Origin of the sequence: Haloarcula amylolytica JCM 13557, assembly GCF_000336615.1 — an archaeon.
GTDB lineage: Archaea > Halobacteriota > Halobacteria > Halobacteriales > Haloarculaceae > Haloarcula > Haloarcula amylolytica.
Window position 1 is genome coordinate 1 of the sequence record NZ_AOLW01000005.1, and the last position, 54,707, is coordinate 54,707.

Below are 54,707 nucleotides of genomic sequence, written 5' to 3' on the forward strand. Positions count from 1 at the left end.
GCTACGGACGCTTTAGGCCCAATAATATCGGCCATCACTTGGACTGCCGGTATTACCGCGGCGGCTGGCACCGGTCTTGCCCAGTCCTTGTTCCTGTACCACCTTACGGTACAGAAAAGCGAGGGCTATATGCCCTCACACTCGGAGTCCCCCTATCGCACTGTCGTGCAGTGTAAAGGTTTCGCGCCTGCTGCGCCCCGTAGGGCCCGGTATCTTGTCTCAGATACCGTCTCCNTACCGATTATCGGCATGGTGGGCCGTTACCCCACCATCTACCTAATCGGCCGCAGCCACATCCTACAGCGCCGGAACGTTTCTAACTCTCGGCACTCCAGCATGAGAGTTATATCCGCTATTGGCCTCAGTTTCCCGAGGTTATCGCGGTCTGTAGGGCAGTTTGGCCACGTGTTACTGAGCTATATGCCACGGGTCTAAGCCCGTGCGACTAGCATGGCTAAATCGGACTCCGATAGCAATGGCCTCCGGCAGGATCAACCGGAATGTATCCCGGCACAATGCCGGGGGGTTAGGCGGGATCACACCCATATGATGGGTGTGGTCGCTATCGAAGGGTGTTCGAGGACACCCGTCGACCGAGTGTCACCGAACTATCAGGGCTAACATCAGATCCCATCTTGACGGCGGACCGCAGGGGTGGAATCCTCATTTCTTCGGACCTGATTGTTGTCTCGAAGCCACCATAAAGGCTTCGAGTTTCGTTGGCGAGCCGGCCCCGCCTGGTCCGTATCGGCAGGGGTTCAACACCCCGACCGAACGTCGTTCGCGTTCATTCCGAGCGCCCTGTTACACTTAAGGGCATCGGATCGGGCTCGCGTCGAACCGCACGACGCGAGCGACCTTCGCGTTCATTCCGAGTGCTCTATTACACTTAAGGGCATCGGAACGAGTGCGTTCGTTCGGGGGCGTCGGCCCCTGACCGCGTTCGCATTTCATTCCGATGGGTGAGCCACACTTAACCCCGTCGAAGGGAGTCGCCTACGGGACAAGATTACACGGGGGAGAGTGTTGCACACGACTGCAGACGGTCAGTACGGCGTGTCGGGAATGGGACGCCGAAACAGACGTCGACTCCGCGCGCGCACGAACAGTTCAGCAGCCGCTACCGACCGGGCGTTGCACCGAAAATGTCGGGAATGCGACCTAGATCTCGTCTAGGTGTTCGACGCCCTGCTTCGAGACGTTCCCTTTCGTGATGTCGCCGGGCATCCAGTCGGGTTTGTCGTCGGGTGCCTCCTCGACCCATGCCCACGCCTCGTAGATGTGGACTTTGTGGGTTCCTTTCTCCCGTAGTCGTATCTCCTCAGGGTCAGCCTGATCTTCACCGTCGGCCGGCTCGAGTCGACGTGCTGCCTTCAGCGCAGCCTGTCGAGGTGTTCCGCCCGAGAAGACGCTCGATTCGTCACCGTCTTCGCGCAGTGCGAAGTTGCGCTTGTCACTGTCGGGTGCCATGGATTTCACCGCTCCATGCCAATTCAGCACATGGCAGAACATAAATATACCCCCCAATCCGCCCTCCGTCGGGGGATGCTTTTATACACTGATGCCGTCGCGTGGTGTTTCGACCTCCGAAACCGGCCGATTCAAGGCAAATATTCGGACTGAAATCGTCACGCGCGTCCACAAAACCGCCAGCCAGCGACCGGCGGCACGGTAGACTTAAGTGTATCCTGCGGTGAAGTGCGGAGTAGGATAGCGCGATGGTGCGAAAGAAGAAGCTCAGCCCGAGTGGCGCCAAAGATGAGGACGGCGAGTACCACAACGTACATATCAACATTCACGAAGACGAGCTGGCCGTGGCCGGGATGGAGATCGGCGACGAGGTGTTCGTTCGCGTCCGTGACAACAAGATTATCATCCAGAAGGCCGACCCCGAAGAGGTCGAACACGACTTTTGAGGCACCATCGACGGTGACACAGTGCCACCGGGCGGAGATGCCGGAGCCATCGCCCGATATCAACCGATCACCACTGTTTTTCGGGCCAACCGGACTACCATCACAATGAGACCCTACGATATCGCGAAACCACTCCTGTTTTCACTGCCAGCCGAAACTGCCAACCGGAGCGTCCACCGACTGCTGGAAGCAGTCGACGGAACGCGGGTCGCCGAGGCGATGGCCGACCGCTACACCGTCGCTGACGACCGACTCGCAGTAGAGGCGTTCGACCAGACCTTCGACAACCCAGTTGGGGTCGCGGCCGGCTTCGACAAGAACGCGACCATCCCCGGAGCGCTGGCGTCGCTCGGCTTCGGCTTCGCCGAGGTCGGCGGCGTCACGGCCGAGCCACAGGCCGGCAACGCCCGCCCGCGGATGTTCCGGCTCAGGGAGGACGAGGCCATCATCAACCGAATGGGCCTGAACAACGACGGGGCCATCGTCATCGGCGAGCGGCTGAAGAACGTCGATGCGCCGTTCCCGGTCGGCGTCAACATCGCTAAGACGGAACACGTCGGAACGAGCGAGGCCCCCGAGGACTACCGGACCACGTACGAACACGTCGCCGAAGGCGGGGACTTCTTCGTCGTCAACGTCTCCTGTCCCAACTCGGAAGGATTCGAGGAGCTCCAGAACCGCGACGCGATGGAAGCCATCCTCGGCGAACTCCAGAACGCGGGCGCGGCCCCGCTGCTCGTGAAGCTTTCGCCTGACCTCCCCGAGCCGGCAGTCGAGGACGCGCTGGACCTGGTAACCGAACTCGACCTGGACGGCGTCGTTGCGACGAATACGACGACGGAACGGCCCGCCAGCTTACGCTCGCCGAACGCGGTCGAGACGGGTGGCCTTTCCGGGAAGCCGATCGAAAACCAGGCGACCGAGATGGTGCGGTTCGTCGCCGAGCGTGTCGACGTGCCCGTCGTCGGCGTCGGCGGCGTCTCGACACCGGAGGGCGCGTACAGGAAGATCCGCGCCGGAGCCTCGCTCGTCCAACTGTACACCGGCCTGGTGTACCGCGGTCCGTCCATCGCTCGCGAAATCAACGAGGGGCTGCTCGACCTGCTCGCGGAGGACGGCTTCGACTCGGTCGCGGACGCCGTCGGCGCGGACCTGTAGCCGGCGAATCTTGAAGTATAGTTGCGGCGAACCGCCAGCATGGATGACAGTCGCCGCACCCTGCACATCGCCTCCTGGGACGACCGCTTTCTCGCCTGGCTCCTCGACGTCCTGCTCGTCGGTGTCGTCCTTTCCGCACTAGGCGAGGCCGCTGGCGTGTTCTCGCTCCTTACCGGCAGCCTCTCAGTGACCACGCCGTTCACCGGCCTGAACGGACTCGGCCTGTTCGTTTACTGGACAGCTCTCGAAGGCCGGCAGGGCCAGTCGGTCGGGAAGATGGTGATGAACATCGCCGTCACGGACGAACGCGGCAACGCCATCGATTACGGCACGGCAGCCATCGAGAGCTTCGGGAAGGCGTTCCTGCTTCCGATAGACATCCTCGTCGGCTGGCTGGTGTACGAAGAAGAAGGGCTTCGGCTGTTCAACAAGCTCTCCTCAACCGTCGTCATCGAGACCGACGAAGAGGAGGCCGGGAAGCCAAGCGACGTGGAGTACGTGTATCCGGACGAGCGATAGGCCAACCGCTCGCGTTACTCCAGCGCGTCCAGTCGGAACTCGAAGGCCGCCACTGGCAGTTCCAGGTCATGCTCGACGAGTACCTTGGGATGAACCTCTCCGATGACGCCGACTGACTCGCCGTCGAGGACGACCTCGGCGGCGCGGCCGTCGATGAACGACGGATGCGTGGTCGGGGGCGTTTCGAGGTCCTTGTCGAAGGCGTCGGCGAGCGCCTGCAGGCGGGCCTTGGCGTCCTCGTAAGAGGCGTCCGTACGCGCGAGCGCGGCCGCGACGGTGCGGTGCTCGGCGACGCCGGTGTTCTCCGAGTCGTCGAGGCCGGCGGCCAGCCCGATTTCGGCGAGGTCCTGCGGGTAGCTCCGGTGAGTGTTGTTCTCCAGCACCATCATGACGGAGGGGAGCGCCCACGTCCGGAGGATGGTGTAGTCCTCGCTGTAGGGCTCCTGGATGGTGACCGGGTCGGCCTCGCCGACGGCCTGCTCGCGGTTGCCACCGCTCGCCTGTTCGTCGGTCCGTGGGACCGACAACCCCATCCGCTCGAAGTTCTCGGCCTCGTTTATCATGTGGAAGTTCAGCAGGTCCTCGAAGCCCAACCCAACCAGAGCGTCGCGGGCGGCGTCCTCAAGCCGGGACCGCTCGTGGCGACCGCCGACAGTCGACACGTCGGGGTAGGTCGGTTCGAGGCTGTTGAACCCGAGCGCGCGGCCGATGTCGTCGATGATATCCAGCGGGTGGATGACGTCGACGCGGTAGGGCGGAACCTCAACCTCGTAGGCCACGCCGTCGTCGGATTCCGTTTCGGTCGCGTCGAGGCCGGCCCGCTCGGCGTAGTCGATTACCTCGCGGCTGTCCAGCGAGACGCCGAGGATGGATTCGATGCGGTCGTGGGTGACCGTCTTCGTCCGGACAGAGAAGTCAGGACGCTCCAGCGTCTTGCCGGCGTATTCGCCGGGCGCATCGTCGGCGTATGCCACGTCGACTTTCTCGACCTGGCCGCCGCGGGCGGCGAGCGCGTAGCAGACGATGTTACACATGTGGTCGATGGTCCACTGGTCGGTCCCGGTCATCTCGATGAACAGGTCCCGGGAGTCGACGCTGACCTCGGTCCGACGGCCGTTGATGACCGGCGGGAACGAGAACAGCCCGATGGCGTCGTAGATGGCCGGTACGCGGTCGAAGTCGGCCACGAGGTCGCCGTAGGTCTGGCCGGTCTCGTGGGACGCCATGACCTCGCTGGGAGTCATCTCCGCATCGGCGTCCAGCGGAACGAACGTCGCCTCGTCGGGGTCGGCGCTGGTGTAGGTGATAGACTTGCCCGTCTCGTCCGTGACCGAGTCGCCTTTCAACATTGTGAGGTCGTGGACCCCAATCGCGCCTTTCGCCCGCTTGCGGCCCATCGTCGCGTGGAGTTTCTCCTGCAGCTGGATGAGCGACTCCAGCGCGGCCTCGTCCATGTCCAGCCCGCGGACGATAGCGCCGGTCACGTACGGGCGTTCGTCGGGCTGGTCCTCAACCTCGATGGTCCAGTCGGCGCTGTTCGTGTTGGGGACCTCCACGCCGCGGTCGTCGCCGTAGTGGTAGCGCAGCGAGCGCGCGACCCCCTCGACGGAGAGGCGGTCCAGTCGGTCCGGGGCGAACTCCAGTTGGAACTCGTCGTCCTCGGTCCAGCCCTCGAACTCCAGCCCGAGATTGAACAGGTCCGACTTGAGTTCGTCGTCGTCTTTCTCGCTGTGGCCGGTCAGATACCGCAGTTCGTCGGGGTCGACGTCGACGACCGGCATCAGCGCATCACCTCCGTTTCCCGCAGCAGTTCAAGGTCACACAGCGTCCCGTGCACGTCGCGGATGTCCTCGAAGCCGTACATGAGCATGAGTAGTCGTTCGAGCGAGAGGCCCCACGCCATCACGTCGCAGTCGACGCCAAGCGGCGTAAGCACCTCGTCGCGGAAGATTCCGGAGTTGCCGACCTCGACGACCTCGCCGGTCTCGGGGTGGGTGCCGAACAGTTCGAAGCTCGGCTCAGTGTAGGGGTTGTAGTGGGGCTTGAACTCCAGGTCGGTGATGCCGAACTGCTCGTAGAACTCCGTGAACGTCCCCATCAGGTCCCGCACGGAGAGGTCCTCGGCCATCACCCAGCCCTCGATCTGGAAGAACTCGAGCAGGTGCGTCGGGTCGAGCGTGTCGTTGCGGTACACCTTCTCGACGCTGAAGTAGCGCTCCGGTGGGTCCAACTCACCGACCTGATGGCCCGAGAGGTAGCGCATCGACAGCGAGGTAGTGTGGCCACGGAGGTCCATCCCGCGGGCGATGTCCTCGGTCCACGGCGAGTGATACCCCTCGCCGTCGGGGCCAACACCCTCCTTGTGCGCCGAGCGGACCCGCTCGACGAGGTCTTCGGGGAGTTCACCGATTTCCTCGGGTTCTTCCAGCGCGAACTGGTCCCAGTGGGTTCGCGCCGGGTGGTCCTGTGGCATGAACAGGCAGTCGTTGATCCAGAACTGGGCGTCGGCGTGGGGGCCTTCCATCTCGGAGAAGCCCATGCCGACGAGCGTGTCCTTCACGCGGTTGGCCGTCTGGCGGAGGATGTGTTCCTTGCCGTGGCTCACGTCCTCGGCGTCGGCCTCGACGTTGTACTCGGTGAAGGCCACGTCTTCCCACTCACCGCTGGTGAGCAGCTCGGGGGTGAGCTGGTCGACGGTCTCGGCGGCTTCGACGCCCTCCATCAGCGCGGTGACGCCGTCGTCGGTGAGTTGGACCGAGCGGACGGTCTCCTCACGGACATTGAGGAGGCCACGCCGTTCCAGCTGGTCGAGCGCGTCCGCGTCGGCGTCTTCGACGCGTCCATCTGCGACGGCCTCCAGCGCCAACATCTCGGGATCGGACCCGGGATCGGCGTCCGGGTTGGCCGTGATCTCGCCGCTATCGATCTCGCCGTAGGCTTTGCGGGCGTAGTTCGAGAGCGCGATGTCGACCGCGCCGCCCTCGAGGCCGGACGCGCCAATGGCCTGTCCCATCTGGACTGGTCCGTCGGCAGCGCCAGCGTCGATAGCTGCCTCGTAGAGGTCCTGTTCGGGCAGGCTCTCGCGGACGTACTGGTCGCCCTCGTCGGTGAGTTCGTAGTGTTCCAGCGTCTCCTCAGCGACGGACACCAGCCCGTCGGCTTCGAGTTCGAACGCCGCTCTGGTGGCCGCTTCCGGTTTGAGGTCTGCGTCTGCGGCCACGTCGTCGATACGCCTGTCTTCCTGTGCGTCGGCGGCCTGCAGGACGGCCACCTGTGCCTGTGGTCGTTTCATACGGGTGTCTCGGTCTTGTGGGGATAACCGCGGGTCGCTCAGTTAACGGTTCTCACTTCCTGCTCGCGGTTTCGTCCGACTACGCCTCTCGACGCCGTCAGAGTCCACGCACGGTCAGGCAGTGAAAAAGAAGCCGAACCCCGGACTGTCGGATAGCTGGCGAGCGACGCCGGCACGGTGGGATTCGGGTGCCATATCTGAGCGATTGTGATTAGCGGCTAAAAGCGTTGCGCGTGTACTCGTCCCGACACGAGATGGGGTGTCTCGACCCGGTAGTCAGTCCGCGCTCGTCGGCGCGCGGTCGGAGTCGAGGTCGATATCGAGTTCGTCGAGCTTGTCCTCCCACTCTTCGCGTTTCTCCTGATGGTCTTCGAGGAACTCGGCCATCAGTTCGGCTGCCTGCTCCTTGCAGCCCCCACAGAGGCGCTCGCCGCCGACGCACTCGTCGTACACTTCCTTGGCGAACTCGTCGTCGTCACCCGAGAGCAGGTAGGCGTACAGCTCGTACACCGGGCATTCGTCGGCTTTCCCACCCTTCTCGCGCTGTTCCTCGGCTGTGGAGCGACCGCCGGTGGTCGCCGACTTGACCTTGTCGTAGCCGTCCTCCGGGTCGTCGAGCAAGGAGATGTGCGAGGCGGGAATCGAGGAGGACATTTTCCCGCCGGTGAGGCCGGTCATGAACCGGTGGTAGATGGAGGACGGCGGCTGGAAGCCGTAGCCGCCGTTGTCGAGTTCGACCTGCCGGGCCAGTTCCTCGGCCTCGGCGTAGTCGAGGTCGAACGTGTCGATGTGCTCGTCGTACACCCGCTTCTCGCCGTCGATGGCCTCGATGAGCGCCTCGAAGGCTCCGTCGGTGGCGTTGCGGTCGAGGAAGCGGATACGCGGGCGGAGCGGTTCCTTCCCCGCCTCGTCGAGTTTGGCGACGACGGACTCGCGGGCGTCGGCGGGCGCGGGCTGGTGGTCGCGGAGCCAGTCGGCAGCCTCGCCACAGCGGGGCCGGTCGACGTCCTCGGCGTACTCCTCCCGAGCATCGTAGGCCTGCCGGAGCAGCGTCCGCTCGACGGCGTCGGCCTCGAAGCTGGCGAAGGCCTCCGTCACGCCGAAGAACCGCATCCGCGCGGCGAGGTCCCGGGCCAGCCGCATGTGGGGGTCCTGGTCCGGGCCGACAGGGATGACCGTCGGCTTCGGCCCGTCCAGTTGCGGGTAGAGGATGTCGGCCATCTGGGTGACGACCGACTGCATGTGGGAGACGTCCGTCTCGCCGTCGAAGTCGTAGATGGCCTGCAGTTCCGAGAAGTTCGCCTCCGCACCGAGTTCGAACGCCAGATCCTGCACCTCGCGGTTGTCGGACTGGCGGTACAGCGTCCCCTCGTCGGGGTCGAACCCGAGCGCGAGCAGCGAGAGGATGTAGTCCGTCGCGTGCTCGTCGATTTCATCCCACGAGAGCCCGCGGGCGCTGTGGGCTTCGAGGTCCGCGATGAGCGCGTAGGCGTCCCCGCCCTGCTGTTGATGCCAGATGATCTCGTCGAAGACTAGCTTGTGGCCGATGTGGGGGTCGCCGGTCGGCATGAACCCCGACAGCGCGGCGAAGGGGTCGTCGTTGCGCATCGCTTCGGCGACCGGTCGGTAGTCCCGGTGGCCGAAGATGACGCCCCGGCGCATCAGGTAGTGAGGGTTGGGGACTTCGGGGAGCACCTCGTCGAACTCCTCGATGCCGAACTGCTCGAACAGTTTGCGGTAGTCGGCGATGGTCGAGGAGCCCCACGGGTCGAGCGTCGCCTCGTCGGCTCCTTCGGCCTCAGTGCCGCCGTCCGGGAGAACCGGCTCGCCGCCGGAGAGCGCGTCGGACCCCCGCCACTGTGCACCCGACTGGCGGCGGTCCTCGTCGGGCGATGCGTCGTCGTGGTGGGAGTCGTCCGTTGTCATGGCTGTGGTGGGCTCGCGGTGAGCCACGTTACAGGTGCTTTGGTCCCGGTCGGCGCAAAAAGGGTTCGTTTCGGTTCGCCACGTCACGCGGCGTATCGGCGGATGTGCAACCAACTGTTGGGCTGTGAGCGAATCAGGGCGTCAGTCGCTCCACAGCCACCCACTCAATGTCGCCGCCGTCCGCCGTGAGCGCGAACACCATCGTCTTCCGGACGCCGTGGGCCAGGCGCACGTCCAGCGCGAGGTCCCGCGGCTCGAACCGGTGGCCGGCCGGCAGCACTCGGACGAGGAGCTCCGAGTGCCCGAGGTTCTCGGCGCTCTCGACATCGGCGTAGGTCCGGAAGTCCGCACCGAACTTGAAGCCGGTCTTCGGCGCGACGCCGCTGGCGCGCAAGGCGGCGTAGACGGCCAGCCGGCGGTCGAACCGGTCGCCTTCGACCTCGCGACCCCGCTCGACGATGGCGTCGGCCCCGCCGTCGACCATGAGCAGACCTTCCTGTGCGAGATACGCGGCTTCCACGAGCGAGAGCTGGACTGCACCGTCGTCGCCGAGTTGCTGGCCGTAGAACGCCTGCTCGTACAGTTCCGCTGGCGGCTCCCAACACACCACCCGCTCGGCGAGCAGTTCCCCATCCGTCGCCGGGACGACGGCGTCGCTAGTCCCCTCGACGCCGCGCTGGTCGGTGTCGAGGTACGTGACCTCACTCTCCTCGTCGACGACCGCAAGAACGCAGTCGCCGAGGTCAGCGGCGGCGACGGTGTCGCGCTCGCCGACAACCCGGACCCGGTAGGCCACCTCGTTATCCCACGGCCCCTTCCCGCGCGGGTAGACCACGAAGTCCGTGCCCGCGTCGTCGTCGACCCAGCCCTCGCGGGCCGGCGTGAGGTAGAAGCCGCGGTCCCGCAGGTCCTTGTAGACGGCAAAGTCGACCTCGGAGACGGCCGCCGACCCCAGGAAGGCCCGGAAGTCCATCCCGTCGATACTTTCGATGTCCCCGCGGTAGAGGAGGTGTGCGGCCTCCACCGGGGCTAGGTCGATGTCGCCGCTACGGACCTGGCCGTAGCCCCGCGAGTCGTAGAACCGCTCGCGCGCCTCGTAGCCGGCCCGCACGACATCACCGTCGAGCGTCAGTTCCATGCCCTGACGTGGCTCCCGCGGCGACAAAGCCCCTGCGGGTCCGGTCTGTTTTCACAGTCGTGGACACAAAGGGCCAGAAAGCCCGAGACGCTGGAGTCGGGGGCCGGTCTGCGCTCCTCGCTTCGCTGCGGTGCTTGAACCAGCCGCCTTCCTCCAGCGTCTCGCCCTTTCAGTCCCACCTAGTGTCGGTTGGGTAATACTGGCTAAGTAGACTTTCAGGAGGTTCAGAACTGTACCCCCAGCAAACACAGGCTTGAAACCTCACCCCAGTTCCGAACAGGTGCTGTCCAGACACCGCGTTCCCCCGGCAGTTTCGAACAGCGGCAGGCCACAGTCACAGTCGCCGACGACGACGCCGGACGGCATCGAGAAGCCGGTGTCACAATCGGGGTAGTGCTCACAGCCGGCGAGCAGGCCGCCGCGGCGGAGCATCAACAGGTCACCGTCGCAGTTGGGACAGTCCCACTCGCGGTCGAAGGCCGCGGTGACAGCGTCGTCCAGCGAGTCACAGTCCCGGTCGAGACACAGTTCGAAGGCCCGCCCGCGTTCCACCCGAAGCGTAGGGAGCCCGCAGTCGTCACAGCGGCCGCCGGTGACCGCGGCATCACTCGGAATCCCGTAGGCGGCGTCACAGCCGGTACAGGTGACGTCGCTTCGGGTGCGGACCAGCGTTCCGGTGCAGTCGGGGCAGTCACGCACCGGGACACCGGCGTTCGAGGCCGGATAGCGGGCACTGCCGTGTTCCTCGTGGGGGACCACCCGGAGGAGTTCGTCGCCGTCGCGGGCGGTCACCGCGCCGTCGTCGATGGTGACGCTTTCGGCGCGCGTGAGCCACGCGACCGGCTGATACCCTTCGGCATCGTGAACGAGGACGGTATTGTCCGGTTTGACGACGACGAGCACGTCGCCGCGCTGCTCCCGCTCGCGCGTTCCCTCGAAAACGGTCGTACACTCGCCAGCTATCACACGGGTTCCGTCGTGCATGGGCCGACCTGGCCGGGTTCCGGTACTTAAACCCTCAGTCGGCCGACGGGGCTTCGTAGCGCGGTCGTCGCTCCCGGAGTCGGAACAGCCAAAGCCGTCGCCGAGCGACAGGGAGGCAATGAGCGAACCACCGGCGGCAGTCTGTTTCGATATGGACGGCGTGCTCGTCCAGTCCGAAGAGCACTGGGTCCGTGCCCAGCGCGAGGACATTCTTCCGACGGCCGCACCGAACGACGACATCCCTGTCGCCGCCATTACCGGTCGGAACTACCGGGAAGTGTATCCAGACCTCGACGCCGAGTACGACCTCGAAATCAGCCGCGAGGTATTCGAGGGCCTGTTCGAGGAGCACGGCGAGCGGATTTACGGCGAAGAGGCGGCCTTCCTCGATGGGGCGCACGAGTTGCTCGACGACCTTCGGGACGCCGGCGTCGCGCTAGCGCTGACGACATCCGCGCCGTGGGCCTGGATCGACGTGGCCGACGAGCGCTTCGACCTCCTCTCGAAGTTCGACGTCGCCATCAGTGCCGGCGACATCGACGGCCCCGGCAAGCCGGAGCCGGACATCTACGAGCGGGGCGCGGCAGAACTCGGCGTCGTGCCCGAGGACTGCTGGGCCGTCGAAGACTCCACCGCGGGCGCACGCGCCGCCGTCGCCGCCGGGATGACGACCGTCGGATTCCGGGGCGACGGCGACGAGACGGACCTGTCGATGGTCCACGAGATCGCGGACGACGCCGCGACACTACGCGAGGTGCTGTTAGGCGGTGTATAACAGCCGAGTACCGTCTCTTTGAGATAGCGGGGCGACTCAAAAGCGGAGCGAATAGCTATCCGGTATGGAACTGGGCCGGAGACCGGGAAGCGATACTGTTCGGGTGTTAGTACGGTGTGCAGAGATTCGAGCGTCACAAAACAGCGTGAAATGCCGGCGCGGAGGGGAAAGACCCGGCCAGGTCAGGCGGGGTCACCGTATCCTCGGCCCGCCAGCAGGCCGAAGACGTTGAGGGCAACGACACCCACGAAGATGAGGAAGCTCTGACTGTCCAGCCCGCCCAGCAGCAGCGGCGGATATGCCAGCGGCGTGACGATAGCCAGCCAGAACGCGATGAATTGCAGGGGACGAGTGAGTGACCGGAGGCTAAGGCTACTGGGGGCGGCTTCCATCGGGGAACGGAAGGGCGATGCACTGGACATTGTGGGCTTCCTCACTTCTTCGTAAGAACCCATACCCCCATATAAACGCCAGACCCTTGGGGATAATTCGTGCTCTTTTCGGAATGTTAACCGGATTTCAGCACCTTTCAGCGATGTTTCACGGAGCGCTGTAACGCTTTTAGATAGCTTTGTAAATTTTACCGAGCTATCTGAGCGCGTTTCAGAGAGACAGTCGAAACGTCGATTACCGGACCAGCACGGATCGGGTTTCGGTAATCGTCGGGAGCGGCAGCGCGGGGAACGCGACCTCGACGGTGAACGTGAGTTCGTCCGCGTCCGCGCCGAAGACGGCCACCGGAAGCGTGGCCTCGCCGAGATACGACGGCTTGGCGGTCATCTCACGCCCGTTGACCGTGACCCGCAGGCCCGCGCGGGCGCTGCCCCCGGTGTTTTCGACCGTTACCTCCCGCATATCGTTGTCGCCGGGCGCGATTGTGTCGGGGAAATCGCCCCAGTCGATGGAGACGACGGGGAGGTCCCGCGCGTTCGCCAGCACCTGCTCGGCGACGCCCTCGGAGAGTCCGGCCCGGACGAGGCCGTCTTCGCCGACTTCGACCACGTCGGCGGGTGACGTGAGCCCCGCAGCGGCGAGTTTACCAGCACGGCCGCTGCCGACGCCGTCGATGGCGGTCAGCCCAACAGCGTCGGCGCTGATACCGTGTTCGACGCGGGCCTCGGCCCGACAGGCCAGGTTCGCGTAGCGGGCCGGCCCCAGCGTGTCGACGAACTCCCGCATCGCCGCGAGCAGGCGAAGGGCGTTCTGGCGGATGACCCACGCGTCGCTTTTGAGTTCCGTGGGCGTCGTCCCGGTCATGCCCGAGCGGAGGATAGCCAGCACCTTCCGCTGGCCGGCGTCGAGACTGTCGTCGACGCTGTCTCCCAGAACTGCGTGGACGGCGTCCTCCTCGTCGGAGCGGGCGCTGACGCTGTCGAACTCCGTCGCGCCGGCCACCGCGGTCAGCAGGTCGTCCGCGTCAACGGAGACAGCGGAGTCCGGGTCGGCGGCGTCCTGGCAGCGCTCGGCGACGTCCGCGAACCGGCGCGCAGTCGAGAGTCGGAGGTAGAACTTCGAGGCTAGCTGGCCGAGCCGCGTCGGTTCGACGTTGAGGCCATCCTGTTCGACGAAGCCCTCGTCGACGAGTGCGGAAAGCGTGTCACTGACCCGGTTTCGGAGGTCGCTGCCGGCGTCGTACTCGTCGGGGGCTGACTGCGAGCGGGCGTAATAAAAGGTCGTGGCGAGCCAGTCCATCACGTCGTCCACGTCGTCGATGGTCCCGAGCGCGATTTCGGCGTTCAGGTGGGCGTCGAGTTCCGCCGCGAGTCGGGACTCGATTTCCTTGCCGTCCCGGAGCAGGCGGCGGTACTTGTCGGCGTCCGAGCGGTCACAGACGACCCAGGCGTACCCCATGTCGTCGTAGCCGGGCCGGCCCGCGCGGCCGAGCATCTGGAGCACGTCAAGGGGACTCATGTCGACCTCGCCCTCCAGGGGATCGTGGAGTTTGGTGTCGCGGATGACGACACAGCGGGCGGGGAGGTTCACGCCCCACGCCAGCGTCGAGGTCGAGAAGAGCAGCTGAATCTTCCCCTCCTTGAACCACTGCTCGACTTTGTTTTTGTCCTCGCGCGCGAGGCCGGCGTGGTGAAAGCCCACGCCGTCCAGTACGGACTGGCGGAGCGTGTCGTTCGAGAGGTCGGCGGCGTCGTTGTGGAAATCGTAGTCCCCGCGTGCACCCATCGGGATATCTCGCTCGACAATTTCGTCGCGGGCCTTCTTCGCGGCCTGCACCGTGTCCTGGCGCGAGGAGACGAACACGAGCGCCTGGCCCTCCTCGCGGATGTGTGGCTCGGCGAGGTCAAGCGCCCGGTAGAGCCGCCGGTACTTGTCGGCGAAGGCGTTCTCGCCGTGGGAGTAGGTCTTCACGTCGGCGTTCAGCGGCACGGGCCGGTACTCCTCGCCGAAGGCGAAGGTCGTCTCCTCGGGGGCGTCGAGCCAGTCGGCCACGTCGTCGATGTTCGGCATCGTCGCCGACAGCGCCACGACCCGCGGGTCACAGAGCCGGCGGAGCCGCGAGACGGTGACTTCGAGCACCGCCCCCCGCCGGTCCGAATCCAGCAGGTGGACCTCGTCGATGACACAGCAGTCCACGTCAGTGATGAACGAGTAGCGGCTCGTTTCGTGTTTCCGGGTGGCCGAGTCGGCCTTCTCCGGCGTCATCACGAGGATGTCGGCCCGCTCGGCGCGGCGGGGGTTCAGGTCTCGCTCGCCGGTGACGACGTAGACGGAGTAGCCCAACTCCTCGAAGCGCTCCCACTCGCTTTCCTTCTCGTTTGTGAGTGCGCGTAGCGGCGCGAGAAACAGCGCGGTCCCGTCCTCGGCGAGCGTCTTGCAGATGGCCAGTTCAGCCAGCGCCGTCTTCCCGCTGGCCGTCGGCGCGCTGACGACGACATTGTCGTCGCGGTTCAGCAGGGCCGGCAGGGCCGCCGACTGCATCCGGTTGAACTCCTCGAAGGGGAAGGCGTCGGCAAAGTCGGGGAGTACCTCCGCGACCGCCACAGTCGGCTCGCTGTCGGTTCGGGATGGCACGTCACAGTCGCAGTTCCGCGACGGCAAAGGCGTTTCTATGGGGGAGCGAAAGCGGGTGAGACGTGGCCACATTTGCGGGGTCGCCGTGTGGCTGGTCGTTGTGAGCGCCCCACACTGCTGGCCAAGAATTAACCCGGCCGGCTGACAGTGCGCAAGCGTGCCTCTCAGCGACCCCGAGGACTACTACGACGAGAACGACGAGAGCGAGTGGGACCGCCTGGCAGCCACGCTACACGGGCAGTTAGAGTGGACGGGAACCGTCGAACAGCTCGAAGCCAACCTTCCCGACACGGGACACGTCCTCGACGTAGGCGGCGGGGCTGGTCGGTACGCCGTCTGGCTGGCCGGACAGGGATACGATGTCACGCTCGTCGACCCAAGCGAGGGCCAGCGGGCTATCGCACGGGAGAAAGTCGCCGAACACGGACACGAGGAGCGGGTGACCGTCGGGGCGGGCGACGTACGCGACCTCGGGTTCGACCGGGACGTATTCGACGCGACGCTGTGTCTGGGTGGGCCGCTTTCGCATGTGCTTGACGCCGACGAACGGGCGGCCGCCGTACGGGAGGTCCGTCGGGTAACAAAAGCCGGGAGTCCGGTGTTCGCGTCCGTCATGGGGCGGCTCAATTGGCTGGTGCTCTCGCTGGTCGGCGAGTCGGAACACCTCGTCAATGCGGCCGAACTCGCTGAGACGGGCGATTACGACCGCCCGTTCGTGGCGCAACTCGGGCACGACGCGGCGTTCACCGAGACCCATTTCTTCCGCGCCGACGAGTTCGAGGCGCTGTTAGAGGCGGGCGGAGTAACCGTCGAGACGCTGGTCGGGCTGGAAGGGCTGGCGTCAGTACTCGCCGCCGCCCCGCTCCGGGGGACCGCTGACGAGCTGTCAGCGCACCAGCGGGCCGGTGTGCGAGCGCTCGTCGACGAACTCCGTACGGACCGGACCGCCGTCGACATGTCCGCACACATGCTTGCCGTCTGCCGGGCGTGAGTCGGCCACGCGGACAGTAGAGTGTGTGCTCGTGGGGACACGAGCGAGTGGCGGTCGCTTCGGCTGGGCCGCCTGCCCGTCCGATGGTCCGTCCACACAGTGGGTGACGGAACACGCGACCCCCGCACGTTTTTGACCGGGCGAACCTAACTCCGGGTAATGAGTCGTTCGCGCAAGCCTGACTGGCTGAAGATGCGGCCACCGTCGGGCGAGCGGTTCACCGATATCAAGCAGACGCTCCGGGACCGCAACCTCAATACGGTCTGTGAGGAAGCCAACTGCCCCAACCTCGGAGAGTGCTGGAGCGGGCGCGATGGACCGGGGACGGCGACGTTCATGCTGATGGGCGACCGCTGTTCGCGGGGCTGTAACTTCTGTGATGTCGAAACCGGTGGGATGGACCCGTTAGACCCCGACGAGCCACAACAGGTGGCCGACGCCGTCGCGGAGATCGGGCTGGACTACGTGGTGCTGACCAGCGTCGACCGCGACGACCTCCCCGACCAGGGCGCGGGCCACTTCGCCGAGACGATTCGCGCTATCAAAGAGCGCGACCCGTCGATTCTGGTCGAGTGTCTCATTCCCGATTTCCAGGGAGAACCGGACCTCGTCCGGAAGATCATCGACGCCGACCCGGACGTCATCGCCCACAACATCGAGACGGTCGACCGCCTCCAGTGGCCGGTCCGGGACCGCCGGGCGGGCTACGAGCAGTCCCTCTCGGTGCTTCGGCAGGTCGACCGCGAGAGCGACTGCTACAGCAAGACCAGCCTGATGCTGGGCGTCGGCGAGTACGCCCACGAGGTGTACCAGACGCTGTCGGACCTCCGGCAGGCCGGCGTCGACGTGGTCACCTTCGGCCAGTACCTCCAGCCCTCCCGCTCGCATCTGGAGGTCTCGGAGTACGTCCATCCGGACGCCTTCGATACCTGGCAGCGGGTCGCCGAGGAGGAGTTCGACTTCCTGTACTGCGCCTCGGGGCCGATGGTCCGGTCGTCCTACCGCGCCGGCGAACTGTTTGTCGAGAGCGTCCTGCGTGAGGGCCAGAGTGCAGACGAGGCGCGGGCGAAAGTGCGCGCTGACAACTGATACATCGGAGTTATCACTAATAAATTGGGCAGAATTTAAACCGTTTCAGAGCGTCTTATACCCCCGTATTCCCAGTAATACCCACGTCGGAGATATTTTTCAGCCCCGCGAAAGCTCTAAAGGTAGTGCGAGTGAACAGTCGTCGTATGCCACTTCGACGGAGGCGGTTTCTATGAGTGTCCTCCAGCGCGACCCAGCGGACAGGGTACAGATTCTCGATGAAGACGGGACAGTGGTCGACGGCGCAACGGTGCCGGACCTCTCGGACGACGAACTGGTAGAGATGTATCGGTATCTCAAACTCGGCCGGCACTTCGACCAGCGGGCGGTGAGTCTGCAACGACAGGGCCGGATGGGGACCTACCCCCCGATGTCGGGACAGGAGGCCTCGCAGGTCGGCAGCGCCTTCGCTCTGCGCGACGGCGACTGGGCCTTCCCGAGCTACCGGGAGCATCTCGCCATGTACGTCAAGGGGTGGAATCTGTCGGACGACCTGTTGTACTGGATGGGGTCGGAGGCGGGTAATTCGCCGCCGGAAGACGTACAGGCGTTCTCGTTTGCGGTCCCGATTGCGACACAGATTCCGCACGCGACCGGGGCCGCGTGGGCCTCGAAGCTCAAGGGCGATGACACCGCTGCCCTCGTGTACTTCGGAGACGGTGCGACCTCCGAGGGCGACTTCCACGAGGGGCTGAACTTCGCGGGCGTGTTCGACGTGCCGGCGGTGTTTTTCTGTAACAACAACCAGTGGGCGATTTCGGTCCCGCGGGAGCGCCAGACGGCCAGCGAGACGCTCGCACAAAAGGCCAACGCATACGGCTTCGACGGCGTCCAGGTCGACGGGATGGACCCGCTCGCGGTGTATCAGGTGACTCGCGAGGCCGTCGAAAAGGCACACGACCCGCCCGAGGACGGACTCCGCCCGACGATGATCGAGGCAGTGCAGTACCGCTTCGGCGCGCACACGACCGCCGACGACCCGTCGGTGTACCGCGACGACAGCGAGGTCGAGCACTGGAAGCAGAAAGACCCGATTCCGCGGATGGAGGCGTTCCTCAGAGACCAGGGCCTGCTCGACGACGAGCGGGTCGACGCCATCGACGAATCGATTCAGGAGGAGGTGGCCACAGCTATCGACGAGGCTGAGGCGACCGAGCGACCGGAACCGGAGGAGATGTTCGCGGACGTGTACGCGGAGATGCCACAGCGACTCGAACAGCAACTGGACTACCTCGAAGACCTGCGCGAGCGACACGGCGACGAGGTGCTACTGGAATGAGTACACAGGACGCAGACACACAGAGTTTGACGCTCGTACAGGCCGTCCGTGACGGCCTCTACGGCGAGATGGAGCGGAACGAAGACGTGGTCGTAATGGGTGAAGACGTCGGGAAGAACGGCGGCGTCTTCCGGGCGACGCAGGGACTCCACGAGGAGTTCGGTGACCAGCGGGTCATCGACACGCCGCTCGCGGAGGCCGGCATCGTCGGAACGGCCATCGGCATGGCCGCCTACGGGCTCCGGCCGGTGCCGGAGATGCAGTTCTCCGGGTTCATGTACCCCGCGTTCGACCAGATCGTCAGTCACGCCGCCCGACTTCGGAACAGGAGCCGCGGCCGGTACAATTGCCCGCTCACCGTTCGCGCGCCCTACGGCGGCGGCATCCGCGCGCCGGAACATCACTCCGAATCCAAGGAGGCGTTCTACGTCCACGAGGCGGGGCTGAAAGTCGTCGTCCCGTCGACGCCGAAGGAGACGAAGGGGCTGCTGACGGCGGCCATCCGGGACCCGGACCCCGTCATCTTCCTCGAACCGAAGCTCATCTACCGGTCGTTCCGCGAGGAGGTCCCCGACGACCCCTACACGGTCGAACTGGGTGAGGCGAAGGTCCGTCGTGAGGGGAGCGACGTGTCCGTGTTCACCTGGGGCGCGATGACCCGGCCGACGGTCGAAGCCGCCGAGGAACTGGCCGAGGAGGGCATCGACGCCGAAGTGATCGACCTGCGAACGCTGTCGCCGATGGACACCGATGCCATCGTCGAATCGTTCAAAAAGACCGGGCGAGCGACTGTCGTCCATGAAGCCCCCAAGACCGGTGGACTGGCCGGCGAGATTATCGCCACCATTCAGGAGGAAGTCCTGTTGTACCAGGAGGCTCCCGTCACCCGGGTGACGGGCTTCGACGTGCCCTACCCGCTATACGCGCTGGAGGACTACTACCTCCCCGAACCCGCCCGCATCAAAGACGGTATCAGAGAGGCAGTGGAGTTCTGACGTATGTTCGAGTTCAATCTCCCGGACCTCGGTGAAGGGGTCGCAGAGGGTGAGGTGTTGACCTGGCACGTCTCGCCGGGCGACGCCGTCACCGAGGATCAGGTCCTCGCGGAGGTGGAGACCGACAAGGCCGCCGTCGACGTGCCGTCGCCGGTCGACGGCGTCGTGCAGGAACTGCACGCCGAAGTCGGCGAGATGGTACAGACTGGCGAGGTGCTCATCACTATCGACGAGGCGGGCGATGCCGAAGCGGACGACGCGGCGGCTGGCAGTGCGGACAACGCCGAATCGGCAGAAGCTACCACAGAGGCGGTAGCCGACGACGCTGCGAGCGAAACCACAGCGGCCGATGCGTCGGACCAGTCTGACGCAAGCACGGCCGACGGGCGCGTGTTCGCCTCGCCGAGCGTCCGTCGACTCGCCCGTGAGAAGGGGGTCGACATCGCGGCCGTCGACGGGAGCGGGCCGGGCGGTCGCGTCACCGAGGGGGATGTCGAGGCGGCCACGGCGTCGGCCGGCGAGACGGCTGACAGTGACGACGGCCCCACGTCGGTCGTTTCGGAGGCGTCCGACGACGGGGACGGCCCGACCACAGCAGTTTCGCAGGTCGACGATGCGGACACAGACGACGGGAATGCTGTCAAGTCAGCCGTCAGAAGTGTCTCCGGTGACGGACAGGCGGCCGCCAGTCGCGAGCAGACGCTGGCGACGCCAGCCACCAGAAAGGCCGCCCGCGAACTCGACGTGAACATCGACGCCGTTCCGACTGACCAGACGCGGGACGGCCAGCCCTACGTCGACGAATCGGCCGTTCGGACGTACGCGGAGACCCAGCAGGCCGCACAGGCAGCCGATGCCGAAGCTGTCAGTGCCGAGGGTGGCGCGGCAGGGACGGCAGCCAAGGCGGGCGACGCTGGGACCGAAACGACGGCCGTCGAGACAGGCGACGGCGAGCGCCGCGAACCGTACCGTGGCGTCCGTCGGTCCATCGGCGAACAGATGGCTCGGTCCCGGAGAGAGGTGCCCCACGCGACCCACCACGACCAAGTCGTCGTGTCTGGCCTCGTCGAGGCCCGTGAGCGGCTCGCCCCACTCGCCGAAGAACATGATGTCACCCTGACGTACACGCCCTTCGTGGTGAAATGCGTCGCCGCGGCGCTGGACCAGCACCCGGTGCTCAACACGGCGCTGGACACCGAAAACGAGGAAATCGTCTACAGAGACGTCCACAACATCGGCGTGGCGGCAGCGACCGACCACGGCCTTGTCGTGCCGGTCGTCGACGACGTGGACGGGAAGGGCCTGGTCGAACTCGCAGACGAGATCAACGACCTCGTCGGGCGGGCCCGAGAGCGTGACATCGAGCGGTCGGAGATGCAGGGCGGGACGTTCACCGTCACGAACTTCGGGGCCATCGGCGGCGAGTACGCCAGCCCGATCATCAACGTCCCCGAGACGGCGATTCTCGGGATCGGGGCGCTGAAGGAGCGGCCGGTGGCCGAAGACGGCGAGGTCGTCGCGAAACCCACGCTCCCGCTCTCGCTGGCAATCGACCACCGCGTCATCGACGGGGCAGACGCCGCGCGCTTCGTCAACACGCTCAAGGAGTACCTGGCGGACCCGACGCGGCTCCTGCTGGAGTAGCCGCTCGGGTTCGCAATCGAAACCGAAATTCGTCACTGGAACGACAGGGCTGGTGATGCCCTCCACGAGAGACACATGGATCTGGTACGGATTAGGCGCACTGTTCGTCCTGCCGCCGGGATGTATGGCCCTCGCCCGGCTGTCGATGGAACTGTTCATATCGTCGGGGTCGGCCAGTGACGGGAGTCTCGGAACGTTCCTCGGCGCGTTTGCTCTGACCGTCCTCGCCAGTTGGGCGAGTGTGCTGTTCAGCCTGCTTCTCACAGTCGGCCTCTTTCTCGACAGTCGACACCTCCGGCGGACCGACGGGGACTGGTCCCCGACACCGCTGTATGCGCTCGCCGGCATCGTCCACGGGGTGGGATCGACACTGCTCGCGGCGTTTGCGGTGTCGGTACCGGTCGTCGGCTACTATCTGTATCGGCGGCGCACGCGAGACACGACAGTGAGGTGAAGGGCGATAGCTTTTCACGGACCCGGACGAGGCACCGCTATGGTCGTTGGAGATGTCACTACTGGAACCGAACTGCTTGTTATCGGCGGCGGTCCGGGCGGCTACGTCGCCGCGATACGGGGCGCGCAACTGGGACTGGACACGACGCTCGTCGACCGGGACGCCTACGGCGGGACCTGTCTGAATCACGGCTGTATCCCCTCGAAAGCGCTCATCTCGGCCTCGGACGTCGCCCACGACGCCCGACAGGCCGAGTCGATGGGCGTGTTCGCGGACCCGGCCGTCGACATGGCCGGGATGACAGAGTGGAAAGACGGCGTCGTCACACGGCTGACACGGGGCGTCGAATCGCTGTGTGAGAGCGCCGGCGTCAATCTGATTGAGGGGACCGCCGAGTTCGTCGACGACGGGACGGTCCGAGTCGCTCACGGCGGCGAGGGGCAGGGCTCGGAGTCGCTGTCGTTCGAACACGCCATCGTTGCGACGGGGAGCCGACCGATGGCGGTCCCCGGCTTCGAGTTCGACGGCGAGCACATCCTCTCCTCGAAGGACGCGCTCGCGCTCGAATCGGTCCCCGAGAAGCTGCTCGTCGTCGGCGCGGGCTACATCGGCATGGAGCTCTCGACGGTGTTCGCGAAACTGGGCGCGGAGGTCACGGTCGTCGAGATGCTCGACGACGTGTTGCCCGGCTACGAGGACGACGTCGCGGCGGTCGTCCGCGACCGCGCCGAGGATCTGGGAATCGATTTCAACTTCGGCGAGGCGGCCGACGACTGGGACGAGACAGACGAGGGCATTCGCGTCCAGACCGTCGACGAAGACGACTCGGTCACCGAGTACAATGCCGAGAAATGTCTCGTCGCGGTCGGCCGCGAGCCGGTCACGGACACGCTCGCGCTGGAGAATATCGACCTCCAGACGGACGAGAACGGCGTCATCCCGACCGACGACCAGTGCCGGACGGCGTTCGAGTCGGTGTTCGCAGTCGGCGACGTGGCCGGCGAGCCGATGCTTGCCCACAAGGCGATGGCCGAAGGCGAGGTCGCTGCGAGAGCCGCCGCCGGCGAACCGGCCGCGTTCGACCATCAGGCGATTCCCGCCGCGGTGTTCACCGACCCCGAGATCGCCACTGTCGGTATGACCGAAGAGGAAGCCGAGGCGGCGGGCTTCGAGCCGGTCATCGGACAGATGCCGATACGAGCTAACGGCCGCGCGCTCACGGTCAACGAGAAGGAGGGGTTCGTCCGCGTCGTCGCCGATGCCGATGAGGAATTCCTGCTCGGGGCGCAGATCGTCGGCCCGGAAGCATCGGAGCTTATCGCCGAACTCGGGCTGGGTATCGAGATGGGCGCGCGGCTTGAAGACATCGCCGGGACGATCCACACGCACCCGACGCTCTCCGAAGCGGTCCACGAGGCGGCCGCGGCGGCACGCGGCGAAGCGGTTCACACGCGCTGAGAACATTTTGGGCTGATTCGCGAAGATCAGTCAAACACAACTCTGTGGGCGTTTACTGACAGAGAGGCAGAATTTTGCGCCGTGCAAAAGGGTTATATTGTGGATTGAGTAAACTGTCGGTGACTAGGAACCGGTAACATATGTCTACTGATTCACAGCCCGACGATACCATCGCCCAGGCGATTATTTCGGGGTCGACGTACGAGCGACTCCGCTATGAACGCCACTCGTATCTCAGACAGACCGTCCCGCGGACGCTCGCGCTCCAGAGCGCCCTGCTTGGTGCGCTGGCACTGTTACTACCGATCTACGGCCTGTATCCGGACAGCACCGCGGCGTTTCTCCCGTCGATCGACCCCGGCGTCGCTTCGCCGAAGGTGCTGTTGCTCGGACTGTTCGGCGGCTTCTTGCAGTTGTTCGGTGCGACGGTGCTCGTCGGGTCAGTTCTCTACCGGGTCCGGCTTGCGCCGCTGACCGAGCGACAGGCGCACGCGGCGCTCAACGCCGAGGACTTCGCCCGCTACGTCGGCCTTGGAACCGGCGGACTGGCGATCGTGCTCTCGCTTTGCCTGTTCGCTGTCGGCCTGGGCGGTGGTGACGCAGTGTCCGCATACATCGCGTCCACGGGTCGAAACCCGTTCGTCGACTCCGGGTTCGGCCTGTCGGTTGCGACGGTCTCACTGCTCGCCTTCGTCGCCAGCGTGACGGTTTTTTACGCCTCGCGATACCTTCTCGTTCACCTCGCGCTGTTCCATCGTAGCAACGAGTGAGGAGTGTCACCGTTGACCTCCTCCCACGCCTTCAGGCGTGGGCTTTCGCCTTGCTCCCGCTGTAACGATACAGCAGTAGCGGGATTTCGCGTCCGTGAAAAGTCGAAGACGCCGTCAGTTAGTCGCGACGTCGTTGATACCTGACTGTATCAAGAACCACGAAATGGGACCGAAGACGACGAACAGCAGGAACAGGACCACGCCGCTCTGGTCGGTGACGGCTTCCGCCGCGTTTGAGATCTGCCAGATCCCGATGATGTTTACGAGAGGAATGACTGCCAAAATGGGAGTCAGGTTCTGGTCTGTCCCTGCATCGAGTTGCTTGGCAGTCTTGTACAGCCAGTACAGGCCGTAGAGCGTTCCAGTCACGACAAACAGGACGACCTGCAGGCCGAGTGACCCGTCTTCGAACGCGGTTGCGTCAGTCACTTGCGGTGTTGCTGACATACAGTCGCTATTCGCTCACGCTTGCTGAAAAAAGTACACCCGCTGTAGATTCGCAAGCAGTCGGACGGGTGCCTGTCTGACACGGCACTGACGAGGACCTGGCACGGTTGTCCTGAACGGCGGCTGACGCCACCGAGACAGCGCCAGACGAATACCGCGACCGCCCCGGCACAGCGCTTGCCGATGACCACGGTTCTTTTGGTTCCCACCGCTGTACCCCGGGTATGACCACTGTTACCCTGGGTCCCGAGGGGACCTACTCCCACCGCGCCGCACAGGCAGTCACCGACGACGAGATATCCTTCTCCGAGTCGGTGACCGCCATCGTCGAAGCCGTCGCCAGCGGCGAGGCCGAGCGCGGCGTCGTCCCCGTCGAGAACAGCATCGAGGGCTCCGTCACGGAATCGCTCGACGCCTTCGCGGAGTACGACGTTGCCGTCGTCGAGGAGATCATCACACCGATCCGCCACGCGCTGCTCGCACAGGACGAGTCGTTCTCGCTGGTGGCCAGCCACGCGCAGGCGCTGGCCCAGTGTCGGGGCTGGCTCGACGAGCACTACCCCGGCGTCAACGTCGAGGCCGTCGCGTCGACGGCCCGCGGCGTCGAGCGCGCCCGCGGCGACGCGGACATCGCCGCAATCGGCCACCCCGAGAACGCGACCAACGGGACCGAACTGAAAGTGCTCGCCGAGGACATCCAGGACCAGTCCTCGAACGCCACCCGCTTCGTCGTCGTCGCCCCGACGAGCGAGCGCAGCGAGGCCGGCGGCAAGACCTCCTTCATCGTCTACCCCGACGTCGACTACCCCGGGCTGCTGCTGGAACTGCTGGAGCCGTTCGCCGACCGCGACATCAACCTCACCCGCGTCGAATCTCGACCCAGCGGCGAGCGCCTTGGCGACTACGTCTTCCACATCGACATCTCGGCCGGCCTCTACGAGCAGCGCACGCAGGACGCCCTCGCCGACATCGAAGACATCGCCGAGAAGGGCTGGGTCCGCCGGCTGGGGTCGTACGACTCGCAGACGGTTGTCAACTGAGTCAGCGGGACACCGCCGGCCCCGTTCAAGCGTTAAGTCCCGGGCCCGTGTACCCCCGTGTATGTCTGACCGCGATCCGTTCAGCGAGATCGAGCGCGCGTTCGATATGCTGGGAGAGCAGTTCGGCGTCGACATGGGCGCTATCCCGGTCGACGTCGTCGACGAGGGCGACGCCTTCGTCGTCCACGCGGACCTGCCGGGCTACGACAGCGACGACATCGACGTCCAGCTCGTCGAGGACCGAGAGGTCACCATCAGCGCCACGTCGAGCCGGGAGCAAGAGTCGACTGACGGCCAGTACGTCCAGCGCGAGCGCCGCCAGCAGTCGCTGAGCCGGTCGGTCCGTCTTCCCGAGTCCGTCGACGAAGCGGAGACCACTGCGAGCTACGACAACGGCGTTCTCACCGTTCGGCTTGAGAAGATCGTTCACAGCGAGGGTGACGACGGGACGGACATCCCAGTGAACTGACGATGGTGCTCGAACCCGGCACGGACGTGCCGACGATCAGGGCGACGAACCAGCACGGAAACCCGGTCCAGCCCGCCTTCGAGCAGCCGACGGTGCTGTACTTCTATCCGGCGGACGACACGCCGGGGTGTACGACGGAGGCGGAACAGTTCGAGGAGCACGCAAACCGGTTCGAGGACGCCGGCGTCTCGGTGTACGGCGTCTCGACCGACGGCGTGGAGAGCCACCGCGACTTTGCCGAGGCGAACGGCATCAGCTTCGACCTGCTGGCCGACCCCGAGGGGCGACTGTCCGAAGCGTTCGATGTGTCGCTGGTCGACGGACGGAGCCAGCGGACGACGTACGTCATCGCGAAGGAACGCGTCGTCGCCGTCTACGAGCGTGTCGGTCCCGACGGCCACGCGGCGAGCGTCTTCGAGGACCTCGTCGACACTGGATTAGTCAGCACCGAGTAGGCCGCAACAGGCCGTGTGGCGGACGCTCGGCTACTCGTCGATGTCGATGGCCGGGCGACCGGGACCGGCTTTGCCGACGAGGTCGGGGTCCGCTTCCGCTGGTCCCTGAACGGTTACGTCAGCGCCGAACTCTCGTTCGATGAGCCACGCGGCCCGTTCGAGCGCCGCCTGTTCGCGCTCGGGCGGCAGTTGCTCGTCCAGCGACTGCGCGCGGCCGGCCAGTTCCTTGGCGAAGTCCGCGGCCGCCTCGCCCTGCTCGCGCAGTTCCTCGTCCTGCATGACGGTCCCGACGACGTTGCCGTCGGCGTTTCGAGCGAGGTCCAGCACGCGGTGCTTCCACTGGGGCGCGACGGCGAGCGTGATGGTCTGTGGGTCCTCGATGCCGACCGTGTCGACGATATCGCGGATGTCCTCGCGGGTGTTCTCGACCAGCCGGCGCTCCATCTCGTAGTCTTCGGGGGCTTCAGCAGCCGGCCACTCGGCCTCCGCGATGAGGGCGTCGTGGCCCAGTTCGGCCCACATCTCCTCGGCGGCGTGGGGGGCGACCGGGGCGAGCAGTTTCGCCGCCGTCGCCAGCCCGCGCTCGAAGGTGTCGGCGTCGGGGGTAGTCGCTTCCTGATACCGGCGCAGCAGCGACACCAGTTCCCGCACGGCCTGGAGCGCGTGGTTGAACCGGAAGTCCTCGAACTCGGCCGTCGCGTTCGCCGCGGTGGCGTCGATTTCGCGGGCGACGTAGGCCGCGATGTCGTTGGTCTCCCCTGTATCAACTTCGCCGCTTGCGTACTCCGAAACCAGCGTGTACACGTTCTGGAGGAAGCTGTGGGCGGACTGCACACCCTCGGGGCTCCAGGCGAACTCCTTCTCTGGCTGGGCGGCCTCCATGATGAACAGCCGGGCCGTGTCCGCGCCGTACTCCTCGATGATGCGCTGTGGCGAGACGCCGTTGCCCAGGCTCTTGGACATCTTGTTGCCGTCCTCGCCGAGCACCATCCCCTGGTTCGTGAGGTTGGTGAAGGGTTCGCGGACGCCGTCGACCATATCGAGGTCGTCAAGCACCTTCGTGAAGAAGCGGGCGTACAGCAGGTGCATCACGGCGTGTTCGATGCCGCCGACGTACTGGTCGACCGGCATCCAGTCGCTGGCCCGCTCGGTGTCGAAGGGGGCGTCGTCCATCTCCGGCGAAGTGTACCGCAGGAAGTACCACGAGGAGTCGACGAAGGTGTCCATCGTGTCCGTCTCCCGCACCGCGTCGGCCCCGCAGTCGGGGCAGTCGACGTGCTTCCACTCCTCGGCGGCGTCCAGCGGGTTCCCGGTGGTGTGGACGAACTCCGGCAGTTCGACGGGGAGGTCCTCGTCGGGGACCTCGACGTAGCCACAGTCCTCGCAGTGAATCATCGGAATCGGGGTGCCCCAGTAGCGCTGGCGGGAGATGCCCCAGTCCCGGAGGTTGTACTCGGTTCGGTGTTCGCCGTCGAACTCCTCGACGAACCGGTCGCGGGCCTCGGCGCTCGCCAGCCCGTCGAACTCGCCGCTGTTGACCAACAGGCCGTCCTCGGGATACGCTGCCGCCTGTACGTCGATGTCCTCGGGGTCAGCGTCCGCATCATCTGTCGGTTCGACGACCTGCACGATGTCGATGTCGTGGGCCTCGGCGAACTCGTGGTCGCGTTCGTCGTGGGCCGGCACGGCGTACAGCGCGCCCGTCCCCACGTCGGTCAGCACGTAGTCCGCGACGTAGACGGGAATCTCCTCGCCGGTGGCGGGGTTTTCGGCGTACTCGCCGGTGAACACGCCGGAGGTCACGTCCAGTTCATCCTCGTCGGCCCGCTCGGCGGTCTCGATGTACTCGGCGACCTCGTCGTTGTCTTCGGCGATTTCCTGAGCGACGGGGTGGCCCGGGGCCAGCGAGAAGAACGTCGCGCCGTGGATGGTGTCCAGACGGGTCGTGAAGATGTCCACGTCGCCGTAGTCGCCGACCTCGAAGGCGACGCTCGCGCCCTCCTGCTTGCCGATCCAGTTGCGCTGCATCTCCCGGACGTTGTTCGGCCAGCCGTCGAGGTCGTCTAAGTCTTCCAGCAGTTCCTCGGCGTAGTCGGTGATGGTGAAAAACCACTGGTCCATCTCGCGGGCCTCGATTGGCGTGTCACAGCGCCAGCACAGTTCCGCCTCGCCCTCGACCTGCTCGTCAGCGAGGACGGTCTCACAGGAGGGACACCAGTTCAGTTCGGCGGCCTGGCGCTCGACCAGCCCTGCCTCGCGGAACTGCTTGAAGAGCCACTGGTTCCACTGGTAGTACTCGGGCTCACAGGTCGCCAGCTCCCGGTCCCAGTCGTAGCCAAAGCCCATCTCCGTGAGTTGCTCGCGCATCGAGTCGATGCACTGCATCGTCCAGTCCCGCGGGTTGGTGTCGCGTTCCTCGGCGGCGTTCTCCGCGGGGAGGCCGAAGGAGTCCCAGCCCATCGGGTGGAGGACGCTCTCGCCGCGCATCCGCTCGAAGCGGGCGTAGGCGTCCGTGATAGTGTAGTTCCGGACGTGGCCCATGTGGAGGCTCCCGGAGGTGTACGGGAACATCGCCAGGACGTACTCCGGGTCGGTCTCGTCGTCGTCGATCCGGAACACGTCGGCCTCGTCCCACGTGCGCTGCCACCGGGGCTCGATCTCCGTGTGATCGAACCCCCGCTCGCGTTCCTCACCGGTCGTGGTCATGATATCGGAACATCCGGCAGCGACCGTGCTATACCTTTCCCTTCGGGAGGCTATCAGGGTCGGCCGCACGAGCCCACAAGCCGAATGGATGTGAATCCGGGGGACCGGCGTACCACAGAGCGGTAGCGTCGCCGCAGGTCGACCAGCCGCCGGCTATGCCTGACAGTCGACGTTGCCGATGTCGAATCGAGCGCCGCCCGACTCGCTCTCGGACATGGAGATCGTCCAGCCGTGGTCCGCGGCGACCCGGCGAGCGACGTAGAGTCCGAATCCGGTGTTCTCCGGGACAGCGGTGTGGCCCGCGTCGAACACGCGCTCCGGCGGTTCGACATCGATGCCCGGGCCGTCGTCAGCGACGAAGAAGCCGTCGGCCGTCGTACCGACGGTGACGGTGACCGACGCTCCAGCGTGTTCGAGCGCGTTCTGGAACAGTATCTGGAGCAACAGCCCGGCGGACTCCTGATCGGCGACAATGCGGGTGTCCCCATCGAAAGTCAGACACGCCTCACTGCCGGCGAGGGTGTCCCACACCTCCCGACTGAGACGGGAGAGCCAGACGTGTTTTCGCTTCGGAACCTGTTCGATCTCGTCGCGCTGGCTCGAGCGGTTCGGATCGCTCGTGGAGAGTTCGACCACGGTATCGATAATCGTCGAGATCTGGGAGAGCGACTCCTCGATGTCGGCGGTCGAATCGTCACAGTCAGCCAGTTCTTCGAGTCGCCCGTAGGCGATCTGGAGTTCGTTTCGAAGCTCGTGAGACGCCACGAGTGCGACTTTCACCATCCGTTCGTGCTGGCGGCGAAACGCGTGCTCGCGGAGCTTTCGCGCCGTGATATCCTGAGTGTGTCCGACGATTCCCCGAACGTTCCCAGCGGAATCGTACCACGGCATCTTGCGGGTGCGGACGTACGACGCGTCGAGATCGAGGAACTCCTCCACTTCGATCCGGTCCGTGTCGCCCTCGATGACGTCCATCTCATCACGCAGGGCCGCTTTCGCGTGTTCATCGGCCAGTTCCGGGACCTCGACGTCGGTGAGGCCGAGCCGGTCGGTCGGCTCGTTGAACCCCCGACCCATCAGGACGTGTCGGGCCTGCTCGTCTTTCGCGTACAGGTGGTCCGGCAGCTCGTTGAACAGGGAGAGCAACAGCGTCTCCATCGGGGACGGCGGGCGTCCGGCAACAGTCGGTGGCTCAGCGTCGAGACTGTCCCGGAGGGTCTCGGCGACGGCGTCTTCGAGACGTGTCGACGCCTCGACGGCCGTCACGTCGAGGGCATCCGGGACCGCCGACGGGTCCTCGCCAGCGACGATCACCGGCAAGTCGGGAAACAGCTTCCTGACGCCGTACGCGATATCGGTTCCGGACTGGCCATCGACTGTTTCGGGCAGAACGAGAGCGTGGAACGTCGAATGGGTGAGCGTGTCAAAGAGGGCCGTGAGGTCCGACAGATGCGTGATCGAAGCCGGCGTCTCAGCGAGAGCGGATTCGAGAGTCCCGGTATCCAGCCTGTCGGCTGCGACGACGAGCACAGATTTGCTACCCATAGTGCGTTCCCAGTGACCAAACTATTGCGTGTGGTGGACTGTCACTGTTTCGGGTGTTTCGAGGACCAGACGCCGCTCACAACTGCCAGTGCAGCGATGTCGCCCGGACTGTCGAGCCGATAGCGTCGCCGGTACTCCGGCCGAGAGAGCGGCGCCCCACACAAGATTTTTGCCGGTCTCGGCTGGTGTCGGGAGTGTATGGTACACTGCCCTGACTGCCAGACCTCGCTCGAAACGGCCGACGACATCGAGTTCGTCGAAGTGGACGCCAAGACCGGCTTCATCAAAGCCTCCAAGCGCTTTTACACCGCCAACTGCGCGGCCTGTGGCGTCACTATCGGTAGCGGCGTCGCCGGCGCGAAGTCCAACGGAGGTGCAGCCTGATGGTCCACTGTCCGGAATGCGACGCGGAGATGGCCAGCCCGGACGACGTAGAGTTCCTCGACATGGAATCGACGACCGGCTTCTTTACGGCCTCCAAACGGTTCTACCTCGTGGCCTGTGACAACTGCGGGGCTGCCATCGGCAGCGGCGTCGCCGGTGCGATGTAGCCGCCGGGCCTAGGCTTATACACGTCTCAATGCAAGAGAAAGTATGGCGGAATCACCTGACGACGACGCGAAGGACAGCGGACGACTGCCGAAGGCCCTCCGGTCGGTCACGCCGGGGTCGCGGAGCCGTCCCAACGAGGGGATGGACGTGATCGGCTGGGGCATGCTCGCCGGCCTGCTCGTCCTGCTGGTCCCGCTCCTGCCGTTTATCATCATCGTCTGGGGCATCTCGAAAGTGACCGACATGCTCACGCCCTCGTCGTAATCAGGTCGTATCGGTATCGACGAGGGAAAACGGCGTTCCGTCGCCGTCGGCGCTTGCGTTCTCGTAAACGACGTGCGCGGCCGCGACGTCCTGGATAGCTAGTCCCGTGGAGTCGAAGAGGGTTATCCTGTCGTCGTCGGTCCGCCCCGAGAGGGTGCCCGCGACGATGTCGCCGAGTTCCCCGTGGAGGTCGGTGTCGGTCAGGACGCCCTCACCCCACGGGACGTTTATCTCGCCGGAGTGGGTGCACTGTTCGTAGTTGTCGATGACGAGTTTCGCGTCCAGCAGCGTCTGTTCGTCGTGTTCTTGCTTGCCGGCGGCGTCGGCACCAATGGCGTTGATATGCGTGCGCTCGCCGAGCCACGCCCGGTCCACGATGGGTGACTCGACGGGCGTAATCGTCGACAGCACGTCACAGCTGGCGGCGTCCGCAATGGTGCCCGCCCGCACGTCGAACCGGTCGGCGAACGCGTCGACGAACGCCTGCTGTTTCTCCGCGTCCCGGTCGGCGACGACCACCGTCTCGATATCTCGGACCGACGAGATAGCGTCCAGTTGCGTGTGGGCCTGCGTGCCGGCCCCGACCAGCCCAAGGGAGTCGGCGTCGGCGACGGCGAGATGATCGGTGGCGACGGCGGCCGCCGCCCCGGTCCGCAGGCGCGTCAGAACGGTGCCGTCCATCACGGCCAGCGGGAACGCCGTCTCGGGGTCCGAGTAGATGAGCGTCCCGAGAACGGTCGGCAGGTCGTGGTCACGGGGGTTGTCCAGGTGGACGTTCACCCACTTGACCGCGGCGGCGTCCCACGTCTCCGCGTTGACGTAGGCCGGCATCGACCTGAAGTCGCCGTTGTACTGCGGCAGGTCGACGTAGGACTTGGCCGGCATGATGGTGTTCTCCCTGGCATCGGCGGCGAAGGCCGCGGCGACCGCGTCGATGACTGCCGGCATCGTCGCATGGTCCTCGACCGCGTCCGCGCCGAGAAGTAGCGTCTGCATACGGTATGTTGACACTCGACGATATTCAGCCCTCCGCCGTCACAGGGGTTATATCGCCACACGACCAGTCACGGGTATGCGTCGCGGGGCGGCGATTGCTGCGGTCTGTCTCTGTCTGCTGAGCGCCGGGTGTGCCGGTCTGTTCGGGGACGGCTCGGCCGCCAGGGAGACGGTGACACCGGCTCCAGTCCCGACCGCGGACGCGCCGACGAGCCCCGAACAACGGGCCCCGGGCGTCGTCGGCGACCGCGTCGTCAACGCCACCGCGCTCGGCCGCGCCCACGTCAGCCAGCTCTCGAACACCTCCTATCGCGTCCACCACACCAGGACCGTCATGAACGGCAGCGGCCTGCACAGCCGCGTCCGGACCCGTGCCAGCGTCAGCGCGGGCTACGAGTCGTACACGGCCACCCGAACGATATCTGGGCAGAGTGTGACAGCGCGTGAGATCCACAGCACCTGGCGGGACGGCCGAGCGCTCAGGCGGACGACCGTCAACGGGTCGACGTCGGCGGAAGTGGTCGCGGACAGCCGCGGTATCGGTGGCCCGCCACGCTCACCTCGGGCCGCGCTGTTCTTCGAACCCACGTTCAACGGGCGTCTCATAGCGCTGCTTTCCGCCACTAACATCACATCCATCCGCCCCGGCGACGAGGTCATCAAGCAACTGTACGGCGTTCCGTTGTATCGCATCAAAGGAACCGGGTCGGCCGACGACAGCGCGGTTGCCACCCGTCCCGTCGACCGTGTGACCAACGTCTCCCTCTCGGCGACCGTGACGCCCAACGGCGTCGTCCGAGGCTACGCGCTCCAGTACACGGTCGTGAACGGAACGGATACCCACAGAGTGACCGAGATTCTCCGCTACAGCGATCTCGGAACGACGGACGTGGTGTTCGAAGACCGACAGCGGACCGAACGCCATCGAAACCGAACAGCGCGTCCCGAATGACGCGAGCAACGGCTGGACGCCGTCGAATCAGTCACAAAACGGAGAGAGGCCCCCACCCGCTGTCACCAGTCCGTCCCACCAAACGGACCGGGACAGTCGATACTTCGCAGAGACGTACCTAACTGTTTCTCCGGTTTCACGTCTCGATATACACGCTGAGATGACTCGGCGCGTTACAGAACCGCAAAAAAACCGAACCGCAAGCGGCGATTCGCTCGTTCGGAGGTCTCTCCGGTCGACCTCCCTGCTCGCGTGTCGCTACGCTCCCGCTCGCAATTCGAGGGCCCTCACTTCGTTCGGTCCCTCGCTTTGCTCACGGACTTCGTCCGTTCGCTCGTTCGGAGACTTCGCTCCGCTCAGAACCTCGCTGTTCGCGGCTTTCGCCGCTCACTATTCGAGGGCCCCTCACTTCGTTCGGCCCCTCGCTTACATCATGCCGCCCATACCGCCGCCCATGCCGCCCATACCGCCAGGGGCGCCACCGGGGCCGCCGGGGCCGCCTTCGTCGCCGCCGGAGGTCGAGAGCTCGCCGGCAGCGATGATGTCGTCGATCTTGAGGACCAGGTTCGCGGCCTCTGCAGCCGAGGAGATCGCCTGTCGCTTGGCGTGGGCCGGCTCGACGACGCCGGTGTCGAGCGTGTTCTCGACGTCACCGGAGAAGACGTTCAGGCCGGCGCTGACGTCGCCGTCCTCGTGGGCGGCGCGCAGGTCGACCAGCGTGTCGATGCTGTCGAGACCGGCGTTCTCGGCGAGGGTGCGCGGGATGATCTCCAGCGCGTCGGCGAAGGACTCGATAGCGAGCTGTTCGCGGCCTTCGACGCTGTCGGCGTAGTCGCGGAGCCGGCGAGCGACTTCGACTTCTGGTGCGCCGCCGCCGCCGAGGACGCTGCCGTTGGCGACCGTCGCCGCGACGACGTCGAGCGCGTCCGTGACGCCGCGTTCGAGTTCGTCGACGACGTGGTCGGTCGAGCCACGGAGCAGGAGAGTGACGCCGTGGGCCCCGTCGCCGCTGCCCTCGACGTAGAACAGGCCTTCGGCCTCGTCGCGGGTGATGGAGCCGTGCCCGAGGTCCTCCGCGGTCGCGGAGTCGAGGTCCGAGACGATGCGGGCCCCGAGGACTTCCTTGAGGAACTCGATGTCGGACTTCTTGGCGCGGCGGACGGCCAGGATGCCCTTCTCGGCGAGGTAGTGCTGGGCCATATCGTCGATGCCCTTCTGGCAGAAGACGACGTCAGCGCCGGTGTCGGCGATCTGGTCGACCATCCGCTTGAGCTGCTCTTCTTCCTTGTCGAGGAAGTTCTGGAGCTGGCTCGGGTCGTCGACGGAGAGCTGCGCGTCGACCTCGGTCTCGTCGAGTTCGATGGCCGTGTCGACCAGCAGGACGTCGGCGTCGTCGACTTCGGTCGGCATCTCCTCGTGGACCGGGTCCTTGTCGATGACCGCGCCTTCGAGGAGTTCAGAGTTGCCGGCGGAGCTGCCGGTCTGGGTCTCGATGTTGAGGTATTCGAGGTCGGCGATGACGGAGCCGTCCTCGGCCTCGACGGTGACGGCGTTGACCGCGTCGACGATGAGCTGGGCGAGCAGCTCCTTGTTGAGCTCCGCGCCCTTGCCCGTCATCGAGGTTTCGGCGACTTTCTTCAGAAGTTCCTCGTCGTCGGGGTCGACTTCCGTGGCGATATCCGCGATTTCGTCCTTGGCCTGCGTGGCGGCCATGTCGAACCCTTTGATGATCGCCGTCGGGTGGATGTCCTGTTCGAGGAGGTCCTCGGCGTTCTTGAGGAGTTCGCCTGCGATGGCGACGGCGGAGGTGGTGCCGTCACCGGCCTCGTCTTCCTGTGTCTCGGCAACCTCGACGATCATCGAGGCTGTCGGGTTGTCGATGTCCATCTCCGAGAGGATGGTGACGCCGTCGTTCGTGACGGTGACGTCACCCATCGAGGAGACGAGCATCTTGTCCATCCCCTTCGGGCCGAGCGTCGAGCGTACTGACTCGGCGACCGCGCGAGCGGCCGAGATGTTGTGTTCCTGTGCAGACTTGTCCTTCATCCGCTGGGAGTCCTCTCCCAGGATGATCATCGGCTGGCCCTGCATCTGGCGTTGGCTCATAATCAAGCGAAGATTGCATGTGGTTCTATATAAAAGTACGGGTTATGGGGCGTTCGTCGGTCACCCATTGAGACAGCCAGAACAGGTGAAACCACCAGACAGAGGGAGTACGGTCCGTCGATAGTGGTAGCTGTTGGCACGCCCCATCAAGCGAGCGACGACCTGTTTATATATTCACTCGACGGGTTCCGTCCAGTGGACCGTGACCGACCCGACGACGAAGGCGTCTTTCGAGTCGGTGTCCCGTCGGAACTGGATCGTGTTCTTACCGAGGTGCAGTCGCTCGGGCGCAATCGTGTCCATCCAGAGCTGCCACCCCTCGCCAGGCGCGATGTCGAACCCCGACAGCGCCTCGCCGTTGACAACGATTTCGTGGTCGAAGTCCTCGACGTCGAACACCTGCATCTGCACGTACGGGTCATCCGGTGACGAGGTGGAGATGTCGAAGGAAACCGGATCGGTCGAATCACCGGTGTACTCGGCCCAGGGAACGTCGAGCGAGTCCGCCGACGGGCCGAGGAGCTGCTGGAACTGACAGAGCGCGTAGTTGGCACGACGTGACATACGGGTTACGTCTCCCGGGCGGTATAAAAATCAGTGGTCAGTTGCGGTCGCAGTGTCACCCAGAGGGAACAGAGCACGCACAGGAGAGCGGAGCGCCTATGAGTAGGGGGCTGTTGCCAGTCGGTATGGACGCTGCGCTTGGCCCGCCCGAGAAGATGGCCGAGCTCGAGGAGGACCTGACGCCGATGATGGCGCAGTACTACGAGCTGTGCCGTCAGTACGACGACGCCCTGGTCCTCTTTCAGGTCGGGGACTTCTACGAGGCCTTCTGTGCGGCCGCACAGCGGGTCGCCCGGCTGTGTGAGATCACGCTGACCCAACGCGAGGACTCGACCGGCGAGTACCCGATGGCCGGCATCCCCATCGACAACGCCGAGTCCTACGTCGAGACACTGCTGGACGCGGGCTATCGGGTCGCCATCGCCGATCAGGTCGAGGACCCCGACGAGGTCAGCGGCGTGGTCGAGCGGGCGGTGACGCGGATCGTCACCCCCGGCACACTCACGGAGAGCGAACTGCTGGGCGGGGCGGACAACAACTACGTCGCCGCCCTGACCGCTGGCGAGCGGTACGGGCTGGCGTTACTGGATATCTCGACCGGCGACTGCTACGCGACCAGTGTCGGCTCCGAAACCGCCGTCGCCGACGAACTCAGCCGGTTCGGCCCGGCGGAAGCCATCGTCGGGCCGGAGGTCGACGTGGACCGGGACGCCGTCTTCGGCCCGGCCTGTCTGGTGACGCGGTACGACGCGGCCGCCTTCGACCGGGAGCGCGCCGAGGACCGCGTGGGGCAGTATTTCGGCCCGCCGGAGCGCCTGCTCGCCGGCGACGCGGAAATCCGGGCCTGTGGCGGCCTGCTGGCCTACGCTGAGTACACCCGCGGCAGCAGCGGCGCGGTCGGCCCCGACGGCGAACCGGTCGACGCGGACGTGGACCCCGCCGGCACGCTCGACTACCTCAACCATCTCACGCGGTACGACCCGCGGGAGTACATGCTACTCGACGCCGTGGCCGTCGAGAGCCTCGAACTGTTCGAGCGGCGCTCGGTCCGGGGCCACGAGAACCGCACGCTAGTGGACACGGTCGACGAGACCGCCTGTGCGCTGGGGCGGCGGAAGCTGACCGACTGGCTCCGCCGGCCGCTGCTGGACGCCGACCGCATCGAGGCCCGCCACGGGGCGGTCGCGGAACTCCAGCGAGACCCCGCGACCCGCGAAGCGCTCTCGGGTCTGCTCGCGGATGTGTACGACCTCGAACGGCTCATCTCGCGTGTCTCTCGCGGCCGGGCGAACGCGCGCGATCTCCGGTCGCTGGCCGCCACGCTGTCGGTCGTGCCGGACATCCGGGACCACCTCGCGGACGCCGACGCCCGGCTGCTCGCGGACCTGCACGCCACGCTGGACCCGCTGGTCGACACCCGCGAGGAAATCGAGGCAGCGATCCGCCCGGACCCGCCACAGCAGGTGACCGAGGGCGGCGTCATCCGCGAGGGCTACGACGAGGAACTGGACCGGCTGCGCTCGACCGAGCAGTCGGGCAAGCAGTGGATCGAGGACCTCGAAGCTAGCGAGCGCGAGCGCACCGGCATCGACTCGCTGAAGGTCGGCCACAACTCGGTGCATGGCTACTACATCGAGGTGACCAACGCCAATCTCGATTCCGTCCCCGATGACTACCAGCGCCGCCAGACGCTGAAAAACAGCGAGCGCTACTACACGCCGGAACTCAAGGAGCGCGAAGAGGAGATCCTCCGGGCCGAGAGCGCGGCCGACGATCTGGAGTACGACCTGTTCTGTGCGGTCCGTGACGAGGTGGCCGGCGAGGCCGAGCGCGTGCAGGCGCTTGCCGACCGCCTCGCCCGACTGGACGTGCTGGTCTCCTTCGCCGAGGTCGCGGCGCAGTACGACTACTGCCGACCCACCGTCGGCGGCGACGGCATCGATATCACCGCCGGCCGCCACCCGGTCGTCGAGCGGACCGAGGACGCCTTCGTCCCCAACGACACGCATCTGGGCAGCGGGCCAGTCCCGGCGAGTGGAGACGGAAGCGGCGTCGCGGCGGACGATATACAGCCCTTCCTCGCTGTCGTCACGGGGCCGAACATGAGCGGGAAATCGACGTACATGCGTCAGGTCGCGCTGATCTGCCTGCTCGCACAGGCGGGGAGCTTCGTCCCCGCGAAGGCGGCCGACCTCCCGATTCTCGACCGGGTGTTCACCCGCGTCGGGGCCAGCGACGACATCGCCGGCGGCCGCTCGACGTTCATGATCGAGATGACCGAACTGGCGACGATTCTGGACGCGGCGACGGCCGACTCGCTGGTCCTGCTGGACGAGGTCGGTCGCGGCACGTCGACAGCCGACGGGCTGGCTATCGCCCGCGCCGTCACGGAGCATCTCCACGACGAGGTCGGCGTGTACACGCTGTTTGCGACCCACCACCACGACCTGACGGCCGTCGCCGCGGCGCTGCCCGGCGCGACCAACCGCCACTTCGAGACCAGCCGCGAGGACGACGACGTGCGCTTCGACCACGAACTCGCGCCCGGTCCCGCGGCGGCCTCCTACGGCGTCGAGGTGGCGAGCATGGCGGGCGTGCCCGAATCCGTCGTCGACCGGTCGCGGGACCTCCTGACGGATGCCGAGACGGCCGACTCCGACACAGATTCCACTGCCACGGAGACTGGGCCGACGGAGAACGGAACAGCGGTGGCCTCGGCCGGCGAGGGTGGAGCGGACGGCCACACACAGGAGGCGCTTCGGACGAACGGGTCGGCTTCCGAGGCCGAACTGCCGGCGGCCGTGGCAGAGCAACTGGCGTCGCTCGATGTCGCGACGATGACGCCCATCGAGGCGATGAACGCGCTCGCGGACCTGCAGGACCGACTTGAATAACAGCCGCGGTCAACTATCGCTGGCACTGGCCCGTTCGTCGTGTGGGCAGGCGAACATGGTCGCGACGAGCTTCTGTTCGGCGGCCCGCAAGTGCTTGTGCAGCGTTGGCTCCGAGATGTCGAGGAGTTCAGCCAGATCCGCGGCCGTTGCCCCGCGGGGCCAGTTGTAGTACCCCGCTTCGTGGGCCGTCGCGAGAACTTCCTGCTGGCGGTCGGTCAGTGGCTCGGTGTGGGACGTGTAGTTCTGGAACCCGAACAGCGGCACGATGGAATCGCGCTGTTTCTTCGCCGCGAGTTCGGCATCCGAGTGGGCCGTCAGGAACGAATCGATAACCGCGGCCGTATCGGTTTGGTTCGGGACATCGGCTACGATAGTCCCCTGTCCATCGACACTCCGGGCAGTCTGTGGGACTGCCCCGGCGTCCGCGAGCGAGACAACGGGACAGTTGTCCCGCACGTTGATTTCGACGAGCCCACCGTCGCTGGTGCACTCAATCACCCGCGCCGCACCGCTGTTTTCGTCCTCGATGCGTTCGACAAGCCGGCCGGGGCGAGCACCCTCGACCGAAAAAAACTCGGCGTACGTGTCGTCTGTCTGGGGGAGACATTTTTCGAGAATCACGGAACACGATTCGGCTGCAGACACCGAAACGAAGGGATACGACCCATCAGAGAGGGTAAACTTCACACGGGTGACCGCCCGGCCGTTACCAGACTGTTGGGACATACATAAATGCAACCGGCATACTGTGAAGAGTGTTGGCATATATCGTGTTTCGGCGTTTACTATGCTAGCCACACTGAACTTTACATCTACAAGACAAATACAACATGAGGTCAGAGAACCGTGTCCGGAATATCACCAACCGTTATAGAAGTCCACGGCACCGACCAGTCCATCGTCACGGCAGTCGTTCGCGCTGTCGCGACCGCCGAGAGACGGCCGGTCGAGACACTCCCTCCACTGGCCGACAGTATCAATCCGGATGCACTGACGACGTGCATCGCTGATTCGAACACCAACGGCCATGTGGCGTTCGACTACAGCGGCTACCGCGTGGTCGTCGACACCGATGGAACGGTTACTGTGGACGGCTAAAGCGGTTACGGCGGCTCGAGCGAGACGAACTCCAGCCCTTTCTCGGCGAGCAACTGACGCGCTCGGTCAGTCACCGACGGAGCGACGAGGATGCCCCGGACCTCGGTATCGGCGTGCAGGTCGCGCTCCAGGGCATCGACGTACCGACCCAGTTGGCCGACGGCGTCGGGACCCACGCGTCGGCGCTTGAGTTCGAGTATCGTCGTCCGGCCGTCGGCGTCCTCGCCGTAGATGTCGACTGCACCAGCGGGGGTCTCGCGTTCGGTCGCAAGCGGCGTAAAGCCCGACTCCACCAGCGCCGGCTCGTCGAGGATGCGGTCTTTCAGATCGGCCTCCGTTCCGGTGAGCGCGAGGTCCTTGGAGTCGGTCACGTCGAAGGCGGCGGCGTGGGCGACCGTTTCAAAGGCCACTTCGAGCGACTCCTCGGGGGTCGACCGCGTGGAGCGGACGACCAGCGAGCCGTCGTCGACGCTGATGCTGTGCTCACAGCCCGGCGGCTGCCAGTTCACCGGCTGTTGGCCCTCGTCGGTGTGGACCAGCGCGGCCCCGTCGGGCTTGAGCATCACATGGCGGTCGCCGAGCCCCAGCGAACTGGCCGCTCGGCCCTCGTACTCGACCGTACAGGTGCCGACGAGCGTCACCAGCGCGCCGCGGTCGGCGTTGCGCGACGCGAGGTCCAGCGCGTCGGTGGGGTCGGGGTAGGTCAGCGTCTCGACGGCGGTCACGGGTGGCGGTTAGCGGTCCCCGCGTAAAAAGGACGCGTCGTCAGGGCAGTGGACGGACGAAGCGCGGTTTCGGAGCGACGCGAGCAGGGCGCGACGAACAGTTTCCGGGTCGCAGCCGTCGCTATCGAGGGCGCGACAGGCCTCGTCCTTGCGGTCGACCCACCACCTCCGAAACGCATCAGCGTCGGTAGTGCGGGCCAGAACGATATCGTCGAGGTCCGACAGCGTCGGATCGAGCCAGCAAACGGTGTAGGTCCGGACCGACCCGTCAAGCACGACCAACCGGTCGTGGGTGGCATCGATGGCAGCGAGGACAGCCGACGCCGTCCAGTCGTTTCCGAGCGGTCGGGACTGGGCGATGGGGTCGGCGTCGACGCCCCAGTGTGCGATGCGGCAGTCGTAGCGGCCGTCGGGACGGGCGACAGCGACGAGCGTTCGACGACCCATCAGGGACCACCGAGCGTGTAAGCGGGCATGGGGTTCCGTGGCTCCGTGGTCCTATTTGAACGCTGGCCTACAGGATGCCTATCGAGTGCCCGCCAGCCCCACTGAAATCGTCGACCATTGGTAACCCGGCACAACCCTCAAGTAGTACGTTCACGTATCATTACATATGATGGTGAGCGAGTGGCTCTACGGCGCAATCGCGCTTCTCGTGGGGCTCCACGTCCTGACCATGCTGTACGCGTACCGGCACCGGGGTGACCCAGCCGGTGCGACCGGGCAGGGCGATACTGAAGGGCGCCGTGGCAGCGCCACCGACGACAGCACTGAATCCATCGACTGCCCCCACTGCGGGGCGAGGAACGAGCAGGACTACCAGTTCTGCCGGCAGTGCGTCGCCGACCTGACGAGCGGGAGCCCGCAGCGCCAGCCGACGGACCGAAGCCAGCCGTACTGACCGTTTACAAGGCCGGGGTCGAATCAACCGGATTGAGCGCTGCTGTCGGCCAAAGTATTTATTTCCCCCAAATATATATTTGAATATACTGACGAACGGGGGTAGACTGTGGAAACCGTTATCGACGTACGTTCCTCGGGTCGACCGGAGATATTCGAGCGAGCGAACACCGACGGGCTGTTCGGACGCACGCGCCGCCTTCAGCAGCCGCTGGGGCAGTATCTACGGGGGACAGAGACGCCACGATATCTCGCGTACAACGACCGGTCCGGCGTCGTCGCTGCCCGGGGGAACAACGAGTCGCTCACGCCGGCCGGCGACTACCGCGCGTATCTGCTTGCAACGAACATCCGGGTCGTGTTCGTCGTCGGCGACGACAACGGTGACCGGGCCATCTCGCTGCCCCACGAAGACATCGTGGCCGTACACTGTACGTCGGGGCTCCGCACGTCGACACTCGAAATCGTCACCGTCGACGAAGACCGCTGGGCGTTCGAATGTAAGGGCGATCTAGCGCCAGTACGGACGTTCATCGACGAAGCCACACAGGTCTGGACCCGTACGCTAACCGAACTCGACCGGGCAGAATCCCAGGTCGAGGCTGCAACGGCGGCACTGGAGGCGGCGAACCCCGACGCAGCAGCCACGCACATCACGGCCGCACAGGAGGCACTCGATAGCGGACGGGAACGGGTCGAATCGCTGGGAGAGGGAGCGACAGCGACCATCGATACACGCCTCCAGTCAACGCAAGCACAGATCGACACCAGCCAGCGCCGACGGCACGTCAGGGCGGCCGAGGAGCACCGCGACGCGGCCCGGTACGCGTGGGAGGACCTGGCGTACGAGCGGGCCGCGGATGCGTACGCACAGGCCAGCATCGAGTACGACCGAGCGCTGGCGGTAACGGCACCGGAGCCGTCGGTAGAAGCCATCACGGACGCACGGGACGCAGTCGAGGCGGAATACGCCGAGCTCCTCTCGGCCCCAGTCGACGCGGCACAGGCGGCTGCGGGCGCGGCCAGAGCCGCGACGGACCCGGCAGCGCGGGCCACACATTGGGAAGCCGCCCTCGACCGATACCGGACGGCGTACGAACTGGACTGGGGTCGTGACCGCCGCTTCGACGGCGACCGGGCGTCGCTCCGGCAAGCGCTCGCGGACATCGCCGTTGCACTGGTGGATGCACACCGTGAAGCGGGGCGACAGGAGCTACGCGAGGCCAGCGACGAGTCGAAGCGAGAGGCACCCGGAATCGCGTGCGAAGACGCAGCGGCACACTTCGAGCGCGCACGCGAGGTGGCCGCCGAACTCGTGCCCGACAGACGCGAGCCGTCAGCGGACGAACTGGCCGCCGTATCCGAACAGGGTGTCAGTGCCGAGTCAGCGTCCAAAGGTCGGTAATTGTTTATCAGCGGAGAGTCGGGTATCGGTATGCGCTTTGGCATTATTTCGACGGCGAAAATCGCACGCAAGGACGTGATTCCGGGCATCCAGAAGTCGGACCACACGGTCGCGGCAATCAGCTCCAGAACCCGAGACCGTGCCGGCGAGGTCGCCGAGGGCCTCGGTATCGACAGTGCCTTCGGCGACTACGAGACGATGTTCGCCGAGGCGGACATCGACGCGGTGTACAACCCGCTTCCGAACGCGCTCCACGCCGAGTGGAGCCAGCGGGCCGCCGACCACGGGCTCGACGTGCTCTGTGAGAAGCCACTGACCGTCGACACTGCCGGGGCAGTGGACCTCTTCGACTACTGTGCCGAGCAGGGCGTCACGCTGATGGAGGCGTTCATGTATCAGTTCCACCCGCGGACCCGGCGGGCAAGGGAAATCGTCGAAACCGAACTTGGCGAGGTACACACCGTCGACGCGTCGTTCAAGTTCTCGCTTGACGACTCCAGTAACATCCGGCTGGACCCGGAACTGGCCGGCGGGAGCCTGATGGACGTGGGCTGTTACGCCGTCAGCGCGGCCCGGGGCTTCCTCGGCGAGCCGGACCGGGCGTTTGCCCATGCCCGGGATTCCCGGGACAGCGGTGTGGACACGAACTTCAGCGGCGTCCTCTCGTACGACGACGGGCGCGTCGCCTCGGTTTCCTGCGGGTTCGACGGGCCGAGACGGGAGTACTACCGGGTCGAGACCGACGACGGCTGGCTCGAAGCGCCGAACTGCTTCGGCCCGGAACACGACGAGTCAGTCTCGCTGACGTACAGCGTCGACGGCCGCGAGGTCACAGAGACGTTCGACCCGGTTGACCACTATCAGTTGCAGGTCGAGGCGTTCGCGGACGCCGTCGAGAACGACGAGACGCCGCCCATCGACCGGGCCGAGACGCTGGGGAACATGCGCGCCATGGACGCGCTGGCCCGGAGCGCGGACACCGGCCAGCCGGTCGACATCGCCAGTCCCGAGTGAAACGTAAATCGGGCGTGTACCACGACACGACGAGCGCGAAACGGTTTTGACTGCGGCGGATGAGGCACGTACTGTGACACCCCCAACAGTGACGCTTCCGAGTGGCGACGAACTACCGATGGTCGGCGTCGGGACGTGGGACATCGACGGCGATACGCTTCAGGAGTCCGTTCGAGCGGGGCTCGATGCGGGCTACGCCCACGTCGACACCGCCGAGGGCTACAAGAACGAAGCGGAGATCGGCGAGGCCCTGGCCGACTACGACCGCGAGGACGTGTTCCTCACGTCGAAGGTGCTGCCCAAGCACCTCGATTACGAGTCCGTCATCGAAGCCTGTGAGGCGTCGCTCGACCGCCTCGGGACCGACTACCTCGACCTGTATCTCGTTCACTGGCCGAACCCCGCTGTCTCTATCCGCGAGACGATGAACGCGATGGCGACGCTCCACGACCAGGGGAAGATCCGCAACGTCGGCGTCTCGAACTTCAGCGCGTACCAGCTCGGTGCCGCCCAGCACGTCGCCGACGTGCCCATCGCCGTCAATCAGATCGAGTACCATCCCTGGAACACCCAGAACCAGGTCGTCGAGTTCTGCCGCGACACCGACACCGTCGTCGAGGCGGCCGCGCCGCTGGGTCGGACCGAGGTGTTCGCCGACGACGTCATTCAGGACCTAGCCGAGAAATACGACAAGTCGCCGGCCCAGGTCATCCTGAAGTGGGCGGTCGAGAACGACGTGGTGGTGCTACCGAAGTCCTCCTCGCCCGAGCACGTCCGACAGAACCTCGCGTTGTCCGACTGGGAACTCGACGCCGCCGACCGCGAGCGAATCGATGCCATCGAACGCGAGCAGGCGGTCTACGACACCGGCGTCAACGACTGGGACGACGACACCTACGGCATCTCGCAGTAGTCTCCGATGGTCACACCGCCCGCACTGGACCGCTGGGACGCCACGGCCGCGGCGAGCATTGCCGCTTTGCTTGTCGTGGCGTACGTCCTGGTTCCGAACCCGACAGTCCAGTACGGGGCGTGGCTGGTCGTCTTCTGCATCTGGATGGCCTGGTTCGTCTCTTTCGGTGCCAGATGGTTATACGGGCCCTAGAGGAGTTCGTTGAAGCTTTTACTCGATTCCGTGTCAGCGGAGATTTATTTACTCCCGCTCTCTATACGCACTTGATGCCCCGTATCGAAGTCTCGGAAAACCTGTACCGGCAGATCGAGAGCGAAGCCAACAACGACGACTTCAACGACACGCTGTGGAAGATGGTGGGCTCCTATCGGCGGACGAACAACCCGGAAGCGGACCAGACGTAAACGCACGTATCGCAGTCGTCGACGTCCCGTAGCGAGACAGTTCTGAACGGCCAGTCGTCTCCGATAGCCGCTGTATCCGCGGTCGATTTGACGACGGTGTCCCCGTCACCGCGAGCGGCAATCACTGCCGTCGGTATGCATGTTTTTACGATTTGAGCCGTTGCGTACTGGTAATGAGGCCACGGATCGCCCTGCTGAACGCGGCCCACGACGGCGACGACAACCGCCGAAACTTCCGGCGGGAACTCGACGCCGACCTCGTGGAATACGACGTGACCGAGCGCGAACTGCCCGACACCTTCGCGTTCGACGGCTGTCTGGTCACGGGCAGCCGCGCGTCCGTCTACTGGGACGAGCCCTGGATACGGGACCTCGAATCCTGGGTCGCGGACGCGGTCGACCGCGACATCGCGTTCCTGGGCGTCTGTTTCGGCCACCAGCTGCTGGCGCACGCGCTCGGCGGGACCGTCGAGGCGATGGACGAGTACGAGATCGGCTACCGAACCGTCGAACACGACGGCGAGAACGAACTGCTCACCGGCGTCGACGAGTCGTTTACCGTCTTCACGACGCATTCGGACCGTGTCGCCGAGGTGCCCCCAGGTGCGACCACGTTCGCCGAGAACGACTACGGCGTCCACGGGTTCCGGAAAGAGAACGTCTTCTCGGTGCAGTTCCACCCCGAGTACGACCCCGAGACGGCCGAGACGGTGACGAAAGGCAAGGACGAACAACTCTCCGACGAGCGCATCAAGGCGGTGCTTGACGGCATCACCGAGGAGAATCACCGCGCGGCCTGCGAGGCCAAGCGACTGTTCGACAACTTCACCGAGTTCGCCGTGCGTCACACGGGCGACGCGACCCGTGCCACCGCTGCCGACGACTGATTCTGTCGGTGCGGTGGGTCTACGGACATCAGGTGAACCGCCCGGTCTCGGCGTCACATTCCGCACAGCGTGTCACCAGCGCGTCCCGGTCGTCCGTCATCTCGACGTAGTTGTGCGTGCGACCGCCACACTCCTCGCAGTGCCGGAGCATATCGGTGTCGCCCATCTCCTGTGGCGCGCCGAGCGCGAGCGCGACGACGCGCTCGTCGCCCTCGTTGTACCCGCGTTGCCACTCGCCGGGAGCGAAGCGGATGGCGTCGCCGGCCTCGACGCGCACGTCGCCGTCCTCCGTCTCGAACGTCGCTGTGCCCGACTGAACGAGAAACACCTCCTCCTGACCCGGGTGACGGTGGTAGCCGAAGCCGAAGGACTCGCCCGGGGCCAGTTCGTAGTAGTTCAGCGCGATGTCGTCGGTGCCGAGCGGCCCGGCGAGCGCCCGCTTGACCGACGCCGGCCCCATTCGCGATTCGACGGCGTCGAGACTGACTTTCTCCATAGTTGCCATGTACAGCGGACAGTCCTTAACCGTTAGTCAGGGCGAGTCACAGCGGTGCCACTGGGGGCACGCCACGGCAGAAGCAGCAAAACGGAGCGTCGGTCACTCGCGTCGGTCGATGTCGAGTTCTTCGTCGAGGTCTTCGAGCCAGTCGGCGTCTTCCAGTTCCGCCATCTGTTCACGGAAATGTGTCTTGCAGACACCAACCTTGACGCCGTCGTTCTCGACGGCGATATCGGCTTCACGGTCGCAGTAGTGACACTGCATACCTGAATAGTAGTCCCGGACGACATTGAACCCTCGGGTTCCGTCTGCCGGTTGTCAGACGCTGAGCGCTGTTTCGACCCGACCCCAGGCGGCGGCGTCCAGGCCGGTGTCACCCAGCGTCTCGCCGTGAGCGTCGCTGCCGCCCGTCGGCACGAGGTCGTATCGCTCGATAGCGTCGTCGACGAGGCTGTCGTCGACCGTACGGCCGTAGGGGTACCACCGTTCGACGGCGTCGAGCGACGCACACTTGGACAGCGCAGCCGCCGTATCGGGGTATCTGAACGGGTGGGCGAGGCCGACCAGTCCACACGCCTCCGAGAGGACCGCACAACCGCGCTCGAAGGACGGGACCTCTCGGGCGACGTAACAGGGACAGTCGTCGCCAATTAGCTCGTCGAATGCGGACTGGAAGGTGTGGTCCGACACCTCGGCGACTGCGCGGGCGATGTGGGGGCGACCCAGGCCGTCACGCGGTTCGACGGGCAGCGAGACGCCCAACCGGTCCTCGACACAGTCGATGATGCGCGCGCCGCGCTCGCGGCGGTTCCGCTGGACGTGCTCACACTCGGCCCGGAGTTCGTCGGTCGGGTCGACACCGTAGCCCAGCAGGTCCAGTCGCTGGGTCTCGGTTTCGACACGGAGTTCGATACCGTGGAGAAGCGTCACACCGTCCCGTTCAGTGACGGGGCCGTCGAGTTCAGGCTGAAGTCGGTCGTGATCCGTGACGGCGACAACCTCGACGCCCGCTCGTCTCGCGGCGGCCGGGACTTCGTCGAGGGAGAGCGTCCCGTCGGAGCGGGTCGTGTGTACGTGCAAGTCAGCGACGACCATACTACTCCCACAATCCCCAGCAGGAAGCCGCTTCTGGTCGAGTCATGTGTCGTGGGCACACGAAACGTGAGTTCCTTATACGCATTAAGGGACATTATGATTATCTATAGTGAAGGTTTATTATCGACCATGAACTTTCTCGGCATATGCGAATGCTAAGCAACGCGACGGACGCCTTCCAATCGTACGACTACCCGGTTTCCGCCGAAGAGATCATCGAGGGCGACGGCGACATGGAGCTCGAACTGCCAAACGGCACCGAACGGCTGGGCGACGCGCTGAGCCGGTCGGCCCCGGAAACCTTCGAGAGCGCGGAAGACGCCGAGTTCGCGGCGTTCTCGGGCGTGTCGAGCAAGGCCATCGGCCGAAAGGGCTACTCCGACCGCGACCCGGTCTGCATGGGCGAAGACGGGCCGGACGAAGTCTCCTTCTAACGGCCCTGCCGGTTACTTTCGGCTGACCGCGTCCCGCACGCGGCCCCCAGCTCTGGACGGGTTTCCCGTCTCCTTCGTTTTCACATGGGCGAGCAGCAGCGCTATCGCTGCCGGCGAGTGCACACACTGGAGCCAGCTACCTGTCGAGAAAGTCCGGTCTGTCGACGGCGTCAGTGCTGTCGATCGACTGCCTGTCAAGCAGTTCCGAGGAGTCGAGCGCCGACGGCAGGCCGTCGCGGCCGCTGGTCGGCACGTCGTCTTCGTCGATGTACGTCTTCTCGCCGTTGATCAGGTCGGCCCAGAGGGCGTCCCGGTCGGCGCTGGTCGTCTCCGCCGCTTCCTTCGCTTCGTTGCGGCCTTCGTCGTACGCGAGTTCGACCATGCTCTTGTGGTACGCCGAGTTCATCTCGGCGTAGATGGCTTCGAGTTCCTCCCGGTTGTACTCCCCGAGGCGCTCGGCGACGCCGATGGCGTAGGCCCGGTCGGTGGCCTCGTCTTTGCCGAGAGTTTCCCAGTCGGTGCCGAACTCACGCTCGTAGCGGCTCATGTCTCCACTTTCCGATCGGAGTGGACCTGCAGTCCGGCGTCAGAGAAGGATATCTCCCGGATGTCACAGTCGATGGCGGTGCCTCGCATCTTGATGACCTGGACGCCGCGGGTCATGCTCCCGTTTTCGAGGAAGTTGTGGAAGAAGACGACGCCGTGGGCGAGGTAGTGTTCGTCGCTGTAGGAGGACGGGTCGGTCATCTCAGAGATGAGTAGCGTCGTCGCGTCCGTCTGTTTCAGCGCGGAGAGAAAGCCCGTGATCTCGTCTTCGACGTCGTTCATGAAATGCTGCAACAGCATCGTCGAGTCGATGACGACCCGCTGGATGTCGTTCTGTCTGATATAAGCGACGAGGCGGTTCGTCAGGCCGCCCTCGCTGCCGAACTGCGTGATAGTTCGCTTTCCGCTCTCGGTGACGAGGTTGAGGAACTGGATGGCGTCAGACTGCATGGCCCGGTCGAACCCGAACTCGTAGCCGGCCATGTCCTGCATCAACTCCGTCTTGGTCTCGTGCATCGTCACGTACAGGCACGTCTCGCCCTCTTTGACGCCCTGTGTAATGAACTGTGAGCAGAAAGTAGTCTTCCCGCTGCCCGGCGGGCCGCTGACCACATAAAGACGATTCGGGAGTAGCCCCCCCTCAATGAGTTCGTCGAAGCCGGGGACCCCACTAGAGAGACGCATATCAGCTACCTGAGTCCGTCTGGACATATGCTTTCACATTCTATTTTCACCGGTGATAACTCATTCGGCTGCCTCAGCGTTCGAGGGCGCTGGGGTAGCTCTCAGCCAGTTCGAGCAGTCGCTCCGTGCCACCCTCGTCGAACCGCATCGGCCGTCGCCACCACGGCCCCTTCCCCGAGTCGGACGACAGTTCGGTGACCAGTTCGTTCGCGTCGGTGCCGCCGCTCGGTGCCGACAGCGGGACGACCGTGTCGTACAGTCGTGACTCGTCAGCGTTGCCGCGAATGAGAACGCGAGCGTCGAAGGGGTCGCGTTTCACATGGGCGTTCGAGGCGAACTGTGCCTGTTCCTCGGACGGGAGGTCCCGGTACTCGTCGCCGGTCACCGCGTCACGAGCGAGTTGGAAGTGGCCGATGACGTGGGCCCCCCACTTCGGCGACGCCCAGGCCGAACGCTCGTCGGCCATCGACAGCGTCGCGTAGAAGAACAGGTAGTCACCGGCCGACAGCTCCGAGAGCGGTCCGGCCTTCACGCCGTGTTCGTCGCCGTACGTGTAGCGCTCGCCGCCGGCCTCGGGAAACTCCGGGTCGAAGTGGACCGGCTGGTCGGCCACCGCAGAAACGTCGGTCCGCAGGTCAAGGTCGCCGTAGGTCGGCACTGGCTCGCTGGTCGGTTTCGATTCGGGAATGGGAATATACTCGAAGGTGCCGTCGGAGAACAGTGGCCCGCGAAAGCCGGGCTCGTTCGTGTTCGCTCCGACGTTGATGGCGACGCTTCGCATACCAGGGGTTCGGTCGGTGCGGCAAAAGGACTGCCGGCGTGGCCGCACCGGCTACTGGCGGTCCGGCGGCGAGAGGTCCCGCTGGAACTCGTCGAACTGCTCCAGATTATCGGGCAGGTCAACGAACAGTTGCCGCTCGGCACGGCGGTCGACGTTCGCCCCCTCGATTGGCTCCGCGACGGACTCCCAGCCGTCCTTGACAGTCAGGGACTTCGCCGGCGTGCCGGCGGCGATGTGGTGGGCAGGGATGTCCTTGCCGGCGATGGACTTCGCCGCGAGGATGGCGTTTTCCCCGACCTTGACGCCGGCCCGGACCATCGAGTCGTAGGTCAGGCGCACGTCGTCTTCGATGATGGTGTGGTAGTTGTCGACGTGGGTCTGGTCGACGGCGTCGTGGTCGTGGCTGTAGACGTGGGTGTCGTCGGAGATAGAGACGCGGTCGCCGATAGTGAGTTTCCCGCGGTCGTCCAGGTGGACGTCGTCGTGGACGACGACGTTGTCGCCGACTTCGATGTTGTGGCCGTAGGTGAACGTGATGCCCTTGAAGAAGCGACAGCCCTCGCCACAGGAGTCAAAGAGGTGGTTGGCGAGCATCCGCCGGAACCGGAGCGCGAACTCGACGTTGTCCGCCATCGGTGTCGCGTCGAACTGCCGCCAGAGCCACTGGAGGTGCTTCGAGCGTTTGAACCGCTCCTCGTCTTTCTCGGCGTAGTACTCGCTTTCGAGGGTCGTGTTACAGGGGTCATACCCCTGAAGCCGGACCCGTTCGGCCGGGGAGATATCCGCGCCGTCCTGCCAGCGCTCGTAGGCGTCTCGGTCGCCGTGGAGGTCGACCAACACGTCAGTGACAACATCGCAGGTGTCCTCGTCACCGGAGAGGCGTTCGTCGACCTCATCGATAAACGCCCTAAGCCCCTCTTCAGCGAGCGGTGGCAGCGACACGTGACGCTTCGTCATGTCGAGTACGTGGCTTCGCGGGCAGATAGGGGTTTCCGTTACCTGAAACCTACCCAGTAACACCTGTGTCACGACACCGTGAACCACACAGCTCGGCGAGCAAGCCACAGTTAAGACGCCGCCGTTCCAGACGACGACATGGTCAGGTCGGACTTCATCATGGAGATACGGCGCTACATCGTCAATCCCGCCGAGCGCCGGCTGCGAGCGCCGTGGCGGGTCACACTGTGGGTGTTTCTCGCTGGGTTCGGCCTCGTCCTGCTCTCAGGAGTGGTCGCAGTGGTGTCGTCCGTGGTGGGCGTGACGCCAGCGGTCGCAGTCGCGCGCCAGATTGCGCTCTTTGCGGCCGGAACCGTCGTGGCTGTCGTACTCGGCTATCTGCTGGACCGACGGACGCTCTCTGACTACGGGTTGGGGTTCGACCGACAGTGGTGGCGTGACGCCGCGTTCGGCCTCGCGCTCGGGGCGGGGCTTCCCACGCTCGTCCTACTCGTCGAACTGGGTGCCGGGTTCGTGGAAGTCAGCGTCATCTTCGCTACCGTCGACAGCGGGCCGCTCCCACTGACCGCGTTCGGACCGCCGGTCGCTGTCCTCCTCTTGGGAGCGTTCTTCATCGTCCAGGCGACTGCCGAGGAAGTGCTCGTCCGTGGCTACCTGTTGACGAATGCGGCCGAGGGGCTCGCTGGCTGGGTCGGGAAGCGCCGCGCGGTCATCGCCGCGACGGCGCTGACGGGCGCGCTGTTCGGCGTCCTCCACTGGACGAACCCCAGCGCGTCGCTGCTCAGCGTGACCAACATCACCCTCTACGGCCTCCTGCTCGGTGCGTGTTACGTCCTGACCGGGCGACTCGGGGTCGCCAGCGGCTTCCACGTCGCCTGGAACTACACGCTGGCACTGCTTGGTTTTCCCGTGAGCGGCCTCCGGATGGGTGTCGCCCTGCTCTCGACTGATGCGACCGGCCCGACGCTGGTGACCGGCGGCAACTTTGGCCCCGAAGGCGGACTCATCGCGCTCCCGCTGCTTGGCGTCGGCGGAGCCGCGCTGTACTGGTGGGTCCGCCGCGAGTACGGCACGGTCGAACTGCTCGATGCCATCGCCACCCCCGAACTCCGGATTCGGACGCGGTCCGACACCGCAAACCAAGACGGCTAAGTGGACAGCGCCGCTACGTTGGGTATGGAATACGCGACACTCGGAAACTCCGGCGTCGAGGTCTCGGAAGTCGGATTCGGTGCCTGGGTCGTCGGCACGGACTGGTGGGGCGACCGCACTCGCGACGATGCTATCGACATGGTCCAGCACGCGCTCGAGGAGGACGTGACGTTCTTCGACACCGGCGACGTGTACGGCCACGGCGACAGCGAGGAGATCATCGGCGAGGCGCTGGCGGAACACCGCGACGAGGTCACCGTCTCGACGAAGATCGGCTACGACTTCTACAACAACCCCCAGGCCGGTCACGGCGAACTCCCGAAGAAGGTCACACCTGAGTGGGTTCACACCGCCGTCGACCGCTCGCTCGACCGCCTCGGCATGGACCACGTCGAACTCCTGATGCTCCACAACGCCAACGTCGACGAGGTCGACGAGGACGTCCTGGAGGCGCTGGACGAACTCCGCGAGGAGGGGAAAGTCGAGGCCATCGGCTGGGCGCTCGGCCCCTCTATCGGCTGGCTCGCCGAGGGCGACGCCGCGGTCGCCAACGAGTTCGACGCGCTCCAGACCGTCTTCAACCTCTTCGAGCAGACCCCCGGCCAGCACTTCATCGACACTATCCGCGAGCAGAACGCCGACACGTCGGTACTCGCTCGTGTCCCGCACTCCTCGGGCCTGCTGAACGAGCAGGTGACCCCGGAGACGGAACTCGGCAAGGGCGACCACCGTTCCCACCGGCCGAGCGAGTGGTACGAAACCGGCTGGGAGAAGGTCGAGGAAATCCGGTTCCTAGAACGTGACGGAGCACGGACGATGGGCCAGGCGGCCATCCAGTGGCTCCTCTACAACGACGAGGTGGCGTCGGTCACCCCGACGTTCCGGACGAACGCCGACATCGACGAGTGGGCCGGCGCGCCCGATACGCCGCCGCTCAGCGACGAGGAGTACGACCGCGTGCAGGAGCTATACCGTGATAACTTCGGCATCGACCGCGACGACGGGATGGACGCCCTGCGCTCGTCGGTCGGCGGTGCGGACCTCGAAGAGACCGGGATGAAATCTGCCGGGGACTGACGGCGAGGCGTTGGAGCGCCGACGCACAGGCCACGGCAGACCAGGCAGGCGACTGATTTTCTCGCTGTCCACCGACTTTCGTACCGTCCAAACATGGCGGTTGGACGCTGACATCTCCAGTCGACAGTTTACCCCTGGAGAACATCGACAACCAGACAGCCGTCTGTCGGTTCCCAGCTGTTACCCCTCTGTTTCGACAGGAGATGTACCGCCGTCTTGCGGTTGGGGTGGCGAAGTTTCACATTCACCACGGTGCGTCTGACGGCCGCAAGACGCCGGACGGAAGCGGGTTCGAGGTGAAACGGAGGGGTTCGAGGCGCGGGAGCAGTCCACATGCCAGTCCGGGCGGACGCTGTTGCGGGTCTCGAAAACCGCCGGAGAAAAAGTCTGGAATCGTCGCGTCGGTAGTAGTCCTTAGGACTCGGGCTACTCGTTCAGCAGGCCGTCTTCTTCGACGCGCATGACGCCCTCGCCGTCCGGGAGGTTCGGCGCGTCGACGAGTTTGACGATGCGCTTGTTCCCCTTGGACTTCCGGAGGTACATCCGGAACGTGGAGGTGTGGCCGAGGATGTTGCCACCGATGGGCTGGGTCGGGTCGCCGAAGAAGGAGTCGGGGTTGGAGGCGACCTGATTCGTGACGACGACGGCGGTGTTGTTGAGGTCGCCGACGCGCATCAGGTCGTGGAGGTGCTTGTTGAGCTTCTGCTGCCGGTCGGCGAGTTCGCCACGGCCGACGTACTCGGCTCGGAAGTGGGCGGTCAGCGAGTCGACGGCGAGCAGGCGGACGGGGAACTCCTCGTCCTGACTCTCGCTGGCGATCTCCTGTGCCTTCTCGGCCAGGAGGATCTGGTGGTTGGAGTTGAACGCCTTCGCGACGTGGATCTTCTCCAGCACGGAGGCGACGAGGTCATCGAGCAGATCCTCGTCGGTCGGGTCTGCGTCGTCCTCCTCCTCGACGATGCCGTGGAGGACCAGCGTGTCTGCCAGTACCTCGTCGGCGAGGCCCTTGACCATCTGTTCGATACGCTCGGGTCGGAACGTGTCCTCGGAGTCGACGAAGATGGCGCTCCCTTCCAGCCCGCCGTGTTCGGCCGGCAGCTGGACGTTGACTGCGAGCTGGTGTGTTACCTGGGACTTGCCGGCCCCGAACTCGCCGTACACCTCGGTGATGGACTGGGTCTCGACGCCGCCGCCCAGCAGGTCGTCGACCTCGTCGACGCCCCAGGAGAGCTTCCCGATCTGCTCGCGGCGTTCGAGCACCGTCGAGCCGGTCTCGAAGCCGCCGATGTCGGCCGCCTCGCGGGCGGCCTGGATGATGTCTGCCGCCGACGACTCACCGATGTCGGCCGTGTTCGACAGTTCGCCGGGGGAGGCGACCGCAATCCCCTGATAGGAGTCGTAGCCGTTGTCTTCGAGTTTCTCTGCCGTCGCCGGACCGACGCCCGGCAGCTCTTCGAGGTCCTCACTTGCGGACATGGACGTGCCTTGTGCGTCCGGGGGTATAAAGCCTCGTTAACACCAGAGTGAAAGTGAAAGTGTGGGACAGCGGCGTGATGGTTCGAGACGGAATCGGGAGTTTTAGATGCGAAGGGGAGTCGAAGTGCGGTGGAACAGATTCAGCCCAGACCCGTTCGACCGAGGTAGACGAGCAGGAGCAGCCCCACGAGAACGAGCCCCGTCAGCGCCGTCTCGGATAGCGGGACGTGGCCTGTCTCTTATACACATCTCTGA

56 protein-coding genes and 1 rRNA gene are annotated in these 54,707 nt (G+C 65.4%); 31 read left to right on the forward strand and 26 right to left on the reverse strand.

The genetic code is table 11. The features are described 5' to 3' along the window. A 16S ribosomal RNA gene (locus C442_RS00025) occupies positions 1-502 on the reverse strand; the annotation flags it as partial. 659 nt (positions 503-1,161) lie between these two features. Beyond that, positions 1,162-1,470, reverse strand: a complete 309-nt coding sequence (locus C442_RS00030; RefSeq protein ID WP_004516406.1) for a non-histone chromosomal MC1 family protein — start codon at positions 1,468-1,470, stop codon at positions 1,162-1,164. A gap of 248 nt (positions 1,471-1,718) precedes the next feature. Between C442_RS00030 and C442_RS00035 the strand changes: the two genes are divergently transcribed. The 3 genes from C442_RS00035 to C442_RS00045 all read left to right on the forward strand — a co-directional run bounded on the left by C442_RS00035 (position 1,719) and on the right by C442_RS00045 (position 3,593). Further along, the gene (locus C442_RS00035) at positions 1,719-1,916 is read left to right on the forward strand and encodes a hypothetical protein (RefSeq protein WP_004516407.1); all 198 of its coding nucleotides are present in this window, start codon (positions 1,719-1,721) and stop codon (positions 1,914-1,916) included. A 105-nt stretch (positions 1,917-2,021) separates the two neighbouring features. Next, complete coding sequence (locus C442_RS00040; RefSeq protein WP_008306876.1) at positions 2,022-3,074, forward strand: quinone-dependent dihydroorotate dehydrogenase; 1,053 nt, start codon at positions 2,022-2,024, stop codon at positions 3,072-3,074. Positions 3,075-3,113: 39 nt separating this feature from the next. Beyond that, entirely contained in the window at positions 3,114-3,593 is a 480-nt protein-coding gene (locus C442_RS00045) for an RDD family protein (protein WP_008306877.1), read from the forward strand. Positions 3,594-3,607: 14 nt separating this feature from the next. Here C442_RS00045 and pheT read toward each other — a convergent pair whose 3' ends face one another. The 5 genes from pheT to C442_RS00070 all read right to left on the reverse strand — a co-directional run bounded on the left by pheT (position 3,608) and on the right by C442_RS00070 (position 10,933). Beyond that, positions 3,608-5,374, reverse strand: a complete 1,767-nt coding sequence (pheT, locus tag C442_RS00050) for a phenylalanine--tRNA ligase subunit beta (RefSeq protein WP_008306878.1) — start codon at positions 5,372-5,374, stop codon at positions 3,608-3,610. Then, positions 5,374-6,885 (reverse strand): phenylalanine--tRNA ligase subunit alpha, encoded by a 1,512-nt coding sequence (gene pheS / locus C442_RS00055; RefSeq protein ID WP_008306879.1) that lies wholly within the window; start codon positions 6,883-6,885, stop codon positions 5,374-5,376. The genes pheT and pheS overlap by 1 nt, the downstream gene beginning before the upstream one ends. A gap of 276 nt (positions 6,886-7,161) precedes the next feature. Further along, positions 7,162-8,811 (reverse strand): tryptophan--tRNA ligase, encoded by a 1,650-nt coding sequence (locus C442_RS00060; protein WP_008306880.1) that lies wholly within the window; start codon positions 8,809-8,811, stop codon positions 7,162-7,164. Positions 8,812-8,944: 133 nt separating this feature from the next. Further along, positions 8,945-9,949, reverse strand: a complete 1,005-nt coding sequence (gene endA / locus C442_RS00065; RefSeq protein ID WP_008306881.1) for a tRNA-intron lyase — start codon at positions 9,947-9,949, stop codon at positions 8,945-8,947. Between the two features lie 261 nt (positions 9,950-10,210). After that, positions 10,211-10,933 (reverse strand): PDDEXK family nuclease, encoded by a 723-nt coding sequence (locus tag C442_RS00070; RefSeq protein ID WP_008306882.1) that lies wholly within the window; start codon positions 10,931-10,933, stop codon positions 10,211-10,213. A 118-nt stretch (positions 10,934-11,051) separates the two neighbouring features. Here C442_RS00070 and C442_RS00075 point away from each other — a divergent pair, with 118 nt between their 5' ends. Next, positions 11,052-11,708: an HAD family hydrolase gene (locus C442_RS00075; protein WP_008306883.1), complete on the forward strand. Its 657-nt coding sequence runs from the start codon at positions 11,052-11,054 to the stop codon at positions 11,706-11,708. Positions 11,709-11,890: 182 nt separating this feature from the next. On the opposite strand, the gene C442_RS00080 is transcribed toward C442_RS00075, so the two are convergent. Together C442_RS00080 and C442_RS00085 are read right to left on the reverse strand one after the other, a co-directional pair. After that, positions 11,891-12,130, reverse strand: coding sequence for a hypothetical protein (locus C442_RS00080; protein ID WP_239642241.1), 240 nt, complete (start codon positions 12,128-12,130; stop codon positions 11,891-11,893). A gap of 205 nt (positions 12,131-12,335) precedes the next feature. Continuing rightward, the gene (locus tag C442_RS00085; RefSeq protein WP_008306885.1) at positions 12,336-14,705 is read right to left on the reverse strand and encodes a DEAD/DEAH box helicase; all 2,370 of its coding nucleotides are present in this window, start codon (positions 14,703-14,705) and stop codon (positions 12,336-12,338) included. A gap of 187 nt (positions 14,706-14,892) precedes the next feature. Between C442_RS00085 and C442_RS00090 the strand changes: the two genes are divergently transcribed. From C442_RS00090 to C442_RS00125, 8 genes are all read left to right on the forward strand, one after another. Continuing rightward, positions 14,893-15,726 (forward strand): class I SAM-dependent methyltransferase, encoded by an 834-nt coding sequence (locus C442_RS00090; RefSeq protein WP_008306886.1) that lies wholly within the window; start codon positions 14,893-14,895, stop codon positions 15,724-15,726. A 159-nt stretch (positions 15,727-15,885) separates the two neighbouring features. After that, on the forward strand, positions 15,886-16,815 hold the full coding sequence (gene lipA / locus C442_RS00095) for a lipoyl synthase (protein WP_049942742.1): 930 nt from the start codon (positions 15,886-15,888) through the stop codon (positions 16,813-16,815). 172 nt (positions 16,816-16,987) lie between these two features. Continuing rightward, entirely contained in the window at positions 16,988-18,094 is a 1,107-nt protein-coding gene (pdhA, locus tag C442_RS00100; protein ID WP_008306888.1) for a pyruvate dehydrogenase (acetyl-transferring) E1 component subunit alpha, read from the forward strand. Continuing rightward, positions 18,091-19,089, forward strand: a complete 999-nt coding sequence (locus C442_RS00105) for an alpha-ketoacid dehydrogenase subunit beta (RefSeq protein ID WP_008306889.1) — start codon at positions 18,091-18,093, stop codon at positions 19,087-19,089. The genes pdhA and C442_RS00105 overlap by 4 nt, the downstream gene beginning before the upstream one ends. A 3-nt stretch (positions 19,090-19,092) precedes the next feature. Then, on the forward strand, positions 19,093-20,733 hold the full coding sequence (locus C442_RS00110; protein WP_008306890.1) for a dihydrolipoamide acetyltransferase family protein: 1,641 nt from the start codon (positions 19,093-19,095) through the stop codon (positions 20,731-20,733). Between the two features lie 145 nt (positions 20,734-20,878). Beyond that, positions 20,879-21,187 carry a hypothetical protein gene (locus C442_RS00115; RefSeq protein WP_049942745.1) on the forward strand — a complete coding sequence of 103 codons (309 nt, stop codon included), beginning with the start codon at positions 20,879-20,881 and terminating at the stop codon, positions 21,185-21,187. A gap of 39 nt (positions 21,188-21,226) precedes the next feature. Further along, entirely contained in the window at positions 21,227-22,645 is a 1,419-nt protein-coding gene (lpdA, locus tag C442_RS00120) for a dihydrolipoyl dehydrogenase (RefSeq protein ID WP_008306892.1), read from the forward strand. Between the two features lie 140 nt (positions 22,646-22,785). Beyond that, a complete protein-coding gene (locus tag C442_RS00125; RefSeq protein WP_008306893.1) occupies positions 22,786-23,415 on the forward strand; it encodes a hypothetical protein in 630 nt (209 codons plus the stop codon). Between the two features lie 114 nt (positions 23,416-23,529). Here the strand turns inward: C442_RS00125 and C442_RS00130 are convergent, their stop codons facing one another. Continuing rightward, a complete protein-coding gene (locus C442_RS00130) occupies positions 23,530-23,862 on the reverse strand; it encodes a hypothetical protein (RefSeq protein ID WP_239642243.1) in 333 nt (110 codons plus the stop codon). Between the two features lie 224 nt (positions 23,863-24,086). Here C442_RS00130 and pheA point away from each other — a divergent pair, with 224 nt between their 5' ends. The 3 genes from pheA (at position 24,087) to C442_RS00145 (ending at position 25,826) form a co-directional block, all read left to right on the forward strand. Beyond that, positions 24,087-24,902, forward strand: coding sequence for a prephenate dehydratase (pheA, locus tag C442_RS00135; RefSeq protein WP_008306894.1), 816 nt, complete (start codon positions 24,087-24,089; stop codon positions 24,900-24,902). 61 nt (positions 24,903-24,963) lie between these two features. Continuing rightward, a complete protein-coding gene (locus C442_RS00140; RefSeq protein ID WP_008306895.1) occupies positions 24,964-25,371 on the forward strand; it encodes an Hsp20/alpha crystallin family protein in 408 nt (135 codons plus the stop codon). Positions 25,372-25,373: 2 nt separating this feature from the next. Continuing rightward, positions 25,374-25,826, forward strand: coding sequence for a peroxiredoxin (locus C442_RS00145; RefSeq protein WP_008306896.1), 453 nt, complete (start codon positions 25,374-25,376; stop codon positions 25,824-25,826). Between the two features lie 30 nt (positions 25,827-25,856). Here the strand turns inward: C442_RS00145 and leuS are convergent, their stop codons facing one another. Together leuS and C442_RS00155 are read right to left on the reverse strand one after the other, a co-directional pair. Then, positions 25,857-28,532, reverse strand: coding sequence for a leucine--tRNA ligase (gene leuS, locus C442_RS00150; protein WP_008306897.1), 2,676 nt, complete (start codon positions 28,530-28,532; stop codon positions 25,857-25,859). Between the two features lie 153 nt (positions 28,533-28,685). Next, positions 28,686-30,077 carry a sensor histidine kinase gene (locus C442_RS00155; RefSeq protein ID WP_008306898.1) on the reverse strand — a complete coding sequence of 464 codons (1,392 nt, stop codon included), beginning with the start codon at positions 30,075-30,077 and terminating at the stop codon, positions 28,686-28,688. A gap of 198 nt (positions 30,078-30,275) precedes the next feature. On the opposite strand from C442_RS00155, the gene C442_RS00160 reads away from it, so the two are divergent. From C442_RS00160 to C442_RS00165, 3 genes are read left to right on the forward strand one after another with little or no spacing between them, the layout of a single operon-like run. Further along, positions 30,276-30,461 carry a hypothetical protein gene (locus tag C442_RS00160; RefSeq protein ID WP_008306899.1) on the forward strand — a complete coding sequence of 62 codons (186 nt, stop codon included), beginning with the start codon at positions 30,276-30,278 and terminating at the stop codon, positions 30,459-30,461. Continuing rightward, positions 30,461-30,628, forward strand: a complete 168-nt coding sequence (locus tag C442_RS21950) for a hypothetical protein (protein WP_008306900.1) — start codon at positions 30,461-30,463, stop codon at positions 30,626-30,628. The genes C442_RS00160 and C442_RS21950 overlap by 1 nt, the downstream gene beginning before the upstream one ends. Positions 30,629-30,671: 43 nt before the next feature. Beyond that, a complete protein-coding gene (locus C442_RS00165) occupies positions 30,672-30,893 on the forward strand; it encodes a DUF7535 family protein (protein WP_008306901.1) in 222 nt (73 codons plus the stop codon). On the opposite strand, the gene C442_RS00170 is transcribed toward C442_RS00165, so the two are convergent. Then, complete coding sequence (locus C442_RS00170; protein ID WP_008306902.1) at positions 30,894-31,889, reverse strand: alanine dehydrogenase; 996 nt, start codon at positions 31,887-31,889, stop codon at positions 30,894-30,896. A 76-nt stretch (positions 31,890-31,965) separates the two neighbouring features. Between C442_RS00170 and C442_RS00175 the strand changes: the two genes are divergently transcribed. Beyond that, a complete protein-coding gene (locus tag C442_RS00175; RefSeq protein WP_008306903.1) occupies positions 31,966-32,841 on the forward strand; it encodes a hypothetical protein in 876 nt (291 codons plus the stop codon). A 426-nt stretch (positions 32,842-33,267) separates the two neighbouring features. Here C442_RS00175 and thsB read toward each other — a convergent pair whose 3' ends face one another. Both thsB and C442_RS00185 read right to left on the reverse strand, forming a co-directional pair. Then, positions 33,268-34,947, reverse strand: a complete 1,680-nt coding sequence (thsB, locus tag C442_RS00180) for a thermosome subunit beta (RefSeq protein WP_049942743.1) — start codon at positions 34,945-34,947, stop codon at positions 33,268-33,270. A 174-nt stretch (positions 34,948-35,121) separates the two neighbouring features. After that, positions 35,122-35,511, reverse strand: coding sequence for a DUF7383 domain-containing protein (locus C442_RS00185; protein ID WP_008306905.1), 390 nt, complete (start codon positions 35,509-35,511; stop codon positions 35,122-35,124). Positions 35,512-35,636: 125 nt separating this feature from the next. Here C442_RS00185 and mutS point away from each other — a divergent pair, with 125 nt between their 5' ends. After that, complete coding sequence (mutS, locus tag C442_RS00190; RefSeq protein ID WP_008306906.1) at positions 35,637-38,405, forward strand: DNA mismatch repair protein MutS; 2,769 nt, start codon at positions 35,637-35,639, stop codon at positions 38,403-38,405. Between the two features lie 9 nt (positions 38,406-38,414). On the opposite strand, the gene C442_RS00195 is transcribed toward mutS, so the two are convergent. Continuing rightward, positions 38,415-39,131, reverse strand: coding sequence for a helix-turn-helix domain-containing protein (locus tag C442_RS00195; RefSeq protein ID WP_008306907.1), 717 nt, complete (start codon positions 39,129-39,131; stop codon positions 38,415-38,417). Positions 39,132-39,251: 120 nt separating this feature from the next. Between C442_RS00195 and C442_RS00200 the strand changes: the two genes are divergently transcribed. Beyond that, complete coding sequence (locus C442_RS00200; protein WP_008306908.1) at positions 39,252-39,503, forward strand: HalOD1 output domain-containing protein; 252 nt, start codon at positions 39,252-39,254, stop codon at positions 39,501-39,503. A gap of 5 nt (positions 39,504-39,508) precedes the next feature. Here C442_RS00200 and nucS read toward each other — a convergent pair whose 3' ends face one another. After that, positions 39,509-40,228, reverse strand: a complete 720-nt coding sequence (gene nucS, locus C442_RS00205) for an endonuclease NucS (protein ID WP_008306909.1) — start codon at positions 40,226-40,228, stop codon at positions 39,509-39,511. A gap of 9 nt (positions 40,229-40,237) precedes the next feature. Then, positions 40,238-40,675, reverse strand: a complete 438-nt coding sequence (locus tag C442_RS00210) for a DUF6735 family protein (RefSeq protein ID WP_008306910.1) — start codon at positions 40,673-40,675, stop codon at positions 40,238-40,240. A 166-nt stretch (positions 40,676-40,841) separates the two neighbouring features. On the opposite strand from C442_RS00210, the gene C442_RS00215 reads away from it, so the two are divergent. From C442_RS00215 to C442_RS00240, 7 genes are all read left to right on the forward strand, one after another. Then, complete coding sequence (locus C442_RS00215; RefSeq protein WP_004590026.1) at positions 40,842-41,129, forward strand: zinc ribbon domain-containing protein; 288 nt, start codon at positions 40,842-40,844, stop codon at positions 41,127-41,129. 108 nt (positions 41,130-41,237) lie between these two features. Continuing rightward, complete coding sequence (locus C442_RS00220) at positions 41,238-42,533, forward strand: hypothetical protein (protein ID WP_008306911.1); 1,296 nt, start codon at positions 41,238-41,240, stop codon at positions 42,531-42,533. A gap of 30 nt (positions 42,534-42,563) precedes the next feature. After that, positions 42,564-43,547 (forward strand): Gfo/Idh/MocA family protein, encoded by a 984-nt coding sequence (locus C442_RS00225; RefSeq protein WP_008306912.1) that lies wholly within the window; start codon positions 42,564-42,566, stop codon positions 43,545-43,547. A gap of 118 nt (positions 43,548-43,665) precedes the next feature. After that, complete coding sequence (locus C442_RS00230; RefSeq protein WP_008306913.1) at positions 43,666-44,460, forward strand: aldo/keto reductase; 795 nt, start codon at positions 43,666-43,668, stop codon at positions 44,458-44,460. Positions 44,461-44,466: 6 nt separating this feature from the next. Beyond that, positions 44,467-44,652 (forward strand): hypothetical protein, encoded by a 186-nt coding sequence (locus tag C442_RS22975; RefSeq protein ID WP_008306914.1) that lies wholly within the window; start codon positions 44,467-44,469, stop codon positions 44,650-44,652. Between the two features lie 74 nt (positions 44,653-44,726). Next, entirely contained in the window at positions 44,727-44,864 is a 138-nt protein-coding gene (locus C442_RS21955) for a hypothetical protein (RefSeq protein ID WP_004516449.1), read from the forward strand. A 173-nt stretch (positions 44,865-45,037) separates the two neighbouring features. Then, a complete protein-coding gene (locus tag C442_RS00240; RefSeq protein WP_008306915.1) occupies positions 45,038-45,751 on the forward strand; it encodes a type 1 glutamine amidotransferase in 714 nt (237 codons plus the stop codon). 28 nt (positions 45,752-45,779) lie between these two features. Here the strand turns inward: C442_RS00240 and C442_RS00245 are convergent, their stop codons facing one another. The 3 genes from C442_RS00245 to C442_RS00250 form a co-directional block, all read right to left on the reverse strand. Next, positions 45,780-46,247 carry a cupin domain-containing protein gene (locus C442_RS00245; RefSeq protein WP_008306916.1) on the reverse strand — a complete coding sequence of 156 codons (468 nt, stop codon included), beginning with the start codon at positions 46,245-46,247 and terminating at the stop codon, positions 45,780-45,782. A 102-nt stretch (positions 46,248-46,349) separates the two neighbouring features. Next, positions 46,350-46,514: a DUF6757 family protein gene (locus C442_RS21960; protein ID WP_004516452.1), complete on the reverse strand. Its 165-nt coding sequence runs from the start codon at positions 46,512-46,514 to the stop codon at positions 46,350-46,352. A gap of 54 nt (positions 46,515-46,568) precedes the next feature. Further along, positions 46,569-47,345, reverse strand: coding sequence for a PHP domain-containing protein (locus tag C442_RS00250; protein ID WP_008306917.1), 777 nt, complete (start codon positions 47,343-47,345; stop codon positions 46,569-46,571). A 146-nt stretch (positions 47,346-47,491) separates the two neighbouring features. Between C442_RS00250 and C442_RS00255 the strand changes: the two genes are divergently transcribed. Further along, positions 47,492-47,779: a DUF5789 family protein gene (locus C442_RS00255; RefSeq protein ID WP_008306918.1), complete on the forward strand. Its 288-nt coding sequence runs from the start codon at positions 47,492-47,494 to the stop codon at positions 47,777-47,779. 136 nt (positions 47,780-47,915) lie between these two features. On the opposite strand, the gene C442_RS00260 is transcribed toward C442_RS00255, so the two are convergent. From C442_RS00260 to C442_RS00275, 4 genes are all read right to left on the reverse strand, one after another. After that, entirely contained in the window at positions 47,916-48,326 is a 411-nt protein-coding gene (locus tag C442_RS00260; protein ID WP_008306919.1) for a hypothetical protein, read from the reverse strand. Further along, the gene (locus tag C442_RS00265) at positions 48,323-49,009 is read right to left on the reverse strand and encodes an RAD55 family ATPase (RefSeq protein ID WP_008306920.1); all 687 of its coding nucleotides are present in this window, start codon (positions 49,007-49,009) and stop codon (positions 48,323-48,325) included. The genes C442_RS00260 and C442_RS00265 overlap by 4 nt, the downstream gene beginning before the upstream one ends. A 73-nt stretch (positions 49,010-49,082) precedes the next feature. Continuing rightward, the gene (locus C442_RS00270) at positions 49,083-49,790 is read right to left on the reverse strand and encodes an Nmad3 family putative nucleotide modification protein (protein WP_008306922.1); all 708 of its coding nucleotides are present in this window, start codon (positions 49,788-49,790) and stop codon (positions 49,083-49,085) included. A gap of 51 nt (positions 49,791-49,841) precedes the next feature. Then, on the reverse strand, positions 49,842-50,747 hold the full coding sequence (locus C442_RS00275) for an acyltransferase (RefSeq protein WP_008306924.1): 906 nt from the start codon (positions 50,745-50,747) through the stop codon (positions 49,842-49,844). 138 nt (positions 50,748-50,885) lie between these two features. Between C442_RS00275 and C442_RS00280 the strand changes: the two genes are divergently transcribed. Together C442_RS00280 and C442_RS00285 are read left to right on the forward strand one after the other, a co-directional pair. Continuing rightward, positions 50,886-51,899, forward strand: coding sequence for a CPBP family intramembrane glutamic endopeptidase (locus C442_RS00280; protein WP_008306926.1), 1,014 nt, complete (start codon positions 50,886-50,888; stop codon positions 51,897-51,899). A gap of 24 nt (positions 51,900-51,923) precedes the next feature. Further along, positions 51,924-52,976, forward strand: a complete 1,053-nt coding sequence (locus tag C442_RS00285; RefSeq protein WP_008306927.1) for an aldo/keto reductase — start codon at positions 51,924-51,926, stop codon at positions 52,974-52,976. A gap of 426 nt (positions 52,977-53,402) precedes the next feature. Here C442_RS00285 and radA read toward each other — a convergent pair whose 3' ends face one another. Next, positions 53,403-54,452 (reverse strand): DNA repair and recombination protein RadA, encoded by a 1,050-nt coding sequence (gene radA, locus C442_RS00290; protein ID WP_008306928.1) that lies wholly within the window; start codon positions 54,450-54,452, stop codon positions 53,403-53,405. Between the last annotated feature and the right edge of the window lie 255 nt (positions 54,453-54,707).

Bases quoted from the DNA above. Each gene is read 5' to 3' on its own strand.
- pheT (WP_008306878.1), bottom strand. From the start codon at position 5,374: ATGCCGGTCGTCGACGTCGACCCCGACGAACTGCGGTATCTGACCGGC.
- C442_RS00145 (WP_008306896.1), top strand. From the start codon at position 25,374: ATGGTGCTCGAACCCGGCACGGACGTGCCGACGATCAGGGCGACGAAC.
- radA (WP_008306928.1), bottom strand. From the start codon at position 54,452: ATGTCCGCAAGTGAGGACCTCGAAGAGCTGCCGGGCGTCGGTCCGGCG.
- C442_RS00035 (WP_004516407.1), top strand. From the start codon at position 1,719: ATGGTGCGAAAGAAGAAGCTCAGCCCGAGTGGCGCCAAAGATGAGGAC.
- C442_RS00250 (WP_008306917.1), bottom strand. From the start codon at position 47,345: ATGGTCGTCGCTGACTTGCACGTACACACGACCCGCTCCGACGGGACG.
- endA (WP_008306881.1), bottom strand. From the start codon at position 9,949: ATGGAACTGACGCTCGACGGTGATGTCGTGCGGGCCGGCTACGAGGCG.
- C442_RS00255 (WP_008306918.1), top strand. From the start codon at position 47,492: ATGCGAATGCTAAGCAACGCGACGGACGCCTTCCAATCGTACGACTAC.
- C442_RS00245 (WP_008306916.1), bottom strand. From the start codon at position 46,247: ATGGAGAAAGTCAGTCTCGACGCCGTCGAATCGCGAATGGGGCCGGCG.
- C442_RS00210 (WP_008306910.1), bottom strand. From the start codon at position 40,675: ATGGGTCGTCGAACGCTCGTCGCTGTCGCCCGTCCCGACGGCCGCTAC.
- C442_RS00075 (WP_008306883.1), top strand. From the start codon at position 11,052: ATGAGCGAACCACCGGCGGCAGTCTGTTTCGATATGGACGGCGTGCTC.
- C442_RS21955 (WP_004516449.1), top strand. From the start codon at position 44,727: ATGCCCCGTATCGAAGTCTCGGAAAACCTGTACCGGCAGATCGAGAGC.
- C442_RS00185 (WP_008306905.1), bottom strand. From the start codon at position 35,511: ATGTCACGTCGTGCCAACTACGCGCTCTGTCAGTTCCAGCAGCTCCTC.
- C442_RS00125 (WP_008306893.1), top strand. From the start codon at position 22,786: ATGTCTACTGATTCACAGCCCGACGATACCATCGCCCAGGCGATTATT.
- C442_RS00030 (WP_004516406.1), bottom strand. From the start codon at position 1,470: ATGGCACCCGACAGTGACAAGCGCAACTTCGCACTGCGCGAAGACGGT.
- C442_RS21950 (WP_008306900.1), top strand. From the start codon at position 30,461: ATGGTCCACTGTCCGGAATGCGACGCGGAGATGGCCAGCCCGGACGAC.
- C442_RS00070 (WP_008306882.1), bottom strand. From the start codon at position 10,933: ATGCACGACGGAACCCGTGTGATAGCTGGCGAGTGTACGACCGTTTTC.
- C442_RS00225 (WP_008306912.1), top strand. From the start codon at position 42,564: ATGCGCTTTGGCATTATTTCGACGGCGAAAATCGCACGCAAGGACGTG.
- pheA (WP_008306894.1), top strand. From the start codon at position 24,087: ATGACCACTGTTACCCTGGGTCCCGAGGGGACCTACTCCCACCGCGCC.
- C442_RS00275 (WP_008306924.1), bottom strand. From the start codon at position 50,747: ATGACGAAGCGTCACGTGTCGCTGCCACCGCTCGCTGAAGAGGGGCTT.
- C442_RS00155 (WP_008306898.1), bottom strand. From the start codon at position 30,077: ATGGGTAGCAAATCTGTGCTCGTCGTCGCAGCCGACAGGCTGGATACC.
- C442_RS00170 (WP_008306902.1), bottom strand. From the start codon at position 31,889: ATGCAGACGCTACTTCTCGGCGCGGACGCGGTCGAGGACCATGCGACG.
- C442_RS21960 (WP_004516452.1), bottom strand. From the start codon at position 46,514: ATGCAGTGTCACTACTGCGACCGTGAAGCCGATATCGCCGTCGAGAAC.
- C442_RS00285 (WP_008306927.1), top strand. From the start codon at position 51,924: ATGGAATACGCGACACTCGGAAACTCCGGCGTCGAGGTCTCGGAAGTC.
- C442_RS00130 (WP_239642243.1), bottom strand. From the start codon at position 23,862: ATGTCAGCAACACCGCAAGTGACTGACGCAACCGCGTTCGAAGACGGG.
- C442_RS00115 (WP_049942745.1), top strand. From the start codon at position 20,879: ATGGAACTGTTCATATCGTCGGGGTCGGCCAGTGACGGGAGTCTCGGA.
- C442_RS00105 (WP_008306889.1), top strand. From the start codon at position 18,091: ATGAGTACACAGGACGCAGACACACAGAGTTTGACGCTCGTACAGGCC.
- C442_RS22975 (WP_008306914.1), top strand. From the start codon at position 44,467: ATGGTCACACCGCCCGCACTGGACCGCTGGGACGCCACGGCCGCGGCG.
- C442_RS00060 (WP_008306880.1), bottom strand. From the start codon at position 8,811: ATGACAACGGACGACTCCCACCACGACGACGCATCGCCCGACGAGGAC.
- mutS (WP_008306906.1), top strand. From the start codon at position 35,637: ATGGACGCTGCGCTTGGCCCGCCCGAGAAGATGGCCGAGCTCGAGGAG.
- C442_RS00265 (WP_008306920.1), bottom strand. From the start codon at position 49,009: ATGCGTCTCTCTAGTGGGGTCCCCGGCTTCGACGAACTCATTGAGGGG.
- C442_RS00045 (WP_008306877.1), top strand. From the start codon at position 3,114: ATGGATGACAGTCGCCGCACCCTGCACATCGCCTCCTGGGACGACCGC.
- C442_RS00175 (WP_008306903.1), top strand. From the start codon at position 31,966: ATGCGTCGCGGGGCGGCGATTGCTGCGGTCTGTCTCTGTCTGCTGAGC.
- C442_RS00165 (WP_008306901.1), top strand. From the start codon at position 30,672: ATGGCGGAATCACCTGACGACGACGCGAAGGACAGCGGACGACTGCCG.
- lipA (WP_049942742.1), top strand. From the start codon at position 15,886: ATGAGTCGTTCGCGCAAGCCTGACTGGCTGAAGATGCGGCCACCGTCG.
- C442_RS00270 (WP_008306922.1), bottom strand. From the start codon at position 49,790: ATGCGAAGCGTCGCCATCAACGTCGGAGCGAACACGAACGAGCCCGGC.
- C442_RS00195 (WP_008306907.1), bottom strand. From the start codon at position 39,131: ATGTCCCAACAGTCTGGTAACGGCCGGGCGGTCACCCGTGTGAAGTTT.
- C442_RS00240 (WP_008306915.1), top strand. From the start codon at position 45,038: ATGAGGCCACGGATCGCCCTGCTGAACGCGGCCCACGACGGCGACGAC.
- C442_RS00215 (WP_004590026.1), top strand. From the start codon at position 40,842: ATGATGGTGAGCGAGTGGCTCTACGGCGCAATCGCGCTTCTCGTGGGG.
- pheS (WP_008306879.1), bottom strand. From the start codon at position 6,885: ATGAAACGACCACAGGCACAGGTGGCCGTCCTGCAGGCCGCCGACGCA.
- C442_RS00110 (WP_008306890.1), top strand. From the start codon at position 19,093: ATGTTCGAGTTCAATCTCCCGGACCTCGGTGAAGGGGTCGCAGAGGGT.
- C442_RS00040 (WP_008306876.1), top strand. From the start codon at position 2,022: ATGAGACCCTACGATATCGCGAAACCACTCCTGTTTTCACTGCCAGCC.
- pdhA (WP_008306888.1), top strand. From the start codon at position 16,988: ATGAGTGTCCTCCAGCGCGACCCAGCGGACAGGGTACAGATTCTCGAT.
- C442_RS00280 (WP_008306926.1), top strand. From the start codon at position 50,886: ATGGTCAGGTCGGACTTCATCATGGAGATACGGCGCTACATCGTCAAT.
- C442_RS00260 (WP_008306919.1), bottom strand. From the start codon at position 48,326: ATGAGCCGCTACGAGCGTGAGTTCGGCACCGACTGGGAAACTCTCGGC.
- C442_RS00080 (WP_239642241.1), bottom strand. From the start codon at position 12,130: ATGTCCAGTGCATCGCCCTTCCGTTCCCCGATGGAAGCCGCCCCCAGT.
- C442_RS00230 (WP_008306913.1), top strand. From the start codon at position 43,666: ATGGTCGGCGTCGGGACGTGGGACATCGACGGCGATACGCTTCAGGAG.
- C442_RS00160 (WP_008306899.1), top strand. From the start codon at position 30,276: ATGGTACACTGCCCTGACTGCCAGACCTCGCTCGAAACGGCCGACGAC.
- C442_RS00140 (WP_008306895.1), top strand. From the start codon at position 24,964: ATGTCTGACCGCGATCCGTTCAGCGAGATCGAGCGCGCGTTCGATATG.
- leuS (WP_008306897.1), bottom strand. From the start codon at position 28,532: ATGACCACGACCGGTGAGGAACGCGAGCGGGGGTTCGATCACACGGAG.
- lpdA (WP_008306892.1), top strand. From the start codon at position 21,227: ATGGTCGTTGGAGATGTCACTACTGGAACCGAACTGCTTGTTATCGGC.
- thsB (WP_049942743.1), bottom strand. From the start codon at position 34,947: ATGAGCCAACGCCAGATGCAGGGCCAGCCGATGATCATCCTGGGAGAG.